Source organism: Oceanospirillum beijerinckii DSM 7166 (assembly GCF_000422425.1).
Lineage (GTDB): Bacteria > Pseudomonadota > Gammaproteobacteria > Pseudomonadales > Halomonadaceae > Oceanospirillum > Oceanospirillum beijerinckii.
The window spans coordinates 1-50,545 of sequence record NZ_AULT01000048.1; the positions used below are offsets into that span (position 1 = coordinate 1).

The 50,545-nt window shown below is 48.6% G+C and carries 43 protein-coding genes and 1 rRNA gene; 15 read left to right on the forward strand and 29 right to left on the reverse strand.

What is annotated here, in order from left to right:
- Positions 1–371 precede the first annotated feature (371 nt).
- Positions 372–2,585 (reverse strand): polyphosphate kinase 1, encoded by a 2,214-nt coding sequence (gene ppk1 / locus H579_RS0114345; RefSeq protein ID WP_028301262.1) that lies wholly within the window; start codon positions 2,583–2,585, stop codon positions 372–374.
- A 42-nt stretch (positions 2,586–2,627) separates the two neighbouring features.
- Entirely contained in the window at positions 2,628–3,635 is a 1,008-nt protein-coding gene (gene hemB / locus H579_RS0114350) for a porphobilinogen synthase (RefSeq protein ID WP_028301263.1), read from the reverse strand.
- 419 nt (positions 3,636–4,054) lie between these two features.
- Between hemB and H579_RS25770 the strand changes: the two genes are divergently transcribed.
- Both H579_RS25770 and elbB read left to right on the forward strand, forming a co-directional pair.
- Positions 4,055–4,867, forward strand: a complete 813-nt coding sequence (locus tag H579_RS25770) for a sterol desaturase family protein (RefSeq protein WP_036566350.1) — start codon at positions 4,055–4,057, stop codon at positions 4,865–4,867.
- 57 nt (positions 4,868–4,924) lie between these two features.
- On the forward strand, positions 4,925–5,584 hold the full coding sequence (gene elbB, locus H579_RS0114360; protein ID WP_028301264.1) for an isoprenoid biosynthesis glyoxalase ElbB: 660 nt from the start codon (positions 4,925–4,927) through the stop codon (positions 5,582–5,584).
- Between the two features lie 99 nt (positions 5,585–5,683).
- On the opposite strand, the gene H579_RS0114365 is transcribed toward elbB, so the two are convergent.
- The 16 genes from H579_RS0114365 to H579_RS0114445 form a co-directional block, all read right to left on the reverse strand.
- On the reverse strand, positions 5,684–6,874 hold the full coding sequence (locus H579_RS0114365) for an HD-GYP domain-containing protein (protein ID WP_028301265.1): 1,191 nt from the start codon (positions 6,872–6,874) through the stop codon (positions 5,684–5,686).
- Between the two features lie 23 nt (positions 6,875–6,897).
- Positions 6,898–7,692 carry an oxygen-binding di-iron domain-containing protein gene (locus H579_RS0114370; RefSeq protein ID WP_036566351.1) on the reverse strand — a complete coding sequence of 265 codons (795 nt, stop codon included), beginning with the start codon at positions 7,690–7,692 and terminating at the stop codon, positions 6,898–6,900.
- An 85-nt stretch (positions 7,693–7,777) separates the two neighbouring features.
- A complete protein-coding gene (locus H579_RS0114375; RefSeq protein WP_211224724.1) occupies positions 7,778–8,635 on the reverse strand; it encodes an oxygen-binding di-iron domain-containing protein in 858 nt (285 codons plus the stop codon).
- A 273-nt stretch (positions 8,636–8,908) separates the two neighbouring features.
- Positions 8,909–9,703, reverse strand: a complete 795-nt coding sequence (gene tatC / locus H579_RS0114385; protein WP_028301269.1) for a twin-arginine translocase subunit TatC — start codon at positions 9,701–9,703, stop codon at positions 8,909–8,911.
- Positions 9,704–9,705: 2 nt separating this feature from the next.
- Positions 9,706–10,149, reverse strand: a complete 444-nt coding sequence (gene tatB, locus H579_RS0114390) for a Sec-independent protein translocase protein TatB (RefSeq protein WP_028301270.1) — start codon at positions 10,147–10,149, stop codon at positions 9,706–9,708.
- A gap of 16 nt (positions 10,150–10,165) precedes the next feature.
- Positions 10,166–10,429: a Sec-independent protein translocase subunit TatA gene (tatA, locus tag H579_RS0114395; RefSeq protein ID WP_028301271.1), complete on the reverse strand. Its 264-nt coding sequence runs from the start codon at positions 10,427–10,429 to the stop codon at positions 10,166–10,168.
- An 82-nt stretch (positions 10,430–10,511) separates the two neighbouring features.
- Positions 10,512–10,844 carry a phosphoribosyl-ATP diphosphatase gene (locus H579_RS0114400; RefSeq protein ID WP_028301272.1) on the reverse strand — a complete coding sequence of 111 codons (333 nt, stop codon included), beginning with the start codon at positions 10,842–10,844 and terminating at the stop codon, positions 10,512–10,514.
- A 133-nt stretch (positions 10,845–10,977) separates the two neighbouring features.
- Positions 10,978–12,609 (reverse strand): ubiquinone biosynthesis regulatory protein kinase UbiB, encoded by a 1,632-nt coding sequence (ubiB, locus tag H579_RS25775; protein ID WP_084624150.1) that lies wholly within the window; start codon positions 12,607–12,609, stop codon positions 10,978–10,980.
- A gap of 33 nt (positions 12,610–12,642) precedes the next feature.
- Entirely contained in the window at positions 12,643–13,338 is a 696-nt protein-coding gene (locus H579_RS0114410; protein WP_028301273.1) for a ubiquinone biosynthesis accessory factor UbiJ, read from the reverse strand.
- A 1-nt stretch (position 13,339) separates the two neighbouring features.
- Positions 13,340–14,101, reverse strand: a complete 762-nt coding sequence (gene ubiE, locus H579_RS0114415; protein ID WP_028301274.1) for a bifunctional demethylmenaquinone methyltransferase/2-methoxy-6-polyprenyl-1,4-benzoquinol methylase UbiE — start codon at positions 14,099–14,101, stop codon at positions 13,340–13,342.
- Positions 14,102–14,200: 99 nt separating this feature from the next.
- Positions 14,201–14,587: a gamma-butyrobetaine hydroxylase family protein gene (locus H579_RS0114420; RefSeq protein ID WP_028301275.1), complete on the reverse strand. Its 387-nt coding sequence runs from the start codon at positions 14,585–14,587 to the stop codon at positions 14,201–14,203.
- Between the two features lie 176 nt (positions 14,588–14,763).
- A complete protein-coding gene (gene hslU / locus H579_RS0114425; RefSeq protein ID WP_028301276.1) occupies positions 14,764–16,083 on the reverse strand; it encodes an ATP-dependent protease ATPase subunit HslU in 1,320 nt (439 codons plus the stop codon).
- Positions 16,084–16,113: 30 nt separating this feature from the next.
- The gene (gene hslV / locus H579_RS0114430) at positions 16,114–16,638 is read right to left on the reverse strand and encodes an ATP-dependent protease subunit HslV (protein ID WP_028301277.1); all 525 of its coding nucleotides are present in this window, start codon (positions 16,636–16,638) and stop codon (positions 16,114–16,116) included.
- Between the two features lie 173 nt (positions 16,639–16,811).
- Positions 16,812–17,387, reverse strand: a complete 576-nt coding sequence (locus H579_RS0114435; RefSeq protein WP_028301278.1) for an SPOR domain-containing protein — start codon at positions 17,385–17,387, stop codon at positions 16,812–16,814.
- Positions 17,388–17,390: 3 nt separating this feature from the next.
- Positions 17,391–19,151, reverse strand: a complete 1,761-nt coding sequence (argS, locus tag H579_RS0114440; RefSeq protein ID WP_028301279.1) for an arginine--tRNA ligase — start codon at positions 19,149–19,151, stop codon at positions 17,391–17,393.
- A gap of 162 nt (positions 19,152–19,313) precedes the next feature.
- Positions 19,314–21,719, reverse strand: coding sequence for a primosomal protein N' (locus tag H579_RS0114445; RefSeq protein WP_028301280.1), 2,406 nt, complete (start codon positions 21,717–21,719; stop codon positions 19,314–19,316).
- Between the two features lie 157 nt (positions 21,720–21,876).
- On the opposite strand from H579_RS0114445, the gene rpmE reads away from it, so the two are divergent.
- Together rpmE and H579_RS0114460 are read left to right on the forward strand one after the other, a co-directional pair.
- Positions 21,877–22,089: a 50S ribosomal protein L31 gene (gene rpmE / locus H579_RS0114450; protein WP_028301281.1), complete on the forward strand. Its 213-nt coding sequence runs from the start codon at positions 21,877–21,879 to the stop codon at positions 22,087–22,089.
- Positions 22,090–22,497: 408 nt separating this feature from the next.
- Positions 22,498–23,742 carry a malic enzyme-like NAD(P)-binding protein gene (locus H579_RS0114460; RefSeq protein WP_028301282.1) on the forward strand — a complete coding sequence of 415 codons (1,245 nt, stop codon included), beginning with the start codon at positions 22,498–22,500 and terminating at the stop codon, positions 23,740–23,742.
- A gap of 227 nt (positions 23,743–23,969) precedes the next feature.
- Here the strand turns inward: H579_RS0114460 and H579_RS25780 are convergent, their stop codons facing one another.
- Positions 23,970–26,480, reverse strand: a complete 2,511-nt coding sequence (locus H579_RS25780; RefSeq protein WP_084624151.1) for a penicillin-binding protein 1A — start codon at positions 26,478–26,480, stop codon at positions 23,970–23,972.
- 167 nt (positions 26,481–26,647) lie between these two features.
- On the opposite strand from H579_RS25780, the gene H579_RS0114470 reads away from it, so the two are divergent.
- From H579_RS0114470 to H579_RS0114520, 11 genes are all read left to right on the forward strand, one after another.
- Positions 26,648–27,742: a pilus assembly protein PilM gene (locus H579_RS0114470; protein WP_028301283.1), complete on the forward strand. Its 1,095-nt coding sequence runs from the start codon at positions 26,648–26,650 to the stop codon at positions 27,740–27,742.
- Positions 27,735–28,295, forward strand: a complete 561-nt coding sequence (locus H579_RS0114475) for a PilN domain-containing protein (RefSeq protein WP_028301284.1) — start codon at positions 27,735–27,737, stop codon at positions 28,293–28,295. Before H579_RS0114470 ends, H579_RS0114475 begins: the two co-directional genes overlap by 8 nt.
- Entirely contained in the window at positions 28,292–28,978 is a 687-nt protein-coding gene (locus H579_RS0114480) for a type IV pilus inner membrane component PilO (protein ID WP_028301285.1), read from the forward strand. Before H579_RS0114475 ends, H579_RS0114480 begins: the two co-directional genes overlap by 4 nt.
- 9 nt (positions 28,979–28,987) lie before the next feature.
- Positions 28,988–29,521, forward strand: coding sequence for a pilus assembly protein PilP (locus H579_RS0114485; RefSeq protein WP_028301286.1), 534 nt, complete (start codon positions 28,988–28,990; stop codon positions 29,519–29,521).
- 7 nt (positions 29,522–29,528) lie between these two features.
- Positions 29,529–31,592 carry a type IV pilus secretin PilQ gene (locus H579_RS0114490; RefSeq protein WP_051227663.1) on the forward strand — a complete coding sequence of 688 codons (2,064 nt, stop codon included), beginning with the start codon at positions 29,529–29,531 and terminating at the stop codon, positions 31,590–31,592.
- 24 nt (positions 31,593–31,616) lie between these two features.
- The gene (gene aroK, locus H579_RS0114495; protein WP_028301288.1) at positions 31,617–32,138 is read left to right on the forward strand and encodes a shikimate kinase AroK; all 522 of its coding nucleotides are present in this window, start codon (positions 31,617–31,619) and stop codon (positions 32,136–32,138) included.
- A 7-nt stretch (positions 32,139–32,145) separates the two neighbouring features.
- Positions 32,146–33,243: a 3-dehydroquinate synthase gene (gene aroB / locus H579_RS0114500; RefSeq protein ID WP_028301289.1), complete on the forward strand. Its 1,098-nt coding sequence runs from the start codon at positions 32,146–32,148 to the stop codon at positions 33,241–33,243.
- Positions 33,244–33,378: 135 nt separating this feature from the next.
- Positions 33,379–35,079 carry an AAA family ATPase gene (locus tag H579_RS0114505; protein ID WP_028301290.1) on the forward strand — a complete coding sequence of 567 codons (1,701 nt, stop codon included), beginning with the start codon at positions 33,379–33,381 and terminating at the stop codon, positions 35,077–35,079.
- A gap of 280 nt (positions 35,080–35,359) precedes the next feature.
- Positions 35,360–39,817, forward strand: a complete 4,458-nt coding sequence (gene gltB / locus H579_RS0114510) for a glutamate synthase large subunit (RefSeq protein WP_028301291.1) — start codon at positions 35,360–35,362, stop codon at positions 39,815–39,817.
- Positions 39,818–39,864: 47 nt separating this feature from the next.
- A complete protein-coding gene (locus H579_RS0114515) occupies positions 39,865–41,286 on the forward strand; it encodes an FAD-dependent oxidoreductase (protein WP_028301292.1) in 1,422 nt (473 codons plus the stop codon).
- A gap of 494 nt (positions 41,287–41,780) precedes the next feature.
- Positions 41,781–42,437, forward strand: a complete 657-nt coding sequence (locus tag H579_RS0114520; protein WP_028301293.1) for a TetR/AcrR family transcriptional regulator — start codon at positions 41,781–41,783, stop codon at positions 42,435–42,437.
- 62 nt (positions 42,438–42,499) lie between these two features.
- Here the strand turns inward: H579_RS0114520 and H579_RS0114525 are convergent, their stop codons facing one another.
- The 10 genes from H579_RS0114525 to rrf all read right to left on the reverse strand — a co-directional run bounded on the left by H579_RS0114525 (position 42,500) and on the right by rrf (position 50,516).
- Positions 42,500–42,976, reverse strand: a complete 477-nt coding sequence (locus tag H579_RS0114525) for a phosphatidylglycerophosphatase A family protein (protein ID WP_028301294.1) — start codon at positions 42,974–42,976, stop codon at positions 42,500–42,502.
- Entirely contained in the window at positions 42,973–43,935 is a 963-nt protein-coding gene (gene thiL, locus H579_RS0114530) for a thiamine-phosphate kinase (protein ID WP_028301295.1), read from the reverse strand. Before thiL ends, H579_RS0114525 begins: the two co-directional genes overlap by 4 nt.
- Positions 43,936–43,941: 6 nt before the next feature.
- The gene (nusB, locus tag H579_RS0114535) at positions 43,942–44,439 is read right to left on the reverse strand and encodes a transcription antitermination factor NusB (protein WP_028301296.1); all 498 of its coding nucleotides are present in this window, start codon (positions 44,437–44,439) and stop codon (positions 43,942–43,944) included.
- A 15-nt stretch (positions 44,440–44,454) separates the two neighbouring features.
- Positions 44,455–44,922, reverse strand: a complete 468-nt coding sequence (ribH, locus tag H579_RS0114540) for a 6,7-dimethyl-8-ribityllumazine synthase (RefSeq protein WP_028301297.1) — start codon at positions 44,920–44,922, stop codon at positions 44,455–44,457.
- A 15-nt stretch (positions 44,923–44,937) separates the two neighbouring features.
- Positions 44,938–46,056, reverse strand: a complete 1,119-nt coding sequence (gene ribBA, locus H579_RS0114545; protein ID WP_028301298.1) for a bifunctional 3,4-dihydroxy-2-butanone-4-phosphate synthase/GTP cyclohydrolase II — start codon at positions 46,054–46,056, stop codon at positions 44,938–44,940.
- A gap of 19 nt (positions 46,057–46,075) precedes the next feature.
- Entirely contained in the window at positions 46,076–46,738 is a 663-nt protein-coding gene (locus H579_RS0114550) for a riboflavin synthase (protein WP_028301299.1), read from the reverse strand.
- Positions 46,738–47,859: a bifunctional diaminohydroxyphosphoribosylaminopyrimidine deaminase/5-amino-6-(5-phosphoribosylamino)uracil reductase RibD gene (gene ribD / locus H579_RS0114555; RefSeq protein WP_028301300.1), complete on the reverse strand. Its 1,122-nt coding sequence runs from the start codon at positions 47,857–47,859 to the stop codon at positions 46,738–46,740. Before ribD ends, H579_RS0114550 begins: the two co-directional genes overlap by 1 nt.
- A gap of 76 nt (positions 47,860–47,935) precedes the next feature.
- Positions 47,936–48,424, reverse strand: coding sequence for a transcriptional regulator NrdR (gene nrdR / locus H579_RS0114560; RefSeq protein WP_028301301.1), 489 nt, complete (start codon positions 48,422–48,424; stop codon positions 47,936–47,938).
- A 396-nt stretch (positions 48,425–48,820) separates the two neighbouring features.
- Positions 48,821–50,077 (reverse strand): serine hydroxymethyltransferase, encoded by a 1,257-nt coding sequence (gene glyA, locus H579_RS0114565; RefSeq protein WP_028301302.1) that lies wholly within the window; start codon positions 50,075–50,077, stop codon positions 48,821–48,823.
- A gap of 323 nt (positions 50,078–50,400) precedes the next feature.
- Positions 50,401–50,516, reverse strand: a 5S ribosomal RNA gene (rrf, locus tag H579_RS0114570).
- Between the last annotated feature and the right edge of the window lie 29 nt (positions 50,517–50,545).

Here is a 50,545-nt window from a genome sequence, read left to right on the forward strand (position 1 = left end):
TACAGCATTCAAACCTCTTGTCAACAGTGATTTGAAATTTATTTTCAAATCGTCTTTTTCAAAACGGTTAAAAACTTTTGAAAAATCAGACTGTTGCGGTGCTGCTCGAGGTCTTACCCCGTGACAGCGAGGGCGTATTATACGCACAGAAGACCAAAGCACAACCCCTATTTTCACTTTTTTGTAAAAAAGTTTCAAAACGGCTGAAATAGAGCACCTGCAGGCAGGCTCAGAAACCAAAGAAGTGGTGCAAGGGAATAGGATAAGAAGAAAGAAGAAAGAATAGCAAAACAAAACGCCAGCTTACGCTGGCGTTTATCAAATGATTATTGCTATAACCTATAAGCAGTCAGAGCAACAATTAATCTCTACTAACTCTGCTGAGCATAGGCATCCAGCAACGTCTCTTGTGCACTCACTTCTTCAACTTCATCTTCCCGGCTACCAAGAATAGAAAGATACTGCCCGTCAGGTTGCAGCTCCCAACTCTGACAGTTATCCAACAAATAAGTCTCCAGATCGTTCTTCACTCTCTGCGCCAGTTTTTTCGTTGTAACCGGGAAACAAGTCTCAACACGCTTATAAAGATTACGTTCCATCAAATCGGCACTGGCGCAGTAGACCTCATCATCACCGTCATTCTGGAAATAGTACACACGGGTATGTTCCAGGAAGCGACCAATAATCGAGCGCACCTTAATATTCTCAGACACGCCCTTGATACCTGGGCGCAGACAGCACATTCCGCGAATAATCAGATTGCATTCAACGCCTGCCTGAGAAGCACGATACAGCGCCTTGATCGTTTTCGGATCAGTCAGAGAGTTACACTTAAAGATCAAACGCGCCGGTTTGCCCGCTTGCGCCAGCTCAATTTCACGATCAATCTTCTCGACCAGCGTTTTCTGCAACGTAAACGGCGCATGCAGCAGCTTCTTCATATTCAGTGTTTTGCCCATACCGGACAGCTGCAGGAATACTTTGTGGACATCTTCACACAGCTGAGAATCACTGGTCAGGAAGCTATAGTCCGTATACAACTTGGCTGTTTTAGCATGGTAGTTACCCGTCCCCAAGTGAGCATAGTGACGGATCTTATTATCTTCGCGGCGCACGATATGCATCATCTTAGCATGTGTTTTATAAGCCACCACACCATAGATCACCACAGCACCAGCTTCTTGCAGACGACTGGCTAGTTGCAGGTTATCCGCTTCATCAAAACGGGCACGCAATTCAACTACGACCGTGACCTCTTTACCGTTACGGGCAGCTTCGACTAAAGCATCGACAATTTCTGAATCAGGCCCCGTACGATATAGCGTTTGCTTGATCGCCAAGACATCAGGATCACGAGCAGCTTCACGCAACAGATCGATAATCGGAGTAAAGGACTCAAATGGATGCTGAAGCAGAATATCGTTCTGTTGCATCGCCTCCAGAATACTATTCCCTCGGCGCAGCTGTTTTGCTGTTCCTGGTGTAAACATTGGATACATCAGATTTGGACGATCCACTGCGCCCATCACGGCCATCAGGCGGGTCAGGTTAACCGGCCCGTTGACTTTATACAGCTCCTGCTCGGTCAGACCAAACTGTTGCAACAGTACTTCGATCAACTCTTCAGGGCAGTTATCAACCACTTCAAGACGAACCGCGTCGCCATAACGACGGGATAGTAACTCACCACGCAGAGCGCTAGCCAGATCACTCACTTCTTCAGGATCGACCACCATATCGGCATTGCGGGTTAGACGGAACTGATAGCATCCCTTAACTTTCATCCCCGGGAACAGCCCTTCTGCGTGCGCATGAATCATAGAAGACAGGAAGACAAAGTTATCGCCTTCTTCGGTGACTTCACTCGGCACACGAATCAAACGCGGCAGAGAACGCGGCGCTGGAATAATGGCCAAACCACCTTCGCGACCAAAGGCATCTTTACCTTCCAGCTCAACAATAAAGTTGAGGCTTTTGTTCACCAGGCGTGGGAAAGGGTGTGAAGGGTCCAAACCGATTGGACTGATAATCGGCTGAATCTGATCATAAAAGAAGTCAGATACCCAGGCTGCTTGCGCTTTATTCCAATCAGCACGACGCAGAAAGCGAATGCCTTCCTCTTCCATCGCTGGAATCAGCTGATCATTCAGGATGCTGTACTGACGTTCAACTTCACCATGACAGATATCACTGATCTGGCGCATCACCTCTTGCGGCATCAAACCGTCTGCATCGCTTTTCTCACGACTGAAGGCCACCTGACGCTTCAGACCTGCAACACGGATTTCAAAAAACTCATCCAGATTACTGCTGAAGATCAGCAGGAACATCAAACGATTTAACAGTGGATGAGAAGTATCCAGTGCCTGTTCCAGCACCCGGATATTAAACTGTAAGTGGCTGAGTTCACGGTTGATATACAGCTCAGAATTATCCAGACTGATTTCGTTTTCAGCTTCTTCCGCTGTTTTACCGCGAGTACCGCTATCTGAACGATTAATTCTCAAAATAGGTCGCCCTGAGCCGCCATCTGGGAGGATAGTGTCATCACTTGGGGGTGGCGCAGATTGGTTCGTTTGATCCATTGGTAACTCTCCGTAGCATACATAGCCTCCACCCCGCAAGAATCAGCGTTGCAGTAATTGTGCTGCGCGCTTAGCAAAATAGGTTAGCACACCGTCTGCTCCTGCGCGCTTGATGCACATGAGTGATTCCAGTGTTACAGCTTCCTCAGAAAGCCAACCCTTTTCGAAAGCCGCCATATGCATCGCATATTCACCGCTAACCTGATAAACAAAGGTGGGTACTTTTAATTCATGTTTGACCCTATGCACGATGTCCAGATATGGCATGCCTGGTTTCACCATCACCATATCCGCACCTTCGGCCAGATCCAACGCCACTTCATGCAGTGCTTCATCCGAATTGGCGGGATCCATTTGATAACTAAACTTATTGCCCTTCCCCAGATTACCTGCCGAACCGACTGCATCACGGAAGGGGCCGTAATAGCTGGAAGCGTACTTGGCTGAATAAGCCAAAATACGGGTATTCACCAAGTTTTCCTGTTCAAGAATCTGACGAATAGAACCAATACGACCATCCATCATATCCGATGGTGCCACCACGTCCGCACCCGCTTCTGCGTGAGACAGGGCCTGTTTTACCAGAGTTTCAACCGTACGGTCATTCAACACATAGCCATTCTCATCTAAGATGCCATCCTGACCATGAATCGTGTATGGATCCAGTGCAACATCTGTGATGATACCCAACTCTGGGTGCTGGTCTTTCAGTGCCTTAACAGCACGCTGCACCAAACCATTAGCACTATAGGCTTCTTCAGCAAACTCGGTCTTCACGTCCTGGGATAACACAGGAAACAGGGCAATGGCAGGAATACCCAAATCAACCAGCTCTTTTGCTTCTTTCAGCAATAGATCCAGACTCATACGCTCAACACCTGGCATAGATGCCACGGCTTCGCGCCGATCTTCTCCACCCAAAACAAACACAGGATAGATCAGGTCATCGACACTGAGTTGATTTTCACGCATTAAACGACGGGAAAAGTCGTCTGCACGCATGCGACGCATACGCGTTGCTGGAAATAATCTTTGGCCAGAATTAAACACTCTTTTGGGCGCTCCGTTTTCAAAGGAGATTCACCTGCCGAAACCAAGTATCTGCCAGCAATATGACAAAAATATTTCAATCGGCAGAGTTCTGATAAATCAATAGGCTAGAGCACTCTTCCGTCGCCATCCAACGCGAAAGCAGCTATATGCATAACTGTTGTTCTGCCTGATATTTTCATTAATCTACATTGCGAAATAAAAGGATTCTGATACTTTCTGCTCTAGGCATTCGAAAATATCAACGCCTTGTTCCAGCAACCTTTATTTCACTATTTATTAACAAGCGCACAATACTCCCGCTCCCCAAGCAGAAAATCAAGTCACAAAATCAGGCAAATAAAGGGTTTGACCGAAACTTAGGCCTGCTTCAGCATGTCTAATTCGTTGTTACCACCGTCAAGATTAAAGGGTTGACCATGGATGAAGCCAGCATTCGACTTAGTATCTTTATCACTTTGCTTGTACTATTGACACTGGGACAACAGTTATTTCCCAGGCGCAAGCCTCTGCACTCAACACCTAAACGCTGGCTGACTAACTTTTCTATTGTCATTATCGATAGCCTGCTCGTTCGGGGTCTACTCGGTGTCCTATTACCCGTTCTGGTCGCTCAATGGAGTACAGAGCAGCAATGGGGCCTGTTTAACCTATTGTCGCTACCTGACGTCATAACAGTTATTTTGTGCGTTGTGTTATTGGATGGCTTAATTTACTGGCAGCACCGTCTATTTCACAATAGACCCACACTGTGGCGCTTACACCGTGTACACCATTATGATAAGGATTATGACTTATCCACAGCCCTGCGTTTTCACCCCTTTGAAATTCTGCTTTCAGTACTGATCAAAAACCTAGCCATTATTATCCTTGGCGCACCGGCTCTGGCCGTATTGATCTTTGAAAGCCTGTTGAGCGGTATGGCACTATTTAATCATGCCAACCTCAAGCTCCCACTAAAACTCGACATTATGTTGCGTCGCTTTATCGTCACCCCAGATATGCATAGGGTCCATCACTCTATCTACAACAATGAGATGCACCGTAACTTTGGCTTTAATCTCAGTATATGGGATCGCTGGTTTAACAGTTACGTAGCACAACCAAAAGATGGTCATAAACAGATGATGATCGGCCAACCGGAAAGTCAGCAATTGCCAACAAACAATCTATTCTGGTTAATGTGGCCTGCTCTAAAACAACCGATACAACATAAAACAAAAACTGACTAAGCTTTAAAACATCCGGCCCTGAAAAGATCAGGGCCAGACAAACTCCAGGAGACGAGTATGCAAAATAAAAAAGTTGCTGTTGTATTATCCGGCTGCGGCGTCTTTGATGGCGCTGAGATCTACGAGTCCACCCTGACTCTGCTGCGCCTTGATCAGAATCAGGTCAGCGTAACCTGCTTTGCCCCAGATATAGAGCAGATGCATGTGGTCGATCATAGAACAGGGGAAACTATGGCTGAAAGCCGCAACGTGCTGACCGAAGCCAGCCGGATTAACCGCGGTAGCGTCCAACCTATGAATGAAGCCAATGCAGATGATTTTGACGCCATTATCGTCCCCGGTGGTTTTGGTGTCGCCAAAAACCTATCTGATTTTGCTGTCGAAGGCTCCGAATGCTCAGTATTGCCTGAATTTGCACAGCTGATACAAAGCTTCCGGGCTCAGAATAAGCCCATCGGTATGATCTGCATTGCCCCAGCGTTACTGCCTAAAATTTTGGGCTCTGGTGTAAGCTGCACCATAGGTTACGACGCCGCCACTGCAGGCCAGATCAATCATATGGGCGGTATACATATCAGCTGCGATGCGGGCAACGTAGTGATTGATCACGAGAACAAAGTGGTTTCTACCCCAGCTTATATGGAAGCTCAAAATATATCTCAGGCAGCAGAAGGTATCTTCAAACTGGTCGATAAGGTTCTTGCAATGGCACAATAGAGACGCCCTATTCTCTAAATACTCCGCACACTGAAAAACGCCTTTAAATTGCCAGCCGGTATTTATTCGACTGAGAGGGCGGTATTGCAACCTCTCTGGTTAGCGATTAAGGCGTTTTTTCTCAACCCTCAAGGCTTGTATTCCCCACAACATAGCCGGGTTTACAGAGACCTTGTCACTAACAGAGCAAGTGGATCGAATTGAAAACTCATCCTGTTCCGTGTTTCTACGCCTAGGGTTCAGAAAAACATTACCATCCGGTTTTCTCACACTGGCAACCAAGGGCTCTTTTGGACTTTCTGTACGCCCAACAACGACTGCTAACTCCCCATTTTGCAATTTGACATAAACACCCGGTGGATAAAGTCCCAACTCATGCACAAAGAGAGAGGTCAATTTTTCATCGACAGACAGGCCTCGTTGTACAAAAAGTTCACGCAAGGTTTCTTTATGCGATACGGCCTCACGATATGGCCTTGGTGTTACCATGGCACAATACACATCGGCCAAAGCTATAATTTTGGCCTCAATAGGTAGCGTTTTTGCACTTAAGCGTCGAGGATAACCTTCACCACTCGGACGCTCATGATGACTGCGCACCAACTGAAGCCAATCATTGTCACCAATACCTGATGAAGCCAGGATAGCAGCACTAACATCAGGGTGCTTTTCAATCACCTCTCTCTGCTGCTCAGTTAACGGTTTGCGCTGCTGGTGTAGCTTAACCTGATAACCATTCATAGAAATATTGCTCGTTAGCGCAGCAGCTAACATGGATAAGCGCTTCTCCTGCTTAATCTTCAACCGGGAGGCGATGACTTCACACAGAATCCCCATCTGAATAGGATGCAGGACATGATAGGGGAAATTATCCATCAAATGGACTGCCCCTATCATCGCATCCATATTATGAGCAACCAAACCCTGCAGATAAGTCACAATCCCCATAGTGCGCTTATATACAGCACCTTCAGGAGGTGTCTCTTTCTTTTCAATATAAAGAAACAGTTCCGATAAGCGCAGGCACAGATCATCAAACTCCGCAAACGGATTGATCGGGCGATTAAAGCTCACCGGTTTGAGCCAATCATCTTCTTTCTCTTCCTCGGGCTCCTCACGGGCATAAAGCCCTACCCGAAGCAGGATTTCCCGTTGTCGCTCAGTGCGAATAATTGAGCCTTTCGCCATCAACAGCTTGCCAAACTCATCATAGACCGGCCAGGGAACCGGCTTATCCAGTTCAATATCCTGAGAGTTAATAGCACTGAACTCAAATTCTTTCATGAGCATAACAGCTTCCCTCTTGCCTATGCCTAAAAACGCTCATCACGATAGATCTGCTCAATATAATCGCCGCCACAACGCAGCTCACTAAACCAGGATAAAAAATTCTCAACCTGCTCTTGCGGAAAGATGGCACCATGCTGAGGAACGATCATTTTAATATCCAGCTTACGCACCAACTCGACCCAACGGGCACACACCTGATTACTGTGCATGTAACGTTTGTGGAAACCTTCCATATACTTGAGATGGCTCTCGAAATTATCCACAAACATATAGCGCTCTCCTGTCGGAAAAATAGCCGCCCCAATATCCCCTGAAAACAATATGCCTGAGCGACTGTCGTAGATACTGAAATTACCTTCACTGTGTAAAAAATGCGCAGGGATCATGGCAATATAATCACCAGAATCCAATGTGATACGCCCACCACCATCTGGTACCGGTGTTACTCGATCGACATCTTCAAGACCAAAGTGAGAGACAAAATGCAACCACAACCGTGAGATCAGCAGATCGGCATCTGTGGTTTTCATCCAGTAGGGAATTGAAGAACAAACATCCGGGTCCTGATGCGTAGCAAAGAGGTAACGAATCTGACGAGGATTAATGACCCGCATAATATTTTCCAGCACATGGTGAAAAACATAAGTGCCACCGGGATCAAACAGATAGCCTTTATCATGATTAACAACAAGGCATTGGTTGGTCTGTACAAAAGCATCAGCGCCTTCTGCTTCCTCCCAGCCAAACCAAACGACCTGATGTTCATCATCTTCATACAGGATTTTGCTTTCTTCGACTCGTGTAATTTGCTGTTCCATATGCCCACCTCTCTTTTTGTTCTTCATCGGGGGATCACACCAGGCTGAAAGGGAAGATGCCCCTCCCTGCCATTAGCTTTATGTATCAGTTCAACGCGTTGTCATAGATCTGCTCGATCAAATCTGTTCCACACTCCAGCTGTTCTAACCAGTCCAGAAAATCATCAACCATTGACGCCGGTATGACTGCACCGTGCTGCGGTACGATACGCTCAATCTCCAGGCCACGCACACTACGAACCCAACGCCGCAGGGCTATATTATTAGCCATATAGCGCCGATGAAATCCAGCCATGTACTGCACCTGTTTTTGCCAGTCATCCGCTATCAGATAACGTTCGCCTTTCGGAAAGACAGATGCCCCTATATCTCCTGTAAACAGGGTCTTAGACCGGGTATCGTAGAAACAGAAATTCCCCTCGCTGTGTAAAAAGTGCGCAGGTAAGAGCTGAATATAAGCATTATCTTCCAAACGTATCTGCTTACCATGATCTTCAATAGGTACGAGACGGGAGTTATCACTAAAACCAAAATGAGAAACAAAGCGAACCCAAAGGCGAGAGATTAATAAGCGGGCTTCGGTCGCTTTTAACCAGAGGGTAATCGATGAAAGCACATCAGGGTCCTGATGTGTCGCAAGAATATAACGAATCTGATGCAAAGGAAGGTATTTACTCACCTCGGCTGCAACTTCAGAAAAAATAAATGCACCACCGGGATCCAGCAGGTAGCCATTTTCACCATGAATAATCAGCAGCTGATTGGATTGTACTAAAGACTCATGTTCCTGATCTTCCCAACCGAACCAGATCACCTGATGATCATCGTCTTCAAACAAAATCCTGCTACTGTCTACCATATACTGAACCTCCCTGTAATATTGTTTCTGCGTCACTTGCGTCAGTGCAGAAGCGAGCGCTGGTGTTTCACCAAGACAGGCCATTAGAAGGCACCTTCTTGATAATTAAGTTGATCTAAAACAACAGCAGCTACACATATGGCAAATCTCTTACAGAGAAATGTCAGATCTCTGACATTATTGAGTAGTGCAGATCACTACAAAGCGAAATATAGAATCGCAAATAATAGAAAAGACAGACCGGCATTGAGAACGTATTACAGAAAAGAGAGAAAAGATGAAGCAGGCAGACAAGAGATAAAAAGATTAAAAATCATTCAAAAGAAGTGGGTAGTATCCTGAAAAAGAAAAGCAGGATTACTCCTGCTCTTCGTTTTCCGCTTTGGCTTTTTCCTGAGAACGTTTAACCAAGCGCCCCATTAAAATGCCCAGTTCATACAGAATCCACATTGGCACTGCCAACAAAGTCTGTGAAATCACATCAGGCGGGGTCAGCAACATGCCAATGACAAAACAGAAGATCACCACATAAGGGCGCTTCTCTGACAGGGACTCTACCGTAGTAATACCTGTCCAAATCAGAATAAAGGTCGCCACTGGGATCTCAAATGCGACGCCAAAGGCAAAAAACAGTTTGAGAACAAAGTTTAGATAGGAGTTGATGTCCGTCATCACCGCCACATCACCAGGGCCTGCCGAGGTGAAAAAGGCGAAGATAAGCGGGAATACCACGTAATACGCAAATACCGCGCCAGCATAAAATAGAAAGATACTGGATGCCAGTAATGGCATCGCAATTTTCTTTTCATGCTGATATAAACCCGGCGCAATAAAACTCCAAGCCTGATAAAGGATATAAGGAATCGCTCCGAAAATAGCCAGCACCAAGGTTAACTTGAAAGGAGCCAGAAAAGGCGATGCGACCTCAGTTGCAATCATCTGAGTGCCTTCTGGCAACAGCTCTCGCAACGGCTCAGACACGATCATATACAGATCATTAGCAAAGGGGTACATACCGATAAAAAGACAGATCACCACCAGGACACTGCGCAGCAAGCGGCCACGCAGCTCAATCAGGTGCTCAATCAAGGGAGCATGCTTACCCTGCTGTTCATCAATTGGAGGCAGCTGGGGTTGTTCACTCTGAGTCATATTTAACCTTTACGCTCCGGTGGAGTCGTGCCAAAAGGCCCTTCATCCTGAACAGAATCTCTTTTATCGCTTACTGTTGCAGAGTCCATAGCCGAAGCCACATCAGAATGGCCAGTGGTACCGGAATGATCAGAAGTTGGCGTCATATCTGTCGCATTCAGATCAACAGTGGAAGTGTTTGCATTAGCGGGTTTGGCCTCTGTAATGGATTGCTCCTGCTGACGCAGGGTATCTTCCAGCTTACGTCGGTTTTCCTCCAGCTGACGCTGCATCTCTTCCAGATGCAGTTGCTGATTCACTTCCTGCTGAATCGAACTAACGCTCTGCTTAATGCGCCCAATCCACAATCCAGCGGTACGTGCGGCTTTTGGCAGACGTTCTGGTCCTAAAACCAGTAACGCCAGAACGCCAATCACCATGAGTTCAAAAAAACCGATATCAAACATCGTCTTGTCTCACGACTTACTTTTTAGGTTCGGTTTTTTCAGCCGTGCCTTCGATAACCTGGTCAGACTCTTTCTTTTCGATAGAGGTCTTAGCTTGGTTATTCTGATTACTGTCGTCTTTGTCTTTATCATCACCGTCTGGGTTGCTAACGGCTTCTTTAAAGCCTTTAACCGCACCGCCAAGATCACCACCCAGATTACGCAGCTTTTTTGTTCCGAAAATCAGAATGATAATGCCCAGAACAATCAGTAGCTGCCAAATGCTGATACCACCTAACATAACTCTCTCCCGTATTTCTCACCGGTACCTATGCCGGAGTTTTTCATCGGCACAAGTACCGATAATAATGTTGCAATAATAATTATGATTTTGTACGTGAAGCTTTTTCTTCCAAGCCTGACATACCAAAACGTCGTGCCAACTCATCCAGTACCGCCTGAGGAGACTCACCCAGGTGAGAAAGAGCTACCAAGCTATGGAACCAGAGATCGGCTGTTTCGTAAATCACTTCTGAGTGATCACCGCTATGCTGTGCATCTTTGGCTGCAATAATGGTTTCAGTGGCTTCTTCACCCACCTTCTCCAGAATTTTATTCAGACCTTTATGATGCAGCTTAGCTACATAGGATGTATCAGGATCTGCATGACGACGCTGCTCTAGTATGTCGCCTAATTGTTGCAGAACATCACTCATATACCACCTCTGTTTCTCGTTTTGCTCAAGCGCCCTGTGGGGGTCACCAAGCATAAAGTAATTTCTCTAATGACACCACGCCTAACGGTATTACACTGAATAACCGGAACTCAACAATTTCGTCCCTAACGCCTTAACGACGGGTCAGAAAGAAAACACCGCCAGCTAATAATAACTGTGAGTAAAATGGTAGCTCCACCAACCACTGCCAACCATCAGATGCCGATAATAACGCGATCAATACCAGTAACCAGCCCAGAGACGCAGAGGTCAGACGACCACGTTTTTCTGTCGCATCAGTCATACGGCTCAACAACTGCTCCTGACGCTGTTGGCGCTCTTCGAAACGTTGAGCCTGCTCCAAAGCGCCAAACACCATATTGGGTACTTCCGGGAACTGCTCCATCCAATTCGGGAACTGGCTGCGCATATTCTTCCACACACCTTTAGGCCCCATACGCTGCTTCATCCAATCTTCCAGGTAAGGCTTCGCCGTGCTCCAAAGATCCAGATCCGGGTACAGCTGTCGACCCAAACCTTCAATATTAAGCAGTGTTTTCTGCAACAGCACCAACTGTGGCTGCACTTCCATATTAAAGCGTCGCGCTGTCTGGAACAGGCCTAACAATACCAGACCAAAAGAGATCTCTTTCAGAGGCTTCTCGAAGATAGGTTCACACACGGAACGAATCGCCGTAGCAAACTCATTCACCCGCGTACCTTCTGCCACCCAGCCAGACTCGATATGCAGCCGGGCCACCTCGTAGTAATCCTGACGGAAAAATGCGAGCAGGTTCCGAGCCAGATAGTGCTGATCCTCTTCCGACAGCGTGCCCACAATACCGCAATCGATACCGATATATTGAGGGTCATGAGGGTTGTCATAGGAGACAAAAATATTGCCCGGATGCATATCCGCATGGAAAAAATTATCCCGGAACACCTGGGTAAAAAACACCTCCACACCACGCTCGGCCAATTTCTTCATATTGACGTTATGGGCGTATAAGGTATCGACCTCAGCAACAGGAATACCGTAGATACGTTCCTGTACCATGACATTACGTCGCGTCAGCTCCCAGTGGACCTGAGGCACATATAACGCAGGGGAACCGTCAAAGTTACGCTTGAGTTGTGAGGTATTCGCCGCTTCTTTTTGCAGATCCAGCTCATCAAACAGCGTGGCTTCATAATCGGCCACAATATCCACCGGATGCAGACGCTTCGCTTCAGGCACCCAACGCTGCAGGCTATGGGCCAGGGTATAGAGCAGCTTGATATCCTTACGCAGCACCTTTTTGATACCCGGACGGATTACCTTTACAACGACTTTCTCACCGCTATGCAGCTCAGCAGCATGGACCTGAGCAATGGATGCCGAAGCCATGGGCTGACGTTCAAAGCTTTTAAACAGCTCATCAACAGGTTTGCCCAAAGCATACTCAATCTCTTTCACCGCAATATCACTGGCAAAAGGCGGCACCTGATCCTGCAGTTTTTTCAGTTCGTCTGCGATATCATCCGGTAGCAGATCCCGGCGGGTGGATAGCATCTGGCCAAACTTAACAAAAATCGGCCCCAGCTCTTCCAGCACCAGACGCAGACGCTCACCTCGACTTTCATCCCCCATAGGAATCAAACGAAATGGTGAGCACTTCAATAGCAGCACCAGAAACCACGGCAGTCGCTCCATAGGAATCAAACAATCCAGACGGTGGCGACTAATAACAGCGATGATTTTTAACAGACGACGCAGGCGAGACACAGTGACTCCAATATCAGGGCAGGCTACCCGGTGTTATTCCGTAGATGACGCGGGACTGTTATCAGCCCCCTGAGATGGCTCAGAAGATGTAGTGTTTGAAGACTGTTGAGCCTGCAGTTGCTGGATACGGTTTTGCAATCGCTGCGCACGGGCTTCCAAGCGATCCGTACTTTGACGTAACTGATTCACCCCTTTCCCGTGAGCGGAAATCTCGTACTCGCCGGGCAGTAAAGCGATCTCTTCCTGCAGATACTCCTGCCAATCCGCCCGACTGCTATTCAATACCGATTTAGGCCATTGAGACAGCTGACGTAATGGGCTCAGTAAAAGATTCGCGGGCACCACACCCAAAGGCTTTTCCAACAAGCCCTGCCAGTCCAGATCCAACTGAGTAAAGATGCCTTGCAGGCGACGCACCAGCTGAGCATCCCCTAACAGGGAGATATCTCCTTGAAACAACAGACGCTCCTGCTCTTTGCCCGCAAGCAGAAAAGCAACAAATTGCTCACGACTGCCCTGCACTTCTGCATCGACGTCGATAGACTGATCCTGTTCAAGATGAATGCCCTGGCTTGAAGGCCAAAGTAACACCGCCAGATCAGGCTGAAAACAACGAATACGCAGCACACGACCATCCAGCTCAGCCAATTGACGCAAGCTGGCCGGATCACGTTTCAAAACAGGATTGATTAACTGTTCTGCGACTTCCAGCAGAGCATGGATCAACATATTACAGCTTCACACCCCGGTGCAGAGCAACAACACCGTTGGTCATATTGTGGTATTCCACACGGGACAGTCCCGCCTCTTCCATCATGCCCTTCAGGGTTTCCTGATCCGGGTGCATACGGATAGATTCCGCCAGATAACGGTAGCTGTCCGCATCATTAGTGATCAGCTTACCCATCATCGGTAGTGCGGTAAACGAGTAGGTATCGTAAATTTTGCTCATCACAGGATTAGTCGGCTTGGAGAACTCCAGCACCAGCAAACGACCGCCAGGCTTCAGAATACGCGCCATGGAGCGCAGCGCCTTATCCTTATCGGTCACATTACGCAGACCAAAAGCGATGGTGATACAGTCAAAGGTATTATCCGGGAACGGTAGACATTCGGCATTAGCCTGGACAAACTCCACATTACCGCTGCAGCCTTTGTCTAACAGCTTGTCACGGCCCACTTTCAGCATGGAATCATTAATATCTGCCAGTACGACTTTGCCTTCAGGACCAACCAGGCGAGAGAACTTCAGTGTCAGATCACCGGTGCCACCTGCAATATCCAGCACGGTATTACCACGACGTACACCGCTCATCTCGATGGTCATGCGTTTCCACAGACGGTGGACACCCATCGACATCAGGTCATTCATCAGATCGTATTTCGCGGCAACGGAGTGAAAAACTTCGGCCACTTTACCGGCTTTCTCTTCTACATTGACCTGCTCATAACCAAAGTGGGTCGTGCTCTTTTCCTTATCTGACTCGGACATGATGGAACCTTAACTGAAAAAAATTGCGCACATTGTAAACCGGCGCAGGTGATTTGTCTTTGCTATTCACCTGCGATTAAAGGCTGACAAAGGTGAAGTTTACAACTGTTTAATCGAGATCAAACTGGGCTCACGACTGGCATTGCCTGCTTCCAGCCTATTGAGATAATCCTGCCAGAATGCATCTTTGTGTTGAGCCACTTCATACAGGTATTCCCAGGAATACAGGCCACTATCATGACCATCATCAAAAGTGATTTTGATAGCATAACTACCGGCCGGTTGGATATTAGTGATAGCAACATACTTTTTACCCACCTGGAGCACCTCAGAACCTTCGCCATGCCCCCTCACTTCCGCTGAAGGAGAATAGACACGCAGGAACTCAGCTTCCAGTTCAAACATCTGGCCATCGGAATAATGCAACTCCAGCAGGTTCGCTTTTTTCCGATACTTAATATCAACAGGCACTTTGGATTGGGACATATCGACCTCTTCTGAACATCTAACCTCAGCTGATCAATGCTACATTGGCTCTATCAATTGCCATTACAGATTTTCAACAAAGAAAAAATAAAACATCACCGTTAAACAAGCATCTAAAACAAAAATGGGCGAAGTCAGACTTCACCCATTTTTGTTATCAACCCCTTCTGCAACACTTACAGAATAAAGCGACTCAGATCTTCATCCATCGCCAGATCGCTCAACTGTCCATTCACATAGTCAGCGTCGATCACTACTTTTTCGGTCATATCACTGGCGTCGAAGGAAACACCCTCAAGCAAACGCTCCATCACGGTATGCAGACGACGGGCACCGATATTCTCTGTACCTTCGTTCACCTGATACGCAATCTCAGCGATACGGGAGATCCCGTCTTCGGTAAACTCAATATCCAGCTCTTCAGTCGCCATCAGAGATTTATATTGCAGCGTCAGAGCCGCATCTGGCTCTGTAAGAATGCGCTTAAAGTCATCCGGCCCCAGAGCTTCCAGTTCAACACGGATCGGTAGACGGCCCTGCAACTCAGGGATCAGATCCGATGGTTTGCTCAGGTGGAAGGCACCAGAGGCAATAAACAGAATATGGTCCGTCTTAACCATGCCGTGTTTGGTGGATACAGTGCTACCTTCAATCAGTGGCAGCAGGTCACGCTGCACACCTTCACGAGACACATCACCACCGCTTTCGGAGCGCTTAGCAACCTTATCGATCTCATCAATAAAGACGATACCGTTCTGCTCAACCGCATCGATGACCTGTGTTTTCAGCTCATCTTCGTTTACCAGCTTAGCGGCTTCTTCATCAGTCGCCTGTTTCAGGGCGTCTTTTACCTTCAGCTTACGCTTTTTGGTACGCTCATTAGACAGGTTAGAGAACATGCTCTGCAGCTGATTGGTCATCTCTTCCATGCCTGGAGGCGCCATAATCTCAACACCCACTTGCGGTGCCGCGACATCAATTTCGATCTCTTTGTCGTCCAGATCACCTTCGCGCAGTTTCTTTCGGAACAGTTGACGGGTATTGCTATCACGAGCCGGTTCTTCATTAAAACCTGCGCGGGCCGGTGGCAGCAGGGCATCCAGAATACGCTCTTCTGCCGCCTCTTCTGCACGGAAACGGACACGCTGCATCTCCTGCTCACGCAACATTTTCATCGCCATATCGGTCAGATCGCGGATAATGGTTTCCACGTCTCGCCCCACATAGCCTACTTCAGTAAACTTAGTGGCTTCAACCTTGATAAACGGAGCGTTAGCCAGCTTGGCCAGACGACGGGCAATTTCGGTTTTACCAACACCCGTTGGGCCTATCATCAGAATATTTTTTGGCGTCACTTCCGCACGCAGCTCTGGATCCAGCTGCATACGGCGCCAGCGGTTTCTTAATGCAATCGCCACAGAACGCTTGGCATTAGCCTGGCCGACAATAAAACGATCCAGTTCAGATACAATTTCACGTGGAGTCATCTGGGACATAATCTATCTTTTCCTTCTCTTGGCCGCTGCTTACCAGCTTAGTTCTTCAATGGTTGGGGAGTGGTTGGTAAAGACACAGATATCTCCCGCCATGGCCAGACTCTTCTGCGCAATCTCGGTTGCAGACAGATCCGTATTCTCATGCAGAGCACGGGCTGCAGCTAAAGCAAAGTTACCGCCAGAGCCGATGGCAACAACGCCATGCTCCGGCTCAACCACATCACCTGTACCGGAAATTACTAACGAGGCCGTTTTATCCGCCACAATCAGCATAGCCTCTAAGCGACGCAGTGCACGATCCGTACGCCAATCCTTAGCCATCTCAACAGCAGCGCGAACCAGCTGCCCCTGATGCTTTTCAAGCTGAGATTCAAAACGTTCAAACAGAGTAAAAGCATCGGCTGTACCACCAGCAAAACCAGCCAGTACCTGGTTGCGGTATAAACGGCGTACTTTGCGGGCATTGCCTTTCATTACGGTATTACCCAGGGAAACCTGCCCATCGCCAGCTAAAACCACCTGATTATCCCGACGCACAGCTACTATGGTAGTCATTCAATACTCCAGTTATCGCCAAGAACAACGCCTTAGCGCAAACATTTTTTGCAAATATAATGAGGGTAGAATACCCAAAGTAGATAAAGTGGAGGTGAATCCGGGAAATTCAAGCACTGAAAAAGATTAATTCTGATAGCACAGCAGTATCACTGTACTATCAGAAATCAGGACTATTGCGGCAGACGGATTAAGAGAGTTTGCATCTTAGCCCGGGTCACACGATCCTGAGCCTTATTAAGCTTGCGTCGATCTTTAAATGGGCCGATGCGCACCCTATACCAACCATTCTCGGATGTAAGAATACGGGGTTTAAAGCCCATCTCTTTCACGCGATCCATAAAACGCTCAGCATCGGGCTTGGCTTTAAAAGAACCAATCTGAAGATCATATTCAGGTGAATTCTCTGAGTCCCGTGGCGTCGATTTATATTCTGGCACATGCTCCATCACAACCTCTTGTTCAGGCAGCAAGTTATAGAAATCATAACGCTGACGCTCCTGATCCGATTGTTCCTGAGCCGGTGCAACCGTTTGCTCCAATAAATCAGCTGGCGCAGGTGGAATATAAGGCGCAGGACGATCATCATCCACCCAACGGGCTAAACCGAAACCCAGGACAACACCAAAAATCAACCAACTCCAGGCAGGTAACTCTTTACGGGCTACCTCTTCCGTTTCCTCCTGAGGAATCATCGAGGCACCAGCGCCTCGATTAGTGCTGGGTTTACTGGCGAAGTCCCGGGCCATAACTTACATCTCCTCAGGTGCGCTAACACCCAACAGCTGCAGGCCATTTGCCAACACCTGGCGTACCGCTTCACCCAGTGCCAGACGGGCATTACGGATTTGGGCGTCATCTTCCAACACTTTCAGCGCGTTGTAGCAAGAATGGAAATCGCTGGCCAGATCTTTCAGATACTGCGCCATAACGTGCGGCTCATAGTTCAGAGCACAGCTTTCCAGCACCTCAGGGTAACGGGCCAGCGCTACCATCAGATCTTTTTCGTAATCGCTGTCCAGTTTTTCCAGTGCAGCCAGTCCCGCAGCCTGATCAAAACTCCAACCATGCTCAGGCAGCTTACGCATGACGCTGCAAGCACGGGCGTGAGCGTACTGAATGTAGTAAACCGGGTTATCTTTGGATTGGGATTTCGCCAGATCCAGATCGAAGCCCATATGCTGATCAGACTTACGGCTGACATAGAAGAAACGTGCCGCATCGTTACCCACCTCATCACGTAGCTCACGCAGCGTCACGAAGGAACCGGAACGGGTCGACATCTGTACTCGCTCAGAACCACGGTACAGAATCGCAAACTGCACCAGACGGAAGTCCAGTTTATCCAATGGATAACCCAGCGCCTGACACACCGCTTTCAGACGCGGCAGGTAACCGTGGTGATCAGCACCAAACAGGTACAACACCTTGTCAAAACCACGCTCAAACTTGTTGTGCATATAGGCGATATCGGACGCAAAGTAAGTCGTCATACCATTATCGCGTACCACACAACGGTCTTTATCATCACCAAATGCGGTCGAGCGGAACCACTGGGCACCGTTCTCTTCGTAGATATGTCCCGCATCGGTCAGCTTCTTCAGCGCAGTCTCAACATCACCACCACGGGTCAGGGAACGCTCGGAGAACCATTCCTCATATTTAACACCAAACTCGCCCAGATCATTTTCGATATCGCCACGGATATCTTCCAGCGCGATATCAAAGACCTGCTCGTAACCTTCTGCCCCAAGCAAGGCTTTGGCTTGCGCAATCAGACCATCGATATGAGCTTCTTTATCGCCGCCTTGAGGCTCATCAGCCGGTACACCGGCAAAAACGTCAGCCGCCGCTTTTACCAGAGAGGTTTCAAACTGAGCCTGAACCTTAGCGGCGATATCACGGATGTAATCACCCTTATAGCCGTTGCTTGGGAAGTCAAAGCTTTCGCCATTGCTTTCCAGATAACGCAGCCACACGCTGGTGGCCAGAATATCCATCTGACGACCGGCATCGTTGACATAGTACTCACGGTGAACATCAAAGCCTGCCGCAGCCAGCAGATCAGAGACCGTTGCACCGTAAGCCGCGCCACGGCCATGGCCCACGTGCAGAGGTCCGGTTGGGTTAGCCGATACAAATTCCACTTGGATTTTCTGCTTTTGACCCACTTGGCTCAGACCGTATTGATCTTTCTCAGACAGCACCTTGCCCACAACCGCAGTAATGGTGGCCGCACTGGCAAAGAAGTTAATAAAGCCAGGACCCGCGATATCCACCTGGGTCACATTCTGGCTTTCCGGCAGCGCATCAACCAGCTTTTGAGCCAGATCTCGGGGTGCACATCCTGCCGGTTTAGCTAACATCAGAGCAATATTGGTGGCAAAGTCGCCATGGGCCTTATCTTTGGTATTTTCCACCATGATACGTGGCGTCAGGTCGGCAGGTAATACCTCCTGCTGCTTCAGAGTATCAATGGCGCTACCAATCAGTTCTGCAATATGTTCTTTCATTTCGATCCGAATCTGTTAACCAAATAGGGGAAGGGCAATACCCGTCGATAAAAAATATAGCCGGATATTATCGTCTTTATTTACGCTGCTGTTAACTGGAAAATGCGCTCCAGGGCAGGAAATTCGTGCAAGTGTCTTGATTTAGCTTTCGCAACGTAAAGACTACAGCGTTTCCTGAGGGTCCACATCCAGCGACCAACGAACCTTTCGACTTAACGGCTCCATCTCAATCGCCCGTATCAGGATTTCTAAATACTGATGCAAAGCCGCCCGTCGACTTGCCTGCAACCAGATCTGCATATGGTAACGACCAAAACGACGTTCCATAGGCGAGGGCAGAGGCCCAACCCGTTCCAGATCAGGTAAACCCTGTGGATACATTAAGGTAAGCTGGGATTCCGCCGCCTGCATAATCTGTTGTAGAAAACTCTCTACATCCTCACGCCTTGGAGCCTCCGCACGCAATAATGCCATGTAGGTATATGGCGGTAATAACGCATCCTGACGCTGACCCAATAATTGTCGGGAAAACTCGCTGTAGTTATGCTTGGCCAACAGCTTTAACAACTCATCTTCCGGATGATGGGTTTGTACCACGACCTTGCCTTTACGACTGGCCCGCCCCGCTCGTCCAGCCACCTGAGTGAGCAGCTGCCCCATACGCTCCAAACCACGAAAATCGGCACTATAAAAACCACCATCCGCATCCAATACCACCACCAGAGACACTTCCGGGAAATGATGTCCTTTCGCCAACATCTGGGTACCGACCAAAACACAGGGTTTTCCACTACGTACCTGATCCAGTACTTTTTCCATAGCGCCTTTGCGGCTGACACTGTCCCGATCAATCCTCAATACAGGCCAATCACTGAGCGCACGCTCCAACGCCTCTTCGGTACGCTCAGTGCCACTACCCACAGGTTTAAGGTCATGTTTACCACATTTAGGGCAGGATTGAGGGATCGCCCGAACGGTATCACAATGATGGCAGTGAAGTCTGGGCGGTTCTTTATGCAACGTCATACGGGCATCACAATGATTACACTGAGCGATCCATCCACAATCATGACACATCAAGGTCGGGGCAAATCCCCTACGATTGATAAACACCAATACCTGACCGTTACTCTCCAGGTGCTGACGCATCACTTGCAGCAAGCCAAAGTCCACTCCCTGCTGCAAACGACGGTTTTTAATATCATGTAGATAGATTTTTGGTAGCTGACTGGTTTCACCCGCTCTTTGAGTTAACTGCAACCCGTGATAACGCCCGGTTTCGACATTATACAGGCTCTCAAGAGAAGGGGTTGCGGATCCCAATAATACAGGTACCTGACTCATTTTACCGCGCACTACGGCCAGGTCTCGGGCAGAGTAACGGATGCCATCACCCTGCTTATAAGACGCATCATGTTCCTCGTCGACAATAATCAGTCCTAAATCGTGAAAAGGGGCCAGTACAGCAGAGCGGGTGCCGATCAGAATCCGCGCTTTACCATCACGCGCCAGTAACCAGGCATCCAGTCTTTCTTTTTCGTTTAAACCTGAGTGAAAGGTGAGCACAGGGAGAGCAAAACGCTTTTTGAAACGCTGCACAGTTTGTGGCGCTAAACCAATTTCAGGCACCAATACCAGCACTTGACGCTGCTGTTTTAATATTTCAGCAGCAATCTGTAAGTAAACCTCCGTTTTACCGCTGCCTGTAATACCTTCTAACAGGAAAGTGTCTGCAGTATTTGCAACAACCGCCTGCTCTGCAACGCTTACACCATCCTGTTTCTGCAGCAAATCTTTTAGTGCCTGGCTTGGCTCTTTACTCCCCTTTTCTGCACCACTCCTATCTTCACCTTCATTAGCGTCATCATAGGTATCATCAGTCACGGTAGAGCGCCCAAGAACCCGGTCTACAACGAATTGCTGCTGTTTATTCAGCACCAAAGGGACTTCCGCCAATATAGCGGAAGATGCTGTGCTACGAGTTAAATGCTTCGATTGCTGATGGCGGCATACCAGTCCCTTATCCTCCAACGCAGTCATCTGACTGAGAGCAAAGCCCAGTGAGCGCAACACTGTAGCAGCCACTGGTTGCTGATGTTTTTGCAGCTCCTTTAATAAGGCCGCTTGCTTACTGGCACGGCGAATCTGCTGAGGATCCAGCTTGTAACCGCTGAGCGTGGCCTGCCAGTAGGTTTCCTCCTGAATATGCGCGGCACCGCCCTGACGCAACAAAGGCGGCAACATCAAGGCAATCACTTCACCAATAGGCCCATGACAATAGCGAGCTAACCACTGCGCCAGCTGTAACTGCTCTTCACTTAATAAAGACGCATCATCAAGCAGCTCAGCAATAGGCTTCAGTTTTTCCAGCGCTACATCCGGTGTCACCTGACGCTGCATAATGACGCCAATCAGCTCTCGGTTGCGATACGGCACCCGCACCCGTGCCCCCACCGGTAAATAGCTATTTTGCAACTGAGGTGGAATAACATAGTCAAAACAACGCCTTAAAGGGACGGGTAACGCTACTCGTATTACGGATAACTCATCATCAAATAATGAAGGCATCTTTGCCTCTTGCCTATATGAAAATCTCTGCTATTATGCCTCACCCTCTTATGTGACTCATAATACAGACTGCATAAGATAACCGGTTTTTTACTACGACCTTGAACGGTGCCTGGCAAGACCAGGTGGCGGTTCATATTGATAGAGGTTTCCTCCAATGAAAGATGGTATCCATCCTAATTACACCGAAGTGAAAGCAACTTGTACTTGCGGTCACACTTTCGACCTGCGTTCTACTCTGGGCAAAGACCTGCACGTAGACGTATGCTCTCAGTGTCACCCTTTCTACACTGGTAAGCAGAAGCAAGCTTCTACTGGTGGTCGTGTTGACAAGTTCAAGCAGCGTTTTGCAAGCCGCGTTAAGCGCTAAGCAATTGCAGTTTGTAAAAGAGGCACCTTTTGGGTGCCTTTTTTGTTTCCAAGCACACAAATTGCCCTTTAGCATTACGGCCCTCTGCTCTCCCCTCTTTTCTTTCCCTTGCCTGCCCAAACTCGGTAAAAATATTTCACCCGCAACAAGTTATTGTCATCCCTATCTAAAAGTAGCTTATATAAGCACAAAGACTTTCGTGTCAGACTGATTCTACCGCTGACCCATTATGACCCACTGGGCGTAGTCAAATTACAACAGCTTGATTTTCATAGCGTTTTTTTGGAATAAAACCGCCTTTTTTTTGTAAAAAAAGTTCTTTGACTTTTGTACTATGCTCGTCTTGTTCGCACTGGTATTTTTCTATATGCTCTGAAATGCTAAACCCTAACAACCGGAACATAAAAAATGTCAGACAATATGAAACAAGCTGCGCTGGACTATCATGCTTATCCAACTCCAGGGAAATTGAGTGTTGAGATTAGCACGCCAGCAGAAACAGCTCGCGACCTGTCCCTGGCTTACAGCCCAGGCGTTGCTGAGCCTTGCCGTGAAATTGCAAAAGACCCAGAAAATGCCTACCGCTACACCGGTAAAGGCAATCTGGTTGCTGTAATCTCCGACGGTAGTGCTATTCTGGGTCTGGGTAATCTGGGTCCAATGGCCAGTAAGCCAGTAATGGAAGGTAAGAGCCTGCTGTTCAAGCGCTTCGCTAATATCAACTCTGTTGATGTTGAAGTGAACGCCGAAAGCCCACAAGCCTTTATTGATACGGTTGCCCGTATCGCCGACACTTACGGCGGTATCAACCTGGAAGATATCAAAGCCCCTGAGTGTTTCGAAATTGAACGCACTCTGATCGAACAGTGCGATATCCCTGTATTCCACGATGATCAGCACGGTACTGCGATTGTAACTGCAGCGGGTATGCTGAACGCTCTGGAAATTCAGGGCAAAACGATCGAAGAAGCCAAAATCGTATGCCTAGGTGCGGGTGCAGCGGCGATTGCTTGTATGAAACTGCTGGTGAGCTGTGGCTCCAAGCCAGAAAACATCTACATGCTGGATCGTAAAGGCGTTATCCATAGCGGCCGTGATGACCTGAACCAGTACAAAGCGATGTTCGCAAACGACACCGATAAGCGCACCCTGGATGATGCGATTGATGGTGCTGACGTATTCGTTGGCCTGTCTGGTCCTAACCTGCTGTCTGCTGAGCAACTGGCGAAAATGGCACCTAAGCCAATCGTATTTGCCTGTTCTAACCCAGACCCAGAGATCAGCCCAGAGCTGGCTAATGCCACTCGTGATGACCTGATCATGGCGACTGGCCGCTCTGACTATCCAAACCAGGTGAACAACGTACTGGGTTTCCCATTCATCTTCCGTGGCGCTCTGGACGTTCGTGCAGCACGCATCAACGAAGAGATGAAAGTAGCTGCAGCTCACGCCATTAAAGACCTGGCGAAAGAGACCGTTACCCAGGAAGTAATCGACGCTTACGATGGCGTTCAACTGGAGTTTGGTCCTGACTATATCATTCCCAAGCCAACCGATTCCCGTCTGCTGGGTGTAGTATCTGCTGCGGTAGCTCGAGCAGCTGTAGATTCTGGTGTAGCACGTCTGCCATACCCAGAGCACTACCCACTGTAAGACACTATGCGCGAAATAAATGTCCACACGACATTCGTTCCGGCATAAAAAACGGCACCTCACAAGGGTGCCGTTTTTTTAACTGAACCTTTCCGCCATATATCACACCTTATAAGCTCGCACCCTCGTATCCCTTACCTTCTTGCTGACAGGGTTAAGTGGCCGACAAGCTTATCTTCACCGACAGCCACATCGCAGCAACAATCAAATTAGCTTTTGGCAACACTCTAGAACAGTGACTCAGGCGCGGGAGAAGCTTCTACTCCACCGGGAGATACCCCCATCGCTTTCTCTGAAGAGGATGTCGGCACTGCCTTCTCCATTTTAGGTACGTTCTCTACCCGGAAAACCTCAAAGATTGCATTAGACTGGCCAGGGTGGGCACGCTTGCCTGTATCCGGGTCGATACGCACCGTGGTAATGCCAACAGGTTGCTTCATACTACTCTCAGGTCTGTCTTTCAGCATTTCTGCCATAAAATCAATCCAGACTGGTAATGCAGCTTTACTACCATACTCCCCTGTATCTTCTGGCTTATCAAAGCCAATCCAGGTCGTAGCGACAATTTCCTGATTAAAACCGGAGAACCAGGCATCTTTACGGTCATTCGTAGTACCTGTTTTTCCACCGATATCATTACGCTTCAACACTAGCGCCTTACGGCCGGTACCGAGGCGAATAACATCCTTTAACAGGCTATGCATAATATAAACACTCCGCTCATCTGCTACTCGTGGAGCCACTGGTAAAACCTGATCACCTCGCATTACCGTTTGCGTCGTAGCGCTACATTGGCGGCACACAACATTCGGTGTTTCCTGGAACAAAACCTCGCCACTACTGCTTTCAATACGCGCAATAAAATAAGGCTTAACTTTATAGCCTCCATTGGCAATCACAGCATAGCCTGCAGCCATTTCGTATGGCGTAATCGTAGCACTGCCTAGTGCCAGAGACAGATTTCGAGGCAGCTTCTCAATATCAAAACCCAGCCGACCAACAAAATCGATGGCCGACTCAACACCAATCTCCCTTAGGATGCGGATCGATACCAGATTTCTGGATTTATACAACGCATGACGCAGACGTGTCGGACCATAAAACTTACCGCTGGCGTTACTCGGACGCCAAGCAGACTCCAGGCTGACATCTTCAAAAACCACAGGGGCGTCGTTAATAATCGTAGCAGCAGTAAAGCCTTTCTCCAATGCCGCCGTATAAACAAACGGCTTAAAGATAGACCCTGCCTGGCGGCCGCCCTGATACACCCTGTTAAATTTATTCTGGTAGAAATTAAAGCCACCAATCAGAGCCAGCACACCACCATCTTCTGGAGACATAGACACAAAAGCGCCCTGAATATCAGGCAGCTGGGACAACCCCCAGCCATCTTCAACAGGCTCGATATAGATCAGGTCACCCCGACGTAGAATATCGGAGACCTTCTTCAACTGGGGGCCTTTCCATCTCGATGTACGATACGGTGCCGCCCAGGTAACGGTCTCCCAAGGGATATCAATATAGCGGCCTTCTTCGTTCACAACCTGCAGTGTTTTGCCTTCAGCAACAGAAACAACGGCCGGGACAATATCATTATATGACGGCGCTTCTCGCAACACTTTTATCCAGTTGCTGATATCCTCTCCACTTTCAGACGTTACACCGGAAGCCTCCAGAGAAATTCCCAGATCTAACTCACCGTCTTCATACTTCTCAGTATTATCCGAAAGGTCTTCTTCAATAAACGCAGGGATATCTCTTTGCTGTACGGAGCGCCAGCCATGTCGCTTGTCATAATCCAACAAACCTTTAATCAGTGCTGAATTTGCCGCAGCCTGAGCTTTGGAATCTATCGTCGTGTACACCCGGTAACCCGCTGAGTAGAGATCATCACGCCCCATGCGCTCAGCCACTTCTTTGCGTACCATTTCAGCAATATAAGGTGCTTCCACCTCACGTTTCAAACCATGATAGCGTGCCGTGATAGGCTCATGCACGGCTTGCTCATAGGCCGGGAGGTCGATCATCTTCAGATCATACATACGCTGAATGATCCAGTTACGGCGTAACAGAGCCCTGCGAGGGTTCACAATAGGGTTATAGCGGGATGGAGCTTTTGGCAAACCAGCAATCATTGCCAGCTGGGCCAGCGACAGTTCACTCAACTCCTTGCCGTAATAGACTTCTGCTGCGGCATCAATACCGTAAGCACGATTACCCAGATAGATTTTATTAACGTAAAGTTCCATGATCTCTTGTTTGCTCAGGATCTGCTCCATCTGCATTGCGATCATGATCTCCTTAAACTTACGGGTAAATGTCTGGTCCAGCGTTAGCAGGTAGTTACGGGCCACCTGCATGGTAATAGTACTCCCCCCGGACTGAATACGACCTGTTTGGGCCAGCTGAACAAATGCGCGCGCCAACCCCTTAAGATCAATACCGTTATGGGTGTAATAGTTGGTATCTTCCGCAGCTAAAATCGCCAGTGTGAACTCTTTCGGGATTTGATCATAGCGCACAGGATTACGACGCTTCTCTCCAAACTCAGCGATCAGCTTTTCATCACGGCTAAATATACGTAATGGCGTCTGCAGACGGATATCCCTTAGCTGCTCAATATCAGGTAGCTGTGGTCCCAAATACAGCACTACACTTAAACCCGCAACACTGGCACCAGCAAAACTTGCCAATAAGGTATACATGGTCCATCTTAAAAACGTTATCAGTGCATTCATGAAGCTCCGCGTCCCATATCTTTAATCGCCGGGGCTGCCTGCATTAGCAGCAAAGCTGCCATTATAGGCAACTAGGGCACCTAGATTCCAATTGCATATGGATGGTGAAAAGATTTAATTTTTATCTCTGACACTTTTTCTAGACTTTGACACTCAAGGAAGCGGTCTTGTTTAGTTTCTTACACAGCAAAAAACAGAGCATGCTGGGTTTGGACATCAGCAGTTCATCAGTCAAACTTCTGGAGCTCAGCAGCCATAACGGCCACCTGAAGGTTGAGAGCTATGGCATAGCCCCCTTGCCGCCACAGGCTATTGCTGAGCGCAAAATCCAGCAACCTGAACAGGTTGGCATCGCCATAAAAAAACTGGTTGAGCTGGCACAGCCCAGCACCCGCCATACGGTCTCTGCCGTTTCAGGAGCCTCTGTGGTTACCCGCAAGATTCAGATGCCCGCTCACTTAACATCTGATGAGCTGGAACTCCAAATCATGGTAGAAGCCGATCAGTTCATTCCTTTTTCCCTCAACGAGGTGGCGATAGATTTTGAGATTTTAGGCCCCGTAGAGGAACGCCCCGATAAGAACCATGTTCTGTTGGTGGCCTGCCGCCGGGAAACAGTGGAAGACCTACAGGAGGCTCTGCATTTTGGAGGCTTAATTCCTAAAGCAGTAGACATCGAAAGCTACGCCATTGAACGGGTAGTCTCTTCAATTGATCCACAGGGAGCGAAAGCAATAAAACCACAAAAGGGTGTAACCGATCGAAAACCTCTGATAGCCGTGGTTGATATCGGTACCACCATGACGAACCTTAGCATTTTGCATCAAGGGGAAATAATCTATAGCCGCGATCAGCTCTTTGGTGGCAAGCAACTGACTGAAGAGATTATGCGCCATTATAAAATGAGTTATGGCGAAGCCATTTTGGCAAAGAAAAAAGGTGGATTACCAGAAGACTACAATAAAAAACTACTCCAGCCTTTTCAGCAAGCATCGCTTCAGCAGATCACCCGTTCACTTCAGTTATTTTACTCTTCCAGCGCGTATAACAATGTCGACTACCTGTTACTGACCGGTGGCAGCTCAGCCACACGAGGACTCTCTAGCGTTGTTCATCACGCTTTAGGCATCCCCTGTAGCGTTGCTAACCCTTTTGCAAATACGTCCATCAACACAAAAATTGATCCTGAAGCTCTAAACAATGATGCCCCTGCACTCTTGGTTGCTTTTGGCCTTGCCATGAGGAATCTGGTCGATGCCTAACATCAACCTTCTCCCATGGCGGGAAGAGCTGCGCCAACAGCGCCAGACTCTTTTTTTGCGACTCTCTCTACTGGTAGTTCTGTGTGCAGGATTATTGGTACTTGCCTATGGCTTAATGATTAACCACCAGATTGATCATCAGTCTGCCCGCAACCGTGTAATCCAGCTGGGTATAGAAAACCTCAATCGGGACATTCAGGAAGTGCAGACATTACAGACACAAAGGGAGAAATTGCTGGATTGGGTGCAGATCATTCAGAATCTACAGGCAGATCGAGGCAACATGGTCCATATCGTCAACAACCTGGCACAAGCCAGCATCGATTCCCTCTACCTGACTCAAGTCAGTAAAATCGGCAATGAGATTCAAATCACCGGCAAAGCAAAGAATAACCGAGAAATATCCAGCTTGATGCGCCATCTGGCACGTTCCACCTCTTTCGATGACCCCGTACTCACCGACGTTAACAGCAGTCAGAATAAACAAGGGTTTAGTCGCTTCACTCTGCTGGTCAACCTGGCTCCTAACTCTTTTACAGAGAAGACACCATGAAGTCATTACAGAGGGACTCACAGCTCTGGGATAAGCTAAAAAACAAGATAGTAAATATTGACCTGGCAGAGATCGATTTTAAAAACGCCGGTTCCTGGCCCCGCCCTGGTCGCTTCCTTACACTGATAACGATCTTTACTCTGACTTTGATTCTGGGCTATCAGCTCTATATCAAACCATTGGAACACCAATATCAACAGACTAAGGCCCTAGAAAAGCAACTGATACAAGCTTATGAGATAAAAGCCTTACAGGGGGCTAATTTAATCGCTTATCGCCAGCAGATGTCTGAGATTCAGCAACTGATTAAAACGCTTTCCAGCCAGCTCCCCGATGACAACGCTATCCCCGAATTAATTGAACAGATTGGCGAACTGGCGCAAAACAATCGCGTCGAAATCCAATCACTCAAACTCCAACCTATTAAAGATAATAAAATTTACCTGGCTCAACCCATCGATTTAGAGATTTCGGGTAGTTTTCACAATCTAAGCCTATTTGTTGCCAGTATTACAGGGCTACAACGAATTGTTACACTGCACGACTTTAGTCTTAAACCTGATACTAAACTGCTTAATCTACGCATACAGGCTATGACCTACCACAATAAAAAAACCGTTCAAACCGGGAATAATGGTAGCGACTTTGGAGATAAAAACCACTCTGCAGATAAAAAGGACTAAGGGTGCGCGATGAAGTGTTTGGCTCCTCTACTGCTGTTGACCTCCGTTTTGCTCAGTGCGTGCAATGGTACTGATGACATAGAAGCACTTAACGCCCAGTTACTGCAGATTAAATCCAGATCTTCTGGTGATATCTCACCATTGCCGGAGATGGATGTTTATTCTCCTATCAGTTACACCGGCAGTAATCTACGCAGCCCTTTTCGCTCAAAGGAGGACGATTTCGATGATGATAATAAAGCAACCGCCGACAGTGCACTGGCTCCAAACTTCACCCGTGAGAAGACCTCTTTGGAGTTAATACCATTTGAACGTCTTTCCATGGTTGGCAGTATACAGTTTGACAACGACAAACATCCCTCAGCATTGATTGATGACGGGCACGGACAAGTCCATAAAATCACAATACATGATTTTTTAGGGCAAAATTTCGGCAAGGTAGCCGACGTTAGCCATGAGAAGGTCATTATAGAAGAGACAGTGCAGGATGAGCTCGGTAACTGGGTCAAACGCACCAGACAGTTAACGCTACGATTCAATTAGGATTAGCATGTCAACATCCTTTACGCCGCCAAGAGCAATATCTCGAACACTGATAAAATCCTGTGCTCTATTCGTATTATGCCTGTCACTGCCTACTGTTCACGCCAAAAACGCTGTTTTAAAGAACATCGAACTCCATAATACCAAAGAGCATCAGACCGAAATCATTCTGCAACTGGACAAACCTCCCGCAAAAATCCTGACCTACCAATTGGATAACCCCAGCCGCCTGGTGATTGATCTGCTTAATACTCAGAACCAGCTGCCACAGCGCTATTTCCATTACAACCAGGCTCAGGTAAAAACAATCTCAGGTGCACAAGCCAATGGCCGTACTCGCCTGGTACTCGACCTGAACGCCCCCACCTCATTTCGCAGCAAAGTGATTAAAAATCAGGTCCGCATTAATCTGGGGGATCTGCAACCGTCCCATCAAGCCAACTCAACTGTTGCCCTAACCTCATCTCAAACGGCTTTATCACCCCGTATACAGGATATCGATTTTCGTCGCGGCAAGGATAACAAGGGGCTATTAACCCTCAAACTGGATCAGCCTGACAGCGCTTTTATGCTGCGGGAAACAGCCAAAGGAAAGCTGGAACTAAAACTGGCCAATATTTACCTCCCTCCAGCTCTCAGGCGCACCCTTGATGTGAAAGATTTTTCAACCCCTGTGCAACAAATACGGGTACAGCAAAGCAGGGAAAACACCTTGCTAGTTCTGGACCTGGAAGGGAGCTATAACTACATAGCCTATCAAACTGGCCGTCAACTGACCCTGGAGATCAAACCCGTCAACGAAGAGGATAAAAATCGGGAACGGCAGAAAAAATTTCCTTATACCGGCAAGAAGCTGACACTTAACTTTCAGAACATCGATATTCGTGCAGTTTTACAGATCATCGCTGAAACAACCAACCTAAACCTGGTTACCAGCGATAGTGTCAGCGGCAATGTCACGCTGCATTTGGAGCAAGTACCGTGGGATCAGGCGCTACAGCTGGTAATGGACAGTAAAGGCTTGGCTAGCCGCAGAACAGGCAACGTTCTTTTAGTTGCTCCTGCAGAAGAGCTTGCGGAACGGGAACGCCAAGAACTGAAAGCCAATTTAGACACACAGGAACTGGCTGAGCTGGAATCGGAGTTTATCCAGATCCAATACGCCAAAGCCTCTGAGATTGCGACCATTCTAAACGGTGTAGACAATCATGGTGGGCTTCTGTCAAAGCGGGGCCGGGCCCTGGTGGATGAACGCACCAATACCATTTTGGTTCAGGATGTGGCCAGCTCCCTGTTAAAGATTCAAAGCGCCATCAGAAAACTGGATATTCCCATTCAGCAGGTATTAATTGAAGCGCGCATCGTCAGTGCTCGCAGCAATATTGGTAACGAGCTAGGTATACGCTGGGGCGGTGGGAGCAGTGCTGCCATTGATACCGGTATTAAAACGATTGGCGAAAATGGTTTAACCGTTGACTTGGGTGTACGCAGTGGCAGCTCCTTCAATTTTAACCCCAGCAGCGGTAGCTTTGCTCTGGGTTACGCGGATTCCAGCATTTTGGTAGATATGGAACTGGCAGCATTAGCCAGTGAAGGTAAAGGAGAGATTATTTCTCAACCCAAGGTAATCACTGCCAACAAACGTAAAGCGATTATAAGATCTGGTAAACAGATCCCTTATCGTGAAGAGTCCTCCTCGGGTGGCACCAAGATCGCTTTTAAGGATGCTGTACTTTCACTTGAGGTTACACCTCAAATCACCCCTGATGCCCATATCATCATGGATTTGAAAATTACTCAGGATGCATTGGGTAATCAGGAATTTGATGGAGCCCCCGCGATTGATACCAGTGCCATCGAAACTCAGGTTTTAGTTAATGATGGTGAAACTATCGTCTTAGGCGGTATTTACACCTCCGAATCCATCGCGCAAAATTTCAAAGTTCCACTCCTGGGTGATCTGCCCCTTTTAGGAAATCTGTTTAAGCGTTCCGAAAAGTCTCAGGAAAAAGTAGAATTACTGATATTTATTACACCGAGGCTGATTGAAGACAGTGTCAGCCTGAACTGACATGACTTTTCTACACGAAACTACATGCACTATAACCATAATATTGTTCTAGTCGGCCCTATGGGCGCTGGGAAAAGCACCATAGGTCGTTTACTGGCGGCAGAGCTTGGCTTGGAATTTTTTGACTCTGATCGGGAAATTGAAGCCCGAAGCGGCGCCAATATACCCTGGATCTTTGATGTGGAAGGCGAAGACGGCTTCCGTAAACGCGAGATACAGACCATTGCCGAGCTACTGGAAAGCCCAACTCCGATTCTATTAGCCACCGGAGGTGGCGCTATCACCCGAAAGGAAAACCGCGAACTGATGTGCCAGAAAAGCATGGTAGTTTACCTGCACACCTCTGTTGAACAACAGTTACAACGCACGGCTAAAGATAAAAACCGTCCCTTGCTGCAAAATGATAACCCCGGCGCTATCCTGCAGTCCCTATTTGAAGTTCGCCACCCTCTCTATCAGGAGTGTGCCGATATTGTGATTAAAACTGACCGCCAATCTCCCAAAAGCGTGGTCCGTACCATTATAAAGAAATTAAAGGCCCTGTGAGCACCCTATGAAACAGATACTGAATGTTGACCTTGGCGAACGCAGCTACCCCATCCATATTGGCCCAAACCTGCTGAACCAGGCAGACCTGTTACGCCCTCATATTAAAGGGCGCCAGGTGATGATTGTTAGCAATACCACGGTCGCACCTCTGTATCTGGACACGTTAAAAAATACTCTGGGCACTGACTATCAGGTTGCTGAGGTCATTTTGCCAGACGGCGAGCAGTATAAAACACTGGACAGCGTCAACCTGATTTTTGATGCTCTGCTGGAAAACCGCTTTAACCGCACCTGCACCCTGATCGCCCTCGGAGGAGGCGTGATTGGTGATATGACAGGCTTTGCTGCCGCCAGCTATCAACGTGGCGTCGACTTTATTCAGGTGCCAACAACTCTGCTGTCTCAGGTGGATTCATCTGTCGGTGGTAAAACCGGTGTAAACCATCCACTGGGCAAAAATATGATCGGTGCCTTCTGGCAGCCCAATGTGGTGCTGATCGATACCCAAGTATTGAATACGCTGCCTGAACGTGAACTATCTGCCGGTATTGCCGAAGTAATCAAGTATGGCCTGATCCGTGATTCCGGTTTTTTCACCTGGCTTGAAGACAACATGTCTACTCTGATGCAGCGCGAACCTGCTGCTCTCACTGAGGCGATCTATCGTTCCTGTCAGAATAAAGCAGAAGTGGTCGCAGAAGATGAAAAAGAGGGCGGTGTACGCGCCACTCTGAATCTGGGCCACACGTTTGGCCATGCCATTGAAACAGAACAGGGTTACGGCAACTGGCTGCATGGTGAGGCCGTGGCAACGGGCATGCTAATGGCCGCCGATTTGTCATTGCGTGAGGGCTGGATCAGCGCAGAGGATTGCCAGCGTATCCGCGCTATCCTGTTAGCCGGAGAGTTACCTATCGTGCCACCTGCTAATATGAGCGCCGACACCTTTATGCAACATATGATGGTGGACAAAAAGGTACTGGATGGTAACTTGCGCCTGGTGCTACTGGAGCGACTGGGCAATGCGATTGTCACTAGCGAGTTTTCAGAGATCCATCTGCAAGAGTGTCTTGCAGCCGGTGAAAATCTGGGACAAATTTGATCACCAAGGCTTCCAGAAGCGACTAGAAGACCCTATCATCAGTATCTTGAAAATGTTAGCTTACACTGCTTGTAATTCAGTTACTGGATTGGGCAATTTATGTTCGGAAATAACAGTCATAATAAGGATTCAGGTATGAGCGGAGACAACTTCTCCTTTACCCCAACCAACCCTTCGGTCACTGACGGCGTGGTTGAAGGATCACTGTTCTTTCCAGCTCAACAGCATACCCGGGTTATTGAACTGGTAGGGCACCTTTGTCGTTACAGCAATCTAATGCTTACCATTACCGGAGCACAGGGTTCCGGTAAGAGTTTGCTGAAGAATAAGATTCTGGACTCTCTGGACGCGGGTGTTCAGGTGTGCAACCTGAATGTCGATGCTATTATCCAGGCACAACCCTTCCTGAATGTGCTGTGTCAAACGCTCAATGTCAGCCTGGATAACACATCAGATCTCAATCAATACCTGATTCGCCTAAAGCAGTACTTTTATCAGCAACAGAAAGATGGCAATGCCTGCCTGATCGTCATTGATGATGCAGACAAACTTAGCAGTGAAACCCTTGAGATACTGGTTATTTTACTGTCAGATGATGACGATCTTAAACGCCCTCATGTACTGTTATTGGGCGACAATACGTTAATCGAAACACTGCAGGGCTCGCGCTTAAAAGAGCAGTTTAATGCCATTGGCCACCATCTGGCGCTGGAGCCTTTCGGCACAGAAGAAGCCTGGTCCTATCTGGATTATCGCATTAATGCTGCAGGCCTGAGCGGACAGATCAGCGATCATCAAAAAGCCGATATTATTCGGGCTTCAGGTCGCATACCGGGGCAAATTAACCGCATGGCAAACCTGGCCCTAAGTGATCCTGATGGCCTGAAAAAAATAGCAGCTATCACTACTAAAGCCAGTCCCGGTAAGAAGACCTCTAAAGCAGCCCCAACTGCGTCTATGTCAGCCAGTGATTTTGTTGAGACACAAACTTCAGCAACACCGACATCTGGACTTAAAGCAGACAACGATACGAAGAAAGCCAGCAAGAAACGTAAGAGTAGCAACTTGCCGATCATGCATCTGGCCGCTTTAGCCATTGTTGCGTCTTTACTGGGAGTGGCCTTTCTTTACCAGGATGAAATCATGAAAGGTGGGGAGCCACAGGAAGAAACATCTGTTGCTGACAATACCCCTCTGACTGATCTTAATCGCCTGCAACGTCCAGCAGATGAAACTCTGGCAGAAGCGGAAAGCCTGAAACAGGATCAGGAAGCGGTCACTATTATCAAGCCTGTGTTCCCTCAGGAAGACGATCAGACAGCAGAGGAAAAACGCCAGGCTGATGCGGATCTACTCGCAGACAATAAACCGGCACCAACTCCAACAACGATAGCTACACCAGCAGAAAAACCTATAGCGCCAGCGGAAACAAGCAAGCCCTCTGTAGAGCAACCGACGACTACAGCAGCTTCCGCACCAGAAAAGCCTCAAGTGGTAGCCAAGACAGAAACCAAGCCTACCGCGAAACCTGCCAGCCCATATAAACAGGAAGCGGCTCTGCTGAAACTGAGTAGCACTCAATACACATTACAGCTACTGGGGACACAGATTGAAAATAATGCTATCAACTTTATCAGCGGTCTGAACAGCAAAACAAACGTACGCTACTTTGAAACCGTTTATAAAGAAAAACCGTGGTTTGTGGTGGTTTATGGTGAATTTACCAATCGCGACGCCGCTATCGCCAGTATTCCAAACTTGCCTGCAGAGCTGAAAGACCGTAAGCCATGGGCCAGAAGTATCGCTAGCGTACAAGCCGATATCCGCAAAAAATAATCTGATAAAAAAGCATGATGGCATAATGTTTTCTCTAAACACTATGTCATCAGCAGAAAAAAACATTCACCACACCTCCAACTTTAGTCTATTTGACTAAAAATTAAATACTCACACAATATTGCTGTATTTGAGATTCTGCCTTCTCCTGTGTAGAATCTCTCTCCCTTTGCCTCATAAGAAAGCCCCTGTCAAACGGAAAAAGCGTATCGACACAAAAGAATAAGAAACAAGCTTCAGAGGCCATAACAACGATTTTGTACTAGCGAGAGTTAGCTTTATGAGAACTGGTCTGTATCATCCTGATGAATTTAGGGATAACTGTGGTTTTGGCCTGATCGCTCACATGAATGGCGATGCAAGTCACAACTTGTTACAGACAGCGATCGAAGCTCTAACCTGCATGACTCACCGCGGTGGTATCGCGGCTGATGGTAAGACGGGTGACGGCTGTGGTTTGCTGCTGAAAAAACCAGATACCTTTCTTCGCACCATTGCAAAAGAGCAGTTTTCCGCTGAGCTTTCTGACAATTTTGGTGTGGGCATGGTATTTCTGTCCCAGGATAGCGCAAAAGCAGATAAAGCCCGCACGACATTAAATGCCGAGCTTTCTGCCCAGGGACTGTCCGTTATTGGTTGGCGTGAAGTGCCAATTAATACCGACGTTTGTGGTCCTATGGCCCTGGACTGCCTGCCTCAATTTGAGCAGGTATTTGTCAATGCGGAAGGTCTGAACACACAACAACTGGCGGTTAAGCTGTTCCTGGCCCGTCGTAAAACCGAGATGGCACTGAAGGACGATGCAGATTTCTATATCGCCAGTCTGTCCTCTCAGGTTATTTCTTACAAAGGTCTGGTAATGCCGGCGGATCTGCCGAAGTTTTACCTGGACCTGAGCGATGAACGCCTGGAAACCGCAATCTGTGTTTTCCACCAGCGCTTCTCCACCAATACCGCGCCTAAGTGGCCTTTGGCACAGCCTTTCCGTTACCTGGCACACAATGGTGAAATTAACACCATTGAAGCGAATCGTAACTGGGCCAACGCCCGTAAGAGCAACTTTAATAACGACCTGCTGAATCTGGATGAACTGGATCAGGTTGTGAATACCACAGGCTCCGACTCCTCCAGTATGGACAACATGCTGGAAGTACTGCTGACCGGCGGTATGGATCTGTTTAAAGCCGTACGTTTGATGATTCCGCCTGCGTGGCAGAACAACGACACTATGGATGCGGATCTGCGTGCTTTCTATGAGTACAGCTCCATGCACATGGAACCATGGGACGGACCTGCTGGTCTGGTTCTGACCGATGGTCGCCATGCAGTATGTATGCTGGATCGTAACGGCCTGCGTCCTGCCCGTTGGGTTATCACCAAAAACGGTTATATCACCCTGGCTTCCGAGATTGGTGTATACGACTACAAACCAGAAGACGTTGTCGCGAAAGGCCGTGTTGCACCGGGTCATATGCTGGTTGTTGATACCGAAACCGGTGAAGTGATGCACCGTGAAGATATTGATAACCGCCTGAAATCAGCACATCCCTACAAACAGTGGATGCGTGAGAAGGCAACCTTCCTTGAGTCGACACTGGGTGAGCTGCAAGGCCCTAAGTTTACCCCAATCTCTCCGGAAGCACTGCAGGCCCATATGAAGATGTTCCAGGTCAGCTTTGAAGAGCGTGACCAGGTACTGCGTCCGCTGGCAGAGAGCGGTCAGGAAGCCGTGGGCTCCATGGGTGATGATACCCCTATGGCGGTACTGTCCCGTAAAAACCGCCTGACGACCGATTACTTCCGTCAGAAATTTGCCCAGGTGACCAACCCTCCGATCGATCCTCTGCGAGAGGCAATCGTGATGTCGCTGGAAACCTGCCTGGGTACCGAGCTGAATGTTTTTGAAGACAGTGTCGACCACGCCAACCGTGTCGTACTGACTACGCCAGTACTGTCGCCCCGTAAATTCAAGACGTTGACACTGCTGGACGAAAAAGGCTTCCCGGCGCACAAAATTGAACTGCAGTACAACCCGCAAGATACCGGCCTGAAACAAGCGCTGGAAAATGTCTGTGAACAGGCAGAAGAAGCAGTGCGCTCCGGTAAAGTGATCATCATCCTGACCGATCGCCATATTGAGCAAGGCTTACTGCCCGTTGACGCGACCATGGCAACCGGCGCGGTGCATCACCACCTGAGTGCGAAAGGCCTACGTTGTAATGCGAACCTGATTATCGAATCTGGCCTGGCCCGCGATTCTCATCAGATGGCCGTTATGTTCGGCTTCGGTGCTACCGCGATCTACCCGTACCTGAGTTATAACGTACTGGCTGATCTGCAGCGCACTGGCGAACTGCTGGGCGATCCGGCAGAGATCCGTGAGAACTACCGTAAGGGTATCCAGAAAGGTCTGATGAAGATCCTGTCTAAGATGGGTATCTCGACCATCGCCTCTTACCGTGGTGCCCAACTGTTTGAAGCGGTGGGTCTGTCAGAAGAAGTCTGTGACTTGTGCTTCAAAGGCGTCGCCTCCCGTATTAAGGGTGCGGAGTTCAGCGACTTCCAGATGCAGCAGGAGCTGCTGGCGGAAACCGCATGGAAACCACGTAAAAAGATCGAACAGGGCGGTCTGCTGAAATACGTACACGGTGGCGAGTACCATGCGTACAACCCTGATGTGGTACGTGCCGTTCAGGAAGCGGTACAAACCGGTAGCTACGAAGCTTTCCAGCGTTTTGCCAAACTGGTCAATGAGCGTCCGGCAGCGACAATCCGCGACCTGTTAAAAGTTAAGCAGGCATCTAATCCAATTTCCATTAATGAAGTTGAACCGATAGAGTCCATTCTGCGTCGCTTCGACTCGGCGGCTATGTCTCTGGGTGCTCTGTCTCCGGAAGCCCACGAAGCACTGGCTCAGGCGATGAATGAGCTGGGCGGTCGCTCTAACTCAGGTGAAGGCGGTGAGGACGCTGCTCGTTTCGGTACGCTGAAAAACTCCAAGATCAAACAGATTGCATCCGGTCGTTTTGGTGTGACACCACACTACCTGGTGAATGCAGAAGTGCTGCAGATTAAAGTGGCACAGGGTGCAAAACCTGGTGAAGGTGGTCAGCTGCCAGGTGGTAAGGTCAACAGCCTGATTGCGCGTCTGCGTCACTCGGTACCGGGCGTCACACTGATCTCGCCTCCGCCGCACCACGATATCTACTCTATTGAGGATCTGGCGCAGCTGATTTTCGACCTGAAGCAAGTAAACCCAGACGCTTTGATCTCAGTGAAACTGGTATCTGAGCCAGGTATCGGCACCATCGCAACCGGTGTGGCTAAAGCCTATGCCGACCTGATCACTGTTTCTGGTTACGACGGTGGTACTGCAGCCAGTCCTCTGACCTCCATTAAGCATGCGGGTTCTCCATGGGAACTGGGTCTGCCTGAAGTGCATCAGGCACTGCGTATCAATAACCTGCGTGACAAAGTACGTCTTCAGACTGATGGCGGCCTGAAAACAGGACTGGATGTCATTAAGGCAGCGATCCTCGGTGCAGAAAGCTTCGGCTTCGGTACCATCCCTATGGTTGCCCTAGGTTGTAAATATCTGCGTATCTGTCACCTGAACAACTGTGCGACAGGTGTTGCCACTCAGAACGAAAAACTGCGTGAAGAGTACTTTATTGGTACTGTGGAAATGGTGAAAAACTACTTCCGCTTTGTCGCGCAGGAAGTACGCGAGATCATGGCAGAGATGGGTGTACGCACTTTTGAAGACCTGATTGGCCGTACCGATCTGTTGGAAGCGATCTCCGATGATCAAGCACCAGCCAAGATCCAGAAGCTGGATCTGACTGATCTGCTGAATAACGACTTTGTACCGGCTGATGCGCCGAATACCTGTCAGGTGGCTCGTAATGAACCGTTCGATAAGGGTGAGCTGGCTGAGCGTATGGTCGCTGAAACACTGAGCGCCATTGAAAGCGGTAAAGGCGGAGAGTTTGCCTTTAACGTGACCAACTGTGACCGTTCGATCGGTGCCCGTCTGTCAGGTGAGATCGCCAAGCGCTGGGGTGACCAGGGCATGAGCGAAAATCCACTGACTCTGAAACTGAGCGGTGTTGCCGGTCAAAGTTTCGGTGTTTGGAACGCTAAAGGTCTTAACCTGTATATCGAAGGCGATGCCAACGACTACGTGGGTAAAGGCATGAACGGCGGCAAGATCGTTCTGCGCCCACCAGTAGGCAGTCCGTTTAATTCCAACGAAACCTCTATCATCGGTAACACCTGTCTGTACGGTGCAACCGGCGGTAAGCTATTCGCTGCTGGCCAGGCGGGTGAGCGTTTTGCGGTCCGTAACTCCGGCTGTCATGCTGTGATTGAAGGTGCCGGTGACCACTGCTGCGAATATATGACAGGCGGTATGGTAACGGTACTGGGTGAAACCGGTTACAACTTTGGTGCCGGTATGACCGGTGGTTTTGCCTACGTGCTGGACCTGGATCGTACCTTTGTTGATAAGTACAACCATGAGCTGGTCGATATTCACCGTATCAGCTCCGAGCCGATGGAAGCTTATCGTAACCATCTGCGTAGCGTTATCGCTGAGTTTGTTGAAGAAACCGGTAGTGAGTGGGGACAGGAGTTGCTGACCAACTTCTCTGACTACTACCGCCACTTCTGGCTGGTGAAGCCAAAAGCGGCCAGCCTAGGTAGCCTGCTGGACAGTACGCGCCAGCGCCCTGAGTAATTCAACACGCAGATTGGTGATTAGCTTTCAAATGAGGTGAGGCTGCTATGGCTGAACGTTTAAGTAACGATTTTCAACTTGTTGAAGTGGGTCGTAAAGACCCACAGAAAACAGCGGCGGACGTGCGTAAGAACGAATTTAAAGAGATCTACGCACCGTTTAAACAAGATGAGGCATCCGCTCAGGCACACCGTTGTCTGGCTTGCGGTAATCCTTACTGTGAATGGCGTTGTCCCGTACACAACTACATTCCAAACTGGCTGAAACTGGCTACCGAAGGCAACATCATGGAAGCAGTTGAGCTGTGTCACAGCACCAACTCACTGCCAGAAGTGTGTGGTCGTGTCTGTCCTCAGGATCGCCTGTGTGAAGGCTCCTGTACGCTGGGCGAAGGTGGCTTTGGTGCGGTAACTATCGGTTCCGTTGAGAAGTACATCACCGACACGGCCTTTGCGATGGGCTGGCGTCCGGACATGTCCAAAGTGGTTTGGACCGACAAGAAGGTCGCCATCATTGGTGCCGGTCCTGCCGGTCTGGCCTGTGCGGACATCTTGGTCCGTAACGGTGTTAAGCCTGTGGTATTTGATAAGAACCCAGAGATCGGTGGTCTGCTGACCTTCGGTATCCCTGAGTTCAAACTGGAAAAACACGTGATGTCCCGCCGTCGTGAAGTCTTCTCCGACATGGGTGTGGAATTCCAGCTGAATACCGAAGTGGGTACTGATGTCACTATCGATCAGCTGCTGAGCGAATACGATGCAGTATTTATGGGCATGGGTACCTATACCTATATGACCGGTGGTATTCCTGGTGAAGACCTGCCGGGTGTTCATGCGGCACTGGACTTCCTGATCTCTAACGTAAACCACTGTCTGGGTTACGAGAAATCACCGGAAGACTACACCAGTATGGAAGGTAAACGCGTGATTGTTCTGGGAGGTGGTGACACCGCGATGGACTGTAACCGTACCTCAATCCGTCAGAACGCTGAGTCTGTGATCTGTGCGTATCGTCGTGACGAAGCCAATATGCCAGGTTCCAAGCGTGAAGTTGTGAACGCAAAAGAAGAAGGCGTACAGTTCCTGTTTAACCGTCAGCCTGTGGCTATTGTCGGTGAAGACAAGGTTGAAGGCATCAAGCTGGTAACGACCCGTATGGGTGAACCGGATGCTAATGGCCGTCGTCGTCCAGAGGTTGTGGCAGGTTCTGAAGAGATCGTACCGGCTGATGCAGTACTGATCGCGTTCGGTTTCCGTCCAAGTCCTGCCGAGTGGTTTGATCGCTGCAAGATCGATACGGATGACGGTGGTCGCGTGATCGCACCAGCTGAGTCCCGCTACCCATACCAGGCCAGCAATGAAAAGATCTTTGCCGGTGGTGATATGGTACGTGGTTCTGATCTGGTTGTGACCGCAATCGACGAAGGCCGTAAAGCCGCTGAGGGTATCCTGGATTATCTGGACGTTTAATGCAGCGCTTAATACCAAGCCAATACGCACTTAAGCGTTATCAATAGATAACCAGAGCTTGCTCCAGAAAAACCGCATCTGCTTCAGGTGCGGTTTTTTCACATCTAAAGCTCGGTTATTTCACGCCCACCCCTTATTAATACCAAACAAGATAAGTTGTTGTGGGCCGGAAAAGCCGCAAGGCGCCTTCCGACAATCATCAGATATCGGAGCCAATGCCGGATGGCGCTTCGCTTATCCAACCTACTCCGATATCAAGAAACTTATCGGGAACGGTATAACTTCTCAGTTAAATACTTTCCATTAGATTATTTCACGAATATTTTTCATTTTAGCCACAACCCACTTAACCACCTGATTTAACTGAATAAGATACAATCTCAATTAGAAAAATTAATCACTCGACTGTATGCGAATGATTTTTACCTATTTGCTTTTTAGGCTAAATACTCTACCCTAGCTTTTAATCAAACGATTAAAATGAAGTAAAATCAATGAACGCTCAATTTAAGCCAGAGACAGCAAAGAAGAAACGTGGACGTCCTACGACTAAGAGCGCCCGAAATGTACGTGAAAACCTAATTGCAGCAGCCCGCGCCTGCTTTATTGAAAAGAACTACCAGCAGGTGACAACACGCGAGATTGCGGCACGAGCAAACTCGACCATGGCCATGATCCATTATTACTTCGGTAATAAAGAGGGGCCGTTCCAGGCAATGTTTGTGGAAACCTTCGAACCACTGCGTCAGATGACTAAGCAGGGTGTCGAGAATCCACCGGAAAGCTTTGCCGAGTTCTTTAAACAGTACTATGCCATTATGACCGAGCACCCCGGATTTGTCGTGGTCATCCTGAAATGCATGCTGTTTGAAAATGGCCCATTGGAAGAAAGCTTTATCCATCAACATCTGCGTGAAAAAGCAGAACCTATGGAGAAGCTGCTGACTAAGATGCAGGAGAAAGGGGTTATCAATCCAGATATGGACCCTAAAATGCTGCATATCAGCATTATCAGCCTGATGAATATGCCCTTCCTGATGGAACCTAATATGGAAGCTACCATGAATATCACCCCAGACAAAGACTTCTGGGATAAGATGGCTGAACATCAGTGTATGCTACTGGAACAAGGTTGTCTTAAAAAAGCCTGAGGCGTTTAAACAGCCTGTATTATATGGGCAGGCTGTTCAAGCCAGGTGGAAGCATGGAGCTATCAGTATAAACGGACGATGACCTGCAATATGACCCAGGCGTAAATACCCGCCAACAGGTCATCGACCATAATGCCAAAACCACCGGCAACACGACGATCCGCCCACTTCACGGGCCAAGGTTTGAGGACGTCAAAGAAGCGAAATAGCACAAAGCCTACTAACGCCCATTCCCAGCCCTGTGGTGCCAGCAACATCGTCAGCCAGTAGCCAACAAACTCATCCCAGACAATACCGGAATGATCATGCACCCCCAGGTCTTCCGAGGTTTTTTCGCACAGCCAGACCCCGATCACAAAAGTCACTACGATAAGCAGCAAAAACCAACCCGCAGACCAGTACTGAAACCATAATAGGTAGGGAATAACCGCGGCCGCAGTGCCTACAGTCCCCGGCGCCCAGGGAGCTGCGCCACTGCCTAAACCAAAGGCCAAGAAGTGGATCGGATTACGCCAGACAGAGCTTGGGGCTCGGTTCATGCTTTTTGCTCCTTGGAGTAAAAATGTTCAAACCCTTTTACAGCATAGTCGCCTATACCCTTAATGCCTTTCTCTTGCGTAATAACCCCAACAGGATAAAGCTTAAGGTCACATTGCTCAGCACTGACTTCCAGTTCCAAACGGCGTTGCGGGGTTACGGTAAAACAGAGTTGATAGTCATCACCACCGCTTAAGGCATATTCTAGTGCCTTACGACGACCAGCATAATCTTCCAGCGCATCAGAAACAGGTATACGAGTCAAATCCAGTTGAGCGCCAACCTGACTACTCTCCAGGATATGCTTAAGATCAACAAGAAAACCGTCAGAGATATCAATCGCACTACTGATACGGCTGGAAAGCAAACTGATCAGATCAAAACGCGGCCTAGGCAGTAGATACGCATCCACCAGTTCCTGCCAGATATCCGGCGGCTCAATATCTGACTGTAGTAGGGACAAACCACCGGCCGCATTACCCAGAGGACCAGAGACATAAATAATCTCACCGGGTTTCGCACCGGAGCGCAGCCAAGGGGAGCCGGTAATATAGCCCTGTACCTGTACCGTTACCGTCAGATGACCCCGAGTAGTATCACCACCCACCAGAGAAATACCATGTTGCTGAGCCAGATCCGACACCCCCTGAGCAAAACGGCTTAACCAAGCTTCATCAGTCTGTTCAAGAGTTAAAGCAAGTGTAAACCAAGCGGGCTTAGCTCCCATTGCAGCCAGATCACTCAAGCTCACGGCCAATGCGCGCCAGCCAATGCAATAGGGATCAGAATCAGGAAGGAAATGCACCCCTGCTACAGAGGTATCCACAGAAACCGCTAACTGCTTGTTCTGAGGCACTGTGATAAGGGCACAATCGTCACCCACAGCCAGATCGACATCACGTCGGGCTGGCTGTAGCTGATCAGAACAGAAAAAGCGGCGAATTAGTTCAAATTCACCCACGCAATGTTATCCCTTCAGGCGAGCGTTAGCTTCCGCACTGCGCAGACGGATGGCCAGCTTATCCAAAATACCATTAATGTATTTGTGGCTTTCCGTTGCACCAAAACGCTTGGCCAACTCAATACCTTCATTGATCACCACCTTATAAGGTACATCAATGCGTTTACTGAGTTCATAGGTACCAATGCGCAAAATGGCTAGCTCAACCAGATCCAACTCATCAACACGACGGTCCAATAAAGGTGCAAAGTACTCATCCAGCTCGTTTTTGCACTGCGGGATGTTATGCAGCAGTTCGTTGAAGTAAGCCAGATCAGCAATCTCAACCGCAGCACTGATATCCTCATGGGATTCCAGGCCATCATCAGGCTTAGCCGAACGGATCTGCAGTTCAACCTGCTGCAGCGATGCACCTGTCATCTGCCACTGGTACAGGCCCTGTAGCGTAAGTTGACGGGCGGCACGGCGTGCTTCTGTTCTACTGGTTTTTTTACCTTGGGACATTCTGTTAACCGAAGATTAAAGGTTGTTAAATAAGCTGACCATTTCCAGGGCACACAGGGCGGCTTCACCACCTTTGTTACCCGCTTTGGTACCAGAGCGCTCGATGGCCTGCTCAATGGTATCAACAGTCAGTACACCGTTGGTGATCACCACACCAGTCTGCAGCGACAGCTGACCCAGACCTTTGGCACATTCACCCGCAACGTATTCAAAATGTGGTGTACCACCACGGATTACTGCACCCAGAGCGATTACCGCATCCGGTTGCTGTTTCTCGATCACTTTCTTAGCGACCAGAGGCAGTTCCCATGCACCCGGTGCACGTACCACACTGATATTATCTTCATCAACACCGTGACGTTTCAGGGTATCAATCGCGCCTTCTACCAGGTGATCAACCACAAAGCTGTTAAAGCGGCCAACGATCAGAGTGTATTTAGCATTACAGCCAACAAAGGTACCTTCAAAGGATTTTACAGTCATGGTGTCCTGTCCTAATTATTCTTCGCAGGGAATATATTCTTCAATCTCCAGGTCAAAACCTGAGATTGCATTAAACTTCATTGGTGAACTCAGCAGGCGCATTTTGCCCACACCCAGATCACGCAGAATCTGAGAACCGGTACCTACAGTCAGGTAAGCCCCTGAGTAACTGACATTGACTTTTGACTGCTGACGCTGATTCAGCATCAGGTCGACAGAATCACTCATATCGATACGGTCACCAGTATCCAGCAGTAGCACAACGCCTTTACCTTCTTCCGCGACCTTAGCAAGAGCTTTGCGCATGGTCCACTTCATACCACCTTCTGGAGGCATAGCACCCACCACATCACGCAGCACTTCCGTACGGTTATGTACACGAACCAGAGTGGCGTCATCGGCACTGATATCACCTAATGTCATCGCCAAATGCGTACAGTTCTGGATATCATCACGGTAGGTTATATATTGAAAGTCACCGTATTCAGTGCTCATCACACCTTCCTGATCACGCTCTACGGTATGCTCATTAGCGGTACGGTAGTGAATCAGATCGGCAATGGTACCGATTTTCAGGTTGTGCTTCTCAGCAAACTTTTCCAGATCCGGACGACGGGCCATGGTACCGTCTTCGTTCATGATCTCAACGATCACACCCGCCGCTTCAAAACCTGCCATACGGGCCAGATCACAACCGGCTTCAGTATGACCGGCACGGCTTAATACACCACCCGGCTGAGCCATCAGCGGGAAGATATGGCCCGGCTGTACGATATCTTCTGGCTGAGCGCTGGCTTTTACCGCAGTACGTACAGTATGGGCACGATCCGCCGCAGAGATACCTGTAGTTACGCCTTCAGCGGCTTCGATCGACAGGGTAAAATTGGTTGAGAACTGAGCACCGTTACTCTGTACCATCAGAGGCAGTTTCAGCTGCTCACAACGCTCGCGGGTCAGGGTCAGACAGATCAGACCACGCGCATGGGTCGCCATAAAGTTGATATCATCGGCGCGTACCATCTCGGCAGCAATTACCAGATCGCCTTCATTTTCCCGGTCTTCGTCATCCATCAGGATAACCATCTTACCCTGACGAATATCTTCTAATAACTCTTCAACCGTGTTTAATTGCATCACACTACTCTTCTTGGGATTAACCCCGGTAAAAACCGTGCTGGGCTAAAAATTCAATACTCATACCGGAGGAATCACTGTCCGGTGTTTGATTGGCGGTTAACAGGCGCTCCAGATAACGTGCAATCAGATCCACTTCAAGGTGAAGCTCCTGACCGGCGCTATACTCCTCCAGAACCGTTTCCGCCAGGGTGTGCGGCACAATATTCAGCTCAAAGATATCGCCGTCCAAGCCGTTGACGGTCAAACTCGTGCCATCAACGGTAATAGAGCCCCTATCAGCAATATACTTCAGCAGATGTTTCGGTGCCTGAATTCTAAAACGTACAGAGCGGGCATCATCCCGACGCTCCACTACTTTACCGACACCATCCACATGGCCACTGACGATATGGCCACCCAAGCGGGAAGTTGGCATCATCGCCTTTTCCAGATTAACCTTACGTCCTGCCCGGAAATGGGCAAAACAGGTATGGCGAACGGTTTCCAGTGATACGTCAGCAGAAAAACTTCGACTATCAAACTCGATGACCGTCAGACAAACACCGTTTACCGCGATGCTGTCACCCAGATTCACATCGGTCATAGCCAAATTGCCGACATTGATCTTAACTCGATAATCTCCACCGGAAGGCTGCAAAGATTCAATTGTACCAACCGCTTCAACAATTCCGGTAAACATTATTTAGTTTTTCCTTTAAAACGGGCGGTCAACATCAGATCATTGCCCACCACACGACAATCTTTTAATTCCAGCGGTACCTGGTCCGCCATTTTGTCTATACCCGGCAAGTGCAACAAGCCACGGGCACTATGCCCTAATAACGTTGGTGCCATAAAGATGATTAATTCATCAATCAGTCCGGCTTGTGCAAAAGCACCGGCCAGAGTGGCTCCGGTTTCCAACAACACATCGTTGCATTCACGCTCGGCCAGGTATTCCATTAACGACGGCAAGGCCACCCGCCCCATACCATCTGCGGGCAGACGTACACAGGTAACACCCAACGTTCTCAACTCCGCCAGTTTTTGTGGCTCAGCCTGGCAGAAGACAATGACAGTCTCGCCGGGCTGTCTCAATATTTTAGCGGTTAACGGGATTCTTAGCTGCGAATCCAACACAATTCGTAGCGGTTGACGCTGACTGATGCGTTCTGCGTCATCAAGCTTCAGCTGATCAGCACGTACGGTCAGTGAAGAATCATCATAAATAATGGAACCGACACCGGTAATAATGGCCGAGCTACCCGCTCTTAACTGCTGCACCTGACTTCTGGCAGCGGGCCCGGTTATCCACTGACTCTCACCGGATTGCATACCGGTACGGCCATCCAGGCTCATGGCCAGCTTGCAACGAATGAAAGGACGATTATGAGCCATACGACTGATAAAGCCGGTATTCAGCAGCTCTACTTCTGCTTCTAATACGCCACAAGTAACGTCAATACCTGCCCCTTGCAACATCTTGATACCACGGCCAGAGACCAGAGGGTTAGGATCTTGCATACCGATCACCACACGACTCACGCCCGCAGCCACTAGAGCATCGGCGCAGGGCGGTGTCCTACCCTGATGGGAGCAAGGCTCTAATGTCACATAAGCAGTACAACCACTGGCATCATCTATCTGAGTTAGCGCATTAACCTCAGCATGACTTTCACCAGCCTTCTCATGCCAACCTTCAGCCAGGATCTCCCCTTCCTTTACCAAGACACACCCCACTCTGGGATTTGGAAAAGTGGTGTACCATCCTTGACGCGCTAAACGAATTGCCCGCGCCATAAAGTGCTGATCTAGCTGCATAATGAAAGGTTTCCTGAAACGATAAGCTTCGCATCAAACGAACAGGGCAGACTAATAGACCACCCAGAGTTAATGATTACTCTTTGGGTAGATGCTCACCCTTAATAAACGGCGGGTCCTGTGCCAAGCGGTCAATCTCAGCTCTGAACTCATCCAGATCCTGGAAGCTCCGGTAAACAGAAGCAAAACGAATATAGGCCACCTGATCAAGCAACCTCAGCTGAGCCATCACTTCTTCACCAATTAGGCGGGAAGCAACCTCTCGTTCACCACGGGCTCTTAAGCGCTGGCGGATACGTTCGATAGCTGCTTCAAATGATTCAGTACTGACGGGGCGTTTTTCCAGTGCCCGTTGCATACCCGATCTGAGTTTTTTCTCATCAAAGGCTTCTCGTTTGCCATCATGCTTAACAATACGAGGCATTAGCAATTCAGCTGTCTCATAGGTTGTAAAACGCTCACTACAACCTAAACACTCACGACGACGACGAACCTGATCGCCATCAGCAACCAGGCGGGAATCTGTAACCTTGGTTTCTTGCGCCCCACAAAATGGACAGTACATAAGCGGCTCATTAGTCAGAACGAAACAAGACGACTTCAGACACTTCCACCATCTGGCTATAATTTAACCCGCCAGATCTGAAAAACGGTCGCCCATTCGGACTATTTTAACTGTTAGTGCACCTCTTTTACTACCGTAGAAGGCGATATGCCTGACAGAAAATCGCCACAGAATAGACAACCCATAGGGGATACCGGAAAAGACAACGAATATAGACAAACTTAACAATGAGTCGCCATTTGAATCAGCGGGATAGGAAAGAAGAGATTCAGGGAAAGAATACAAGAAAGAGAGGCAGAACAGCTTACAGAATACAATAAGCCCGGGATAAACCGGGCTTATTGTTACAATCTATCGGATGAGATCAGTACTGATATCCACCCTAACAAGTTGCAATTAAGCGTAAACAGGCAGCTTTTGACAGATCGCCTTCACTTTCTCTTTAACGCTCTGGATAGTCTCTTCATTGTTAATATCATCCAGAACATCACAGATCCAGTTAGTCAGCTCAACAGACTCAGCTTCTTTGAAGCCACGACGTGTGATCGCTGGAGTACCAATACGCAGACCAGAAGTCACAAATGGGGAGCGTGGATCGTTAGGTACAGAGTTTTTGTTCACAGTGATGTTTGCACGACCCAGAGCCGCATCCGCATCTTTACCTGTGTACTCTTTGTCGATCAGGTCAACCAAGAACAAGTGATCATCAGTACCGTTAGAAACGATCTTGATACCACGAGTCTTAAAGGTTTCAGCCATCGCCTGAGCGTTTTTCACAACCTGCGCCTGATACTCCTTCCACTCTGGCTCCATCGCTTCTTTAAAGCATACGGCTTTAGCTGCGATGATGTGCATCAGAGGGCCACCCTGGGACTCAGGGAATACAGCAAAGTTCAGTTTCTTCTGCAGCTCTTCGTCAGCGCGTGCAGACAGAATCAGACCACCACGTGGACCACCCAGGGTTTTGTGAGTCGTGGTAGTCACTACATCAGCAACACCGATTGGAGATGGGTAAACACCTGCAGCAACCAGACCTGCAACGTGGGCCATATCAACAAACAGGAATGCACCGACTTTGTCTGCGATATCACGGAAGCGCTGCCAATCCACAACACGAGAGTAAGCAGAGAAACCAGCAACGATCATTTTTGGCTTGTGCTCTTCAGCCAGACGCTCAACTTCAGCGTAATCGATCTCGCCAGTCTCTGGATTCAGACCGTACTGAACTGCATTATAGATACGTCCAGAGAAAGAAACACTTGCACCGTGAGTCAGGTGACCACCGTGTGCCAGGCTCATACCCAGAACAGTGTCGCCCGGTTTACATAAGGCCATGTAAACGGCAGCATTTGCCTGAGAACCAGAGTGAGGCTGAACGTTGGCATAAGTAGCGCCAAACAGTTCTTTGGCACGCTCAATTGCCAGATCTTCAACAACGTCTACGTGCTCACAACCACCATAGTAACGCTTGCTTGGGTAGCCTTCAGCGTACTTGTTAGTCAGCCCAGAGCCCTGCGCTTGCATAACACGAGGACTGGTGTAGTTCTCGGAAGCGATCAGCTCGATGTGCTCTTCCTGACGAGTTTCTTCAGCCTGCATAGCAGCCCACAGTTCATCATCATAGCCTGCGATGGTCATGTCACGTGTGAACATTGTTTACCCTCTAACCTGCAAAAGTTGAGTAATTCCGGGTATTAGAACCCGCTCAAAAACTTGAAACGCGGATTCTATCGTACTTACACACAAGGTTCACTTGAAAAGAATCAATTTTATCCACTAAAACATTCATTCAGAGCAAATAACGATGTTTCTTTTGGGAAAAAATAGACTATTCGGGTAGTAAAATAATAAAGAAGTGGGCTACACATAGCCTTGTCGTCTTTATTTCTATTTCAGACTTTTCTTTCGCCCACACGAAAAAACCCCGATCATTTCTGATCGGGGTTTGCTGTCTTTTCTAAAAAGACTAAATAAGCGCTTGACGATGTCCTACTCTCACATGGGGAGACCCCACACTACCATCGGCGCTGAGCAGTTTCACTTCTGAGTTCGAGATGGAATCAGGTGGTTCCTACACGCTATTGTCGTCAAGCAAAAAAGGTTGTAGATTCGTGCCGAGAT

Bases quoted from the DNA above. Each gene is read 5' to 3' on its own strand.
- ppk1 (WP_028301262.1), bottom strand. From the start codon at position 2,585: ATGGATCAAACGAACCAATCTGCGCCACCCCCAAGTGATGACACTATC.
- H579_RS25770 (WP_036566350.1), top strand. From the start codon at position 4,055: ATGGATGAAGCCAGCATTCGACTTAGTATCTTTATCACTTTGCTTGTA.
- elbB (WP_028301264.1), top strand. From the start codon at position 4,925: ATGCAAAATAAAAAAGTTGCTGTTGTATTATCCGGCTGCGGCGTCTTT.
- H579_RS0114365 (WP_028301265.1), bottom strand. From the start codon at position 6,874: ATGCTCATGAAAGAATTTGAGTTCAGTGCTATTAACTCTCAGGATATT.
- H579_RS0114370 (WP_036566351.1), bottom strand. From the start codon at position 7,692: ATGGAACAGCAAATTACACGAGTCGAAGAAAGCAAAATCCTGTATGAA.
- H579_RS0114375 (WP_211224724.1), bottom strand. From the start codon at position 8,635: ATGGCCTGTCTTGGTGAAACACCAGCGCTCGCTTCTGCACTGACGCAA.
- tatC (WP_028301269.1), bottom strand. From the start codon at position 9,703: ATGACTCAGAGTGAACAACCCCAGCTGCCTCCAATTGATGAACAGCAG.
- tatB (WP_028301270.1), bottom strand. From the start codon at position 10,149: ATGTTTGATATCGGTTTTTTTGAACTCATGGTGATTGGCGTTCTGGCG.
- tatA (WP_028301271.1), bottom strand. From the start codon at position 10,429: ATGTTAGGTGGTATCAGCATTTGGCAGCTACTGATTGTTCTGGGCATT.
- H579_RS0114400 (WP_028301272.1), bottom strand. From the start codon at position 10,844: ATGAGTGATGTTCTGCAACAATTAGGCGACATACTAGAGCAGCGTCGT.
- H579_RS0114410 (WP_028301273.1), bottom strand. From the start codon at position 13,338: ATGTTGATCCATGCTCTGCTGGAAGTCGCAGAACAGTTAATCAATCCT.
- ubiE (WP_028301274.1), bottom strand. From the start codon at position 14,101: ATGTCCGAGTCAGATAAGGAAAAGAGCACGACCCACTTTGGTTATGAG.
- H579_RS0114420 (WP_028301275.1), bottom strand. From the start codon at position 14,587: ATGTCCCAATCCAAAGTGCCTGTTGATATTAAGTATCGGAAAAAAGCG.
- hslU (WP_028301276.1), bottom strand. From the start codon at position 16,083: ATGTCCCAGATGACTCCACGTGAAATTGTATCTGAACTGGATCGTTTT.
- hslV (WP_028301277.1), bottom strand. From the start codon at position 16,638: ATGACTACCATAGTAGCTGTGCGTCGGGATAATCAGGTGGTTTTAGCT.
- H579_RS0114435 (WP_028301278.1), bottom strand. From the start codon at position 17,387: ATGGCCCGGGACTTCGCCAGTAAACCCAGCACTAATCGAGGCGCTGGT.
- argS (WP_028301279.1), bottom strand. From the start codon at position 19,151: ATGAAAGAACATATTGCAGAACTGATTGGTAGCGCCATTGATACTCTG.
- H579_RS0114445 (WP_028301280.1), bottom strand. From the start codon at position 21,719: ATGCCTTCATTATTTGATGATGAGTTATCCGTAATACGAGTAGCGTTA.
- rpmE (WP_028301281.1), top strand. From the start codon at position 21,877: ATGAAAGATGGTATCCATCCTAATTACACCGAAGTGAAAGCAACTTGT.
- H579_RS0114460 (WP_028301282.1), top strand. From the start codon at position 22,498: ATGTCAGACAATATGAAACAAGCTGCGCTGGACTATCATGCTTATCCA.
- H579_RS25780 (WP_084624151.1), bottom strand. From the start codon at position 26,480: ATGAATGCACTGATAACGTTTTTAAGATGGACCATGTATACCTTATTG.
- H579_RS0114475 (WP_028301284.1), top strand. From the start codon at position 27,735: ATGCCTAACATCAACCTTCTCCCATGGCGGGAAGAGCTGCGCCAACAG.
- H579_RS0114480 (WP_028301285.1), top strand. From the start codon at position 28,292: ATGAAGTCATTACAGAGGGACTCACAGCTCTGGGATAAGCTAAAAAAC.
- H579_RS0114485 (WP_028301286.1), top strand. From the start codon at position 28,988: ATGAAGTGTTTGGCTCCTCTACTGCTGTTGACCTCCGTTTTGCTCAGT.
- H579_RS0114490 (WP_051227663.1), top strand. From the start codon at position 29,529: ATGTCAACATCCTTTACGCCGCCAAGAGCAATATCTCGAACACTGATA.
- aroK (WP_028301288.1), top strand. From the start codon at position 31,617: ATGCACTATAACCATAATATTGTTCTAGTCGGCCCTATGGGCGCTGGG.
- aroB (WP_028301289.1), top strand. From the start codon at position 32,146: ATGAAACAGATACTGAATGTTGACCTTGGCGAACGCAGCTACCCCATC.
- H579_RS0114505 (WP_028301290.1), top strand. From the start codon at position 33,379: ATGAGCGGAGACAACTTCTCCTTTACCCCAACCAACCCTTCGGTCACT.
- gltB (WP_028301291.1), top strand. From the start codon at position 35,360: ATGAGAACTGGTCTGTATCATCCTGATGAATTTAGGGATAACTGTGGT.
- H579_RS0114515 (WP_028301292.1), top strand. From the start codon at position 39,865: ATGGCTGAACGTTTAAGTAACGATTTTCAACTTGTTGAAGTGGGTCGT.
- H579_RS0114520 (WP_028301293.1), top strand. From the start codon at position 41,781: ATGAACGCTCAATTTAAGCCAGAGACAGCAAAGAAGAAACGTGGACGT.
- H579_RS0114525 (WP_028301294.1), bottom strand. From the start codon at position 42,976: ATGAACCGAGCCCCAAGCTCTGTCTGGCGTAATCCGATCCACTTCTTG.
- nusB (WP_028301296.1), bottom strand. From the start codon at position 44,439: ATGTCCCAAGGTAAAAAAACCAGTAGAACAGAAGCACGCCGTGCCGCC.
- ribH (WP_028301297.1), bottom strand. From the start codon at position 44,922: ATGACTGTAAAATCCTTTGAAGGTACCTTTGTTGGCTGTAATGCTAAA.
- ribBA (WP_028301298.1), bottom strand. From the start codon at position 46,056: ATGCAATTAAACACGGTTGAAGAGTTATTAGAAGATATTCGTCAGGGT.
- H579_RS0114550 (WP_028301299.1), bottom strand. From the start codon at position 46,738: ATGTTTACCGGAATTGTTGAAGCGGTTGGTACAATTGAATCTTTGCAG.
- ribD (WP_028301300.1), bottom strand. From the start codon at position 47,859: ATGCAGCTAGATCAGCACTTTATGGCGCGGGCAATTCGTTTAGCGCGT.
- nrdR (WP_028301301.1), bottom strand. From the start codon at position 48,424: ATGTACTGTCCATTTTGTGGGGCGCAAGAAACCAAGGTTACAGATTCC.
- glyA (WP_028301302.1), bottom strand. From the start codon at position 50,077: ATGTTCACACGTGACATGACCATCGCAGGCTATGATGATGAACTGTGG.